Here is a 54938-nt window from a genome sequence, read left to right as displayed (position 1 = left end):
TGCGAAAAAGCCGAAACCGGCTTTCGCAAAATCCATGCTCCGCAAGAGATTTGGATCGTGATGAGAAATCATCCTGATCCGGCAACCTGAAGGCGGGAGCAATCCCGCCTTTTTGTTTGCCCGCAGGCAGGAGGCCCTTCCTGCCTCAATACGATACGCCGCGCTGCCCAATCCCGTCATGCTCTTGAAATCCCCTCCCCGCAAAACCATGTCGATTGCGGATGCCGGCGCGTGCCCGGCATCCGGTTGCTTGCTCGAAACATGGAGGAAGTGTTGGAGGATGTACGCTTTTCCACCCCGATCCGGCTGAAGCTGAAGGCCAGCGGCGAACGCATGGTCGCTAGCGCCTGGGAAGCCATCGAAGTGCTGCAAAGCCATTGGCCGGACTGGGCCCAGGGACGAACCTATCGTTCCGCCTACAGGGCCTGTCACGATGCGCTCGACGGCTTGAAGTCAGAACACAAGGCCAGACAGGCTTTCGTGGCGGCTGCCCGCCGCGCCGGCATTCTCGCCGAACCGCAGGGCTGATCCCGAACATTGGAATCGAAGGCGCGGCAAAAGCTGCGCCTTTCCCTCGAGACGCCATTTCCGGCCAATCCGCCTCCCGCCCACAGACCAAAAAGCCGATCGCAAGCATTTAGCAGTTGATATTAACTGTGGCTTAAGACTGCTTCGGGGTTTCGCGAGCCTTGGGCAAGCGCGTAACCTAAAGCTCCTTCTATCTCCGAGGGTAAACCGGGACGCCCCCACCAATGGCTCCCCTTGGCGCGATTGTCAGCATGAATGAGCAAAGTGACGGCAATACCAACGACCCGGCCATTGCCGGAGAACTTGTTGTCAGACGCCGGATATTTCTTTCCAGAAAGATTCCCGTGACCGTCACGGCAAAACATAATGGAGTGAAATTCACCGTCTATCGCCAGCAATACAGGTCGCGATACGTCCCCTATCAGGATCTGAGATCGGTTTCGTCACGAGAGATTTTCGGCCAGAAGAGAATAGACCTCTATGCCGATGTCGGCGTTGAAACCATCAACTGCCACTCATCGGATTTCAGGATCAGCGAATTCTGCAATTTTGTGAACGACAAGATCGCGCACACCAGGAGGAAGCCGCTCGCCGCAAAATTTGCCCTGACCAGGACGGAAGTGCCCCCGGAAAAGAACTACACGACCTGGGTCTATGACGAATATGGATCGGCGATCGACGTGCTTTTCAACCAGGAGGGATCGGTCGACGATCTGCTCGAGAAACTGGAAAGCGAAATCGCCTCCCTCACCACAAAAAAGGAAAGAATAGAAGGCAGTCGCCGGAAATCCCGCTCCGCCACCCCCGAGCACAATAGGTCCGATGACGACTACCAACTCTTCAGGAACGGATATTCCTTTCTGCGCAACATCGACCCGAACAAAATCAGGCCGGGGCGGATATTGCTGGGGGGAACTGCAATCACCGCAGCGCTGTTCACACTCGCCTGGCTGGCGGACAAGCGGCCGATCACTCCCATCAGCCCGGAATCCGACCTGTCACTCGCCAAAAGCGCCCTATCGAACGACAAGGCGATCGAGACCATTCCCGAGGAGGCCGGGGAGGAAACAGCTTCCCGGTCATTGCTGCATCTCATCACCCTCATGCAGGACGACACTCGCTACAACCAGCTCATCACCAGGCTGAAACAAAAGCGAGAGGCCTTGAAGATCGATGGAGCCGCGTTGAGCGCTCAGATGGGATGGGACATCGCCAGGCTTGAAAACATCGAGGCGCAGCTCATCCGCGCCACTCCCATGGATATCGTCAAACTATCCATTCATATCGACGAAGATTTTCACGACATCATCGGATTTGAAAAATGAGAATTTTATTTGCCCTGAACATGTTGCTGACCTTGGCGGCCGTCCAACCCGGCCATGCCAGCGAATTGGCCTCCGGAAAAGACGTTTTGTGCAAGCCGCTCAGGGAGGCGTTCCTTCACAATATCGACGCGATCATTCGTATGGAAACCGTCAATTTCATGCTGAAGAAGGACGATGTCTATGTCGACCGGTACAGCGGATATTATGACGACGCCCTATCGCATTTCGACGTCCGGACCCTTCTGAAAGCCATCGACGTGATCTCGGCCAACTGCCCTCTTCCGCCCCTTCCGACCGAGGGCAGTTGAACTCCCTCCCTTTTCAGGGCTTCCACTCGAGCGGCACGTGACCGGGCTCCGCACGGACCCGCTCAAGCCAGGAGGAAACCGCCGGATAGGCGCTGAGCTCGAAGCCGCCCTTCCCGGCCGTGTGGGTATAGGCATAGAGCGCGATGTCGGCCACGCTCATGGCCTCGCCGACAAAGAACGCATTGGCGGCAAGGTGCTTTTCCATCACGCCAAGCGCCTTGTTGCCGCGTTCCAGAGTCAATGCCAGCCGCTCTGGTGTCGCGCTGGCCGCCCGTTCCGGATAGGTAAGGAGCGCCGTGCGCACGGCTATATAGGGCTCGTGGCTGTATTGCTCGAAGAACAGCCATTGATAGGCAAGGCCGCGCAGGTAGCGATCCGAAGGCAGCAGAGACGTGCCTTCGGCAAGATAGAGCATGATCGCATTGGATTCGGCCAGAAACCTCCCGTCATCGAGTTCCAGCAAGGGCACCATGCCATTCGGATTCTTGGCCAGATATCCGGCCGAGCGTGTTGTGCCGTTCCGCGAACTGACCTCGAGATGTTCGAATGCCAGGCCGAGCCTGGCCATCAGCAGCCGCGGCTTGTAGCAATTGCCGCTTTCCGTCATTCCATAAAGTTTCATCACCGCAGTCCAACTCCTTTTTGGCGAAGACTATTGCGGTGTTGGCCTGCTCTTCCAGCAATAAGTTTTGACCGGACCATCAGCGCAACTGATGTTTTGAAAGACTTTATGGGCGGGTTCGCCGGCCAAAGGTCTTTCCGGCGGAGTTGCCTCGATGCGTGGTGTCGGGCGCAGGCGGGATCATCGGCGGCACGTCCGGCTGTTGTTGCGCCACCTGCGCCGCAAGCTGCCCCGGCATGATCTGCGGCCGCGCCAGCACAAAACCCTGGACCATGGCGGCGCCCGATCTTTCGGCCAGTTCGAGCTGCCAATCCTCCTCGATGCCCTCGAACACCGTATCGATGCCGCGCGCGGCGAAACTGTCGACCAACGCCGTCAGCAATGCAAAGCCGGCACCGGAGTCCATCAGCCGCGCCACCCATGCAGCATCGAATTTCACGACATCGGGCCGCAACTCGCGCACCCGCGTGATATCGGATTCCTCGGAGCCATAGTCGTCGACGGCGATCCGCAGGCCGTTGGCCCGCAAGGCCTCGACAAAGGCGTAGAGCGCCTCCTGCGAGGTGGTCTTCTGCTCGGTCAGCTCGCACACAACCCGACGCGGGTCGATACCGGCCTCGTGCAGAACCAGGCGGATGTCGCGCAACACGCTTTCGGTTATTGCTCTCTCGGAAAAAAGCGATGGGTCGAAATTGATAAAGATCGTCGCGACGGGGTCGAGGCAGGCGGCCGCATTCAACAAATGCAGCGTCCGCGCCAGCGTCTCCACATGCAGTCGCTCGCTTGCCGGCACGATGCGGAAGAATTCCAGTGGCGGCATCGGCTCGCCGCTCAGGAACGGCCTTAGCAAGCCTTCGAAGGCAACGATATGAAGCTTGCCGTCGCGAAAGGCGAAAATCGGCTGGAACGCCGTTTTCAGGGTGAATCCGTTCCAGGTCCCGGTGGCGGAACCGTCATCCTGTCGGATGATATGGGCAAGCCCGATACTGCTCGACACGATGCTGATGGCTCCGGCGTTGAAAGACTACCCTGCCATTCAATATTTAACCGGGTGCTAATGGAAGTCATGTCGGCGTAATAATCACGCCGAACGAACACTTGCGATTCGATGCACAATCCGACATGAGAGGCGCGGCCTTTTGTTGCGGCCGCCACCCAGAAACGGAGACGAAAAGTCATGGCCTTTCTTGCCGACGCCCTTTCCCGCGTAAAGCCCTCCGCGACGATCGCGGTCACGCAGAAAGCGCGCGAGCTGAAAAACGCCGGCCGGGACGTGATCGGCCTTGGCGCCGGCGAACCGGATTTCGACACGCCCGACAACATCAAGAACGCGGCGATCGAAGCGATCCGTCGGGGCGAGACCAAATATCCGCCGGTTTCGGGCATCGTGCCGCTGCGCGAGGCGATTGCCGCCAAGTTCAAGCGCGAGAACAATCTCGACTACAAGCCAGCCCAGACCATCGTGGCCACCGGCGGCAAGCAGATCCTGTTCAACGCCTTCATGGCGACGCTCAATGCCGGCGACGAAGTGGTCATCCCCACGCCCTATTGGGTCAGCTACCCGGAAATGGTGCTGTTGTGCGGCGGCACGCCGACCTTCGCCCAGACTTCTGGCGAGAACGGCTTCAAGCTCAAGGGCGAGGCGTTGGAAAAGGCGATCACGCCGCGCACCAAATGGCTGGTTCTGAACTCGCCCTCCAACCCTTCGGGCGCGGCCTATACCGAGGCCGAACTGCGCGAGATCGCCGACGTCCTGCTCAGGCACCCGCATGTCTGGGTCTTGACCGACGACATGTATGAGCACCTGACCTATGGCGATTTCGTCTTCAAGACCATCGCCGAGGTCGAGCCGCGCCTCTACGAACGCACGCTCACCATGAACGGCGTGTCCAAGGCCTATGCCATGACCGGCTGGCGCATCGGCTATGCGGCAGGCCCGATCGAGCTGATCAAGGCGATGGACATGATCCAGGGCCAGCAGACTTCGGGCGCCTGCTCCATCGCCCAGTGGGCGGCGGTCGAGGCACTGACCGGCCCGCAGGACTTCATCGCCAGGAACAAGGCGATCTTCCAGGGCCGGCGCGATCTTGTGGTGTCGATGCTCAACCAGGCGCGCGGCATCACATGCCCGTCGCCGGAAGGCGCCTTCTATGTCTATCCGTCCTGCGAAGGGCTGGTCGGCAAAAAAACGGCAGCCGGCAAGGTGATCAACGGCGACGAAACCTTCTGCTCCGAGCTTCTGGAGGCCGAAGGCGTGGCAGTTGTGTTCGGCTCGGCCTTCGGCCTCGGGCCCAACTTCCGCATCTCCTACGCAACTTCCGAAAAGCTGCTGGAGGAAGCCTGCACGCGCATCCAGCGCTTCACGGCAAGCCTGAGCTGATCGACGCAACAGCTTGAAAAGACTCCAAGGCCCGGCCTCGCGCCGGGCTTTGTGTTTTTGCAAGCCGACCCTTCGAGCAAATTGCGACGGCCCTGTCAGCGGTCCCTTGCGGACATAGAAATGACGGCTGATATCAACGCATCCTGGCGTGGGGCATCGGCCAATAGTGGAAGTTCACGCCCAGCCGCTATCTCACTGGTTCCGGCTCAGGAAACTTCCATTTGCCGTCCAATATATCAGCATGTGGCCGATAGAGGCGAACCGTATAGTTCCACCCTTCATCGATGGGGAGACAATTGGGAATATTTCCGTCGCAGCCACCGAACTGAACACCGACCGAGCCATCGGCAGCCTTAGTCGCGGTGAGATTGTTGACGGAATAGGCCTTGTATTCGTTCTCCGCAAAAAAGCCCTTCGCATTGTACCGGCTGATCGACCAGAAACCATCAACGGGGACATCCCCAGGAACATGAAGCTTATAGATCGTCTTGCCGTCGTTCTCTTTTGGTGTGAAGGCCAGATATGTCGCATCCTTCTCCGGGTTCCCGCCCCATCCTGCGGCAGCACCGATCAAAAAATGCACGGGATCGGTTTCAGCTTTTGAGCCGAAGGCGTGACTGAAGTCAGAGAGCGTCGATGCAAGTACCAGGAGAGCTTCACGGACTTTCTTGTGACTTTCCGGATCCCAATTCGGCACTTCAAACTTCCCAGGGCCACCCGGCTGATCGACTTTGATTGAGTCCTGCAGCTTGTGAACTTCATCGACATCACCTGGCAACTCGGGGTTCACCAAGGTGCGAACGTTGACGAACATGTAGCGCGTGCCGACTTCATCCTTGGTGAAGGTATTGCTCTCTGGTCCGTAGATGACCTTGAATGTGTACTGGTCCTCATCGAGCACCTGAGCCGACATAAATCGATTGTCGGTGCTGGGCAGCGTAATTGTAACGGGCCCTGCATCCAGATCGAAGACGGCTGACGAATAGAGCGTATCCCGGTTCATGCGGATGACAGCTTGCTTGTCTATCGGTGTGGGTTGCCGACTATGAACAAACGCACCTAACCCGCCATCTTTCACCGTCTTGGAGAAATAGACATCAGTCTCTGCACGAGGAAAATTGTCTGGGGTGACAGGAACGGTCTCGTCCGCATACGCAGAAAGACAGGTACAATTCAGCATGCACAGAAACGCAAAGATGACCGCTCTCATGAACGTCACTCCACTCTGGCTCTAACCCTGATAAGGCTAGGCTGGAGGAACGACGGAAACAAGTGCATAACGGGAAAATGAATTAAACTTGTCAAATCTTATGCCGCCGCAACGAAGCTTCCGATGACGCGCGCATTGGGGCAAAGTTCGCCACACAAAGGTGACATCAACAGACAACAGTCGCATCTGGCATACTCCCCTTCCCACCGCCCTCACCTGCCATATTGCTCGTCGCTGACCTTTTCCAGCCACTCGACGGCCGAGCCGTCCAGCGCTTCCTGCATGGCGATGTGGGTCATGGCCGTTGTCGGTCCGGCGCCGTGCCAGTGCTTCTCGCCTGCCGGAAACCAGACCGTGTCGCCGGCGCGGATTTCCTGGACCTCCTGGCCCCAGACCTGAGCCCGCCCGGCGCCCGACACGACATGCAGCGTCTGGCCGAGCGGATGGGTGTGCCATGCGGTGCGCGCGCCCGGCTCGAAACTGACCAGCACCGCCCGCAGCCGCGCCGGCGCTTGCGCCTCGATCATCGGCGTCTGCAGCACCCGGCCGGTGAAATAGCTGTCGCTCGCCACGCTTGTCGGCACGCTGCCGCAGGGAATGATCTTCATCGGGATTGCTCCTTTTTTTCGGTCGGCTCGGAAGCGGCACCGGCCACTTTTCCTTAACCATAGACTATCAACAACGGATTCCACATCGCGAACATGCTTTTATCAGCTTCCGCTGAAATGGCTTTTTAACGGCTCGCTCCTACCTGTTCCCACATCGCGTTGAGGGCGACCATGAGTATAGTTGCGACGATCCGGGGACATAGCGGCAGGCTTTATCGGGGCATTCAGCTGCTCCTCGGCATCGGCATCGGCGCGGCAGCACTGGCCATCTACCCGCAGGCAGCGAATATTTCAGCCGGCACGGCACTGACCGTATCTATCGGCGCGAGTTGCCTGGCGCTGGTCACGCTGATGTATATGCGCAGCACCGTGGTCCACAGCCTGAAATCCGCAGCCGCCGCGGAAGCGGAGAAGATCAGGTTCCTGACGACCGACACGCTCACCGGCTCGATGACGCGCCGCTATTTCCTCCAGGCGCTGCAAGAGAGGTTGCGCAGCAAGGCGGACACCGCACTCATCCTGCTCGACCTCGACCATTTCAAGCAGCTCAACGATTCCTTCGGACATCAGTTCGGCGATTTCGCGCTGGTGCAACTGGTTGCAGCCGCCATCCAGCAGTTCGGCGAGGGTTCGGTCGGCAGGCTCGGTGGCGACGAATTCGGCATCATCGTCCCCCATGCCGACGAGGCGGCCATCAGTCACCGCTTGCAGCATCTGCTGAAGGCGGTCCAGACCGGCAAGCCCTATGAGGGCAAGATCATCCCGCTCAGCTTTTCGGCCGGGGTCGCGCTTGCCCCGGAGCATGCCTCGAACACGACGGAGCTGATGCTGCTGGCCGACCTCGCGCTCTATGAGAGCAAGGCCAAAGGTCGCGGGCGCGCCACCCTCTTCCATGAGGAGATGCAATCCGACCAGCGCTATCGCCGCCTGATCGAGCGGGAGTTGCGCGCCGCGGTCTACCTGAACGAGCTGGAGCTACACTATCAGCCCATCGTCGACGCCGAAGGCTCTACCCTGGCGCTCGAAGGACTGATCCGCTGGCGGCATCAGGTTCGCGGTATCATCTCGCCGGCCGAGTTCATCCCGATCGCGGAGCGTTCCACCCTGATCGACATGGTCGGCGAATGGGTGTTCAAGCGCGCCTGCGCCGACATCGGCAATTTCCCCGGCAAGCGCATCAGCATCAACGTCTCGGGCGAGCAGCTCAAGCGCGACGCCGTGGTGACGATGTTCGAGCGCGTATTGCTTCAAACCGGCCATTCGGCGTCGCAATTCGTCATCGAGATCACCGAGACGGTGGCGACAGCCGCCTCTCCGGAAATCCTGACGCGGCTGGAAACGCTGCGGAACCTCGGCTTCCACATCGCACTCGACGATTTCGGCACCGGCCATTGCGGCTTCAACTATCTGAAGACCTTCCCGATCGACAGCATCAAGATCGACCGCAGCTACATAAACAGCCTCGCCAGCGACCGCGTCGCCCAAGTCTTCGTCTCGGCGCTGGCGCAGATCGCGCGGGTGCAGAACGTGACCATCGTGGCCGAAGGCGTGGAGACCGCCGAGGAGTTCGCGCTGGCCCGGGCGGCGGGCTGCAGCCGCTTCCAGGGGTTCTACATCAGCCGCCCCGCACCGCACCAGCAATTGCGCAGGCTCGAATTCGACATCGCGCCGGAACCGCGCGCACTCTCGGCGTGATTTGCTGCGCCGGCTCTATTCCCCTTGCCCCGCCCGTAAACCCGTGTGACGATGCTTCCCAGGCGGGCCGCCAGCAAGCCCGCCCGCGACGGCCGCAGGCCGGCCGCCGCTCGCGACAAAACGCCTGAGTGGAGGTCAGCATCATGGGAAGCCGCGCCGGAGGAAGACGCACGGGACCGAAATGCATCGCCATCGTCGGTCCCTTTTCAAGCGGAAAAACCACCCTTCTTGAAGCCATTCTCGCCCGCACGGGCGCCATCCCCCGCCAGAACCCGGTCGCTTCGGGTAGCACCGTCGCCGATCACACGCCCGAGGCGCGTGCCCATGCCATGAGCGTGGAAGCTACTTTCGCCACCGCCGATTTCATGGGCGACAGCCTGACCTTCGTCGATCTGCCCGGATCGGTGGAATTTGCCTTCGAGGCCGAGCCCGTGCTTGCCGCTTGCGATCTCGCCGTCGTGGTGACCGAGGCCGACGAGAAGAAGGTGCCGGCCCTGCAGCTCATCATGCGCAGGCTCGACGATTTCGGCGTGCCGCGCATCCTCTTCCTCAACAAGATCGACAAGGCGGCCTTGGGCGTGCGCGACACGTTGAAGATGCTACAGCCGGCCAGCAGCGCGCCGCTCCTGCTGCGCCAGATTCCGCTGCGCAAGGACGGCATCGTCATCGGCTCGATCGACCTGGCGCTCGAGCGCGCCTATGTCTACCGCGAATATGCCGAAAGCGAGATTGCCGAGATTCCCGGCGACGACAAGGCGCGCGAGATCGAGGCGCGGTTCTCCATGCTGGAGACGTTGGCCGATCACGATGACGGGCTGATGGAGCAACTGCTGGAAGAAATCGAGCCGCCGAAGGATACGGTTTTCGACGGGCTTGCCGCCGATCTGCGCGACGGGTCGGTCACGCCCGTCCTCATCGGCACCGCCGAAAAGGGCAATGGCGTGCTGCGGCTCCTGAAGGCGATCCGCCACGACGCGCCCGACATTGAGGCGGTGAGGAAGCGGCTCGGCGTGCCGGAGGACGCCGGCACCACTGTCCAGATCATGAAGACGATCTATACCGCCCATGGCGGCAAGCTGTCGCTCGGCCGCATCCTGTCGGGCAAACTTGCCGACGGAGCCGAACTCTTTGCCCCAGGCGGCGCCACCGCCAAGGTTTCAGGCATCTACCGCATGCTGGGCAAGGACCAGGCCAAGCAGGCCTCGGCCGAAGCCGGCGACACGGTGGCGCTGGGCAAGCTGGAGAGCGTTCGCACCGGCCAGACGCTCACCAGTTCCCGCTCGGGCATGGAAGCTCTTGTCGACATGCAGCCGCAGCAGCCCGTCTATGCCATGGCGCTGCGCCCCAAGGAGCGCAAGGACGACGTCAAGATGTCGGCAGCCCTCCAGCGCCTGTCCGAGGAGGACCCTTCGCTTGGCCTGCGCCACCAGCAGGACAGCAGCGAAACCGTGCTGTCGGGCCATGGCGAGATGCATCTGCGCGTCACCGTGGAGCGGCTGGAAGGCCGCAACCAGATCGCGGTGGAAGGCCATGCACCCGCCGTCCCCTATCGCGAAACGATCCGCAAGGCGACCCAGCAGCGCGGCCGCCACAAGAAGCAGTCGGGCGGCCACGGCCAGTTCGGTGACGTCGTGCTGGAAATCAAGCCGCTGCCACGCGGCAGCGGCTTCCAGTTCACCGACACCATCACCGGCGGCGTGGTGCCCAAGACCTATATCCAGTCGGTGGAAACCGGCATTCGCGACTATCTGAAGTCGGGGCCCTTCGGCTTCCCGGTCGTGGATGTCGCCGTCAACCTGTCGGACGGCTCCTATCATGCGGTGGATTCCTCCGACATGGCCTTCCAGATGGCCGCCAAGCTGGCGATGAAGGAAGGCATGGCAGCGTGCTCGCCGGTGCTGCTCGAACCCATCATGAAGGTGTCGATCTTCACCCCTTCCGATGCCACCGCCAAGATCACCGGCATCGTGCCGCAGCGCCGTGGCCAGATCCTCGGCTACGATGCGCGGCCGGGCTGGCCTGGCTGGGATGTAGTGGAGGCAACCATGCCGCAATCCGAGATCGGCGATCTCATCATCGAACTGCGTTCGGCCACCGCTGGCGTCGCCAGCTACCAGGCCGGATTCGACCATATGGCCGAGCTGACCGGGCGCCTCGCCGATGATGTCATGAACGCCAACGGCAAGGCCGCCTGACCGGCGCAACACGTACGGACATAGAAAAACGGCGCTCGGATCGAAATCCGGGCGCCGTTCTTTGCGGACCGTACCGCCGCCCACGGGAGTGGATGGGGGAGGAAGGCAGCACGTCAGGTCCGCCGCATGAATATAGGCCAGGCCTTGGCCAAGGCAAACAGTCGGACGCGGCTGCTGCCTGAGCCTGGTCCGGCGAGTGATGCCCCCATCCCCCGCCGCCCCGAAGCCGCGTCCTGTTTCCATCTTGCAGTCGGGCGGCCTCACCCGGCAGGTTACCGCAGGTTACAAGTCACCGTTACGCTGCCGGTATTGCGACTGGATCACGGGCGTGCCGGAATGTGCTGCCAACGCACAGACTCCGGCTTTCGGAACGATCCGATCCCCGATCAAGCCCGGTAAGCACAGCCGTGGTGGCCCAATTGGACACGCGCGTTCCGGGCTCGGGAAAGCCCTGGCTCAAAAGAATGGGACAAGCGGGAAAAAGGCCTGAATTCAGGCAACAAAAAAGCCGGATCGAAACGACCCGGCTGAGTTTGTTGGAGTGCCGATTAAGGCTAAACCTCCAGAGGGGAACACTCTAGGGCGCTAATGGGAGGAGGAACGCGCCCAGGAGATGATTGGTATATGGGCTACCCCTGCCCAAGAAACAAGCAGCTTCCTTGCAAACCTCCCATGCAAAATGACGCAGGCTTTAGTCCAGCTGGCCTACTCAATAGGACCAGTTACGTGCCTTGGCGATGACGAAATCCCGGAATACATGGAGCTTGGCCTGATTTTTCATCGCTTCGGGGTAGCAGAAATAGGTGTCGAAGGATGGCACCTCGGTCTCGTCCAGTAGCTGGATAAGCCCCGACTCCTTGCTCACCACATAATCAGGCAGCATGGCGATGCCGGCGCCGGACTGCACGGCGCGCTTGATCGACAATATATCGTTGATCTGCAGGCTGGCGATGCGCTGGCCGCCCTCGAAATCGCCGACCGTCTCCAGCCAGTTCAACTCGCTCAGATGCGGCGGCACCGGCAACCCGAAGGTGACGATGCGGTGTTTCTTCAGGTCGGCCATCGTCGCCGGCTTGCCGTATTTGCTGACATAGGAGGGCGAGGCGTAGAGGTGAAAATGCACCGTGAACAGCCGCCGCTGGATGAGATCGGGCTGTTGCGGCTGGCGCAGCCTTATGGCGCAATCCGCCTGCCGCATGGTCAGGTCGAGTTCCTCATTGGCCAGGATGAGCTGCAGATTGATTTCGGGATAGAGCTCGAGGAATTCCTGCAGCCGCTCGGTCAGCCAGCCCGCACCCAGGCCCACCGTCGTGGTCACCCGCAGCACGCCGGAAGGGCGGTCCTTGGCCTCCGTCAGCCGCGTCTTGATCGATTCGAGCTTCATCAGCACGTCATGGGCCGTGCGAAACAGCATCTCGCCCTGCTCGGTCAGCACCAGGCCGCGAGCATGGCGATGGAACAGCGGCACGCCGACATCATGCTCCAGCGCGCTCACCTGCCGCGAAATCGCCGATTGCGACAGGCGCAGCGTCTCCGCGGCATGCGTGAACGACCCGGCTTCCGCCGCGGCGTGAAACACGCGTAGCTTATCCCAGTCCAGTGCCATGGTTCCCCTCGTTCCGCCGGCCTTTTAACGAGCCGGTCGCCTATTCCGCCGCTTCGCGGTGCACCTCTACGCCTGCCAGATATTTCTCCGCTTCCAGCGCCGCCATGCAGCCTAGGCCCGCCGCTGTCACAGCCTGGCGGTAGACATCGTCGGTCACGTCACCTGCGGCAAACACGCCCGGCACGCTGGTTCGTGTCGAATCCGGCTCCGTCCACAGATAGCCGTTCGGCTTCTGCTTGAGCTTGCCGACGAACAGTTCCACTGCCGGCGCATGACCGATCGCCACGAACACGCCGTCCACCGGCAGCAGCGTCTCGGCACCGGTCACCACATTGCGCAGCTTCAACCCGCTGGCCGATGGCGGCAGCGGCGGCTTGCCGGGCGTTCCGGTGATTTCGTCCACCACCGTATCCCAGATCACCTTGACGTTTTCGGCCTTTGCCAACCGCTCACGCAGGATGCGCTCGGCACGGAATTCGCTGCGCCGATGGATAACCGTCACGCTCCTGGCGAGATTGGCCAGATAGAGCGCTTCCTCCACCGCGGTATTGCCGCCGCCGACCACCGCGACATCCTTGCCTCGATAGAAGAAACCGTCGCAGGTGGCGCAGGCCGAAACGCCGAAGCCCATATAGGTCTGCTCGCTCGGGATGCCGAGCCATTTCGCCTGAGCGCCGGTGGCGATCACCAGCGCATCGCAGGTGTATTGGGTTCCCGAATCGCCCTTGAGCCGGAACGGCCGCACGTCGAGATCGACTTCGGTGATCAGGTCATTGACGATCTCGGTGCCGACATGCTCGGCCTGCTTGGCCATCTGCTCCATCAGCCAGGGCCCCTGGATCGGCTCGGCAAAGCCCGGATAGTTCTCCACATCGGTGGTGATCATCAACTGCCCGCCTTGCTGCAGCCCGGCCATCAGGACCGGTTTCAGCATGGCACGCGCGGCATAGATTGCGGCCGTATAACCGGCCGGACCGGAACCGATGATGAGAACAGGCGCATGTTTCGTGGTCATGAAAAGCCTTCGCGAGCGGAAAAACGCATTGTGCGTTGCAACGAAATATCGTGGCTAATTTAGGTTGGGACAGACGCCGCAGCAAGGCGGCGAATCGACCGTCCCCGGAAAGCTTGTCGCACCATGCATCGCCGCGAAAAAGATTGCCGCCGACATCGCGAAGTGCATTTCGAGACCTGACGAAATCAAATTGATCGTTTATTACTCGGCCGCGAAAGATTCTTGCGCCTCAGCGCTCACCCCTGGACCCCGATAAATGACGATCAAGGCCGACCTCGACGCGATCGACTGGAAAATCCTGCAGGAATTGCAGGAGGAAGGCCGAATGACCAATGTCGAATTGTCACGCCGTGTCGGCATCTCCGCCCCGCCCTGCCTGCGGCGCGTCAAGCGGCTGGAGGATGCCGGCATCATCCGCGGCTATCGAGCGCTGCTCAACGGGCCTGCGCTCGGCATGGATGTCGTCGCCTTCTGCCTGGTCGGCCTGCATCACCATGCCGAGGTGGAATTGAAGGCCTTTGCCGACCGCACCCGCCACTGGCCGATCGTGCGCCAGGCCTGGATGGTTTCGGGCGACAGCGATTTTATGCTCCACTGCGTCGCCAGCGATCTCGGCAGCTTCCAGACCTTCGTCATCGAGGAACTCGCCTCCGCACCAAATGTCGATACGGTGCGCACCGCGCTCACCATCCGCCAGGTCAAGGACGAGGGTGCGGTGGCGATGGATGGGACACCCGTATGAACGTCGTTGTCTTCGACACGGCAATCGGCTCGCCCAATCTGGGCGATCAGATCATCATGGAGGCGGTCCGGACCGAAATCACGGCGCTCTTCCCGGAAGCGTTTCTCTTCAACGTGCCGACGCATGGCGAGATCGGAAAGCACGGCCGGCGCCTTTTGAGAAAGGCGGATCATATCTTCGCAGGCGGAACCAATCTTCTCTTTTCCCACTGGTCGCGCAAGCGCCAGTGGAAGCTTCGTCTTCGCGACCTTATCGCCAGCGACAGGAAGCTGGTGCTGTTGGGGACCGGCTGGACCGACTACCAGTCGCCACCCGACTGGCGGGCGCGTTTTGCCTACGACCGGCTGCTGTCACGCCGCGCGCTTCACTCGCTGCGCGATTCCTATTCCGTCCGCCAGCTTCAGTCGTGCGGGCGTGAACGCGTTGTCAACACCGGCTGCCCCACCTTGTGGCAACTTGGAGACCTGGGCCCGACCCATGTCTCCGACCGGCCCGAAACCGTCGTCACGACCGTAACGGACTATCGCAAGGCGCCTGGCCACGACCGCGCCATGCTGGAAATCCTGAAGACGCGTTACAAGCGTGTCCTGATCTGGATTCAGGGGGCGGGAGACCTTCAATATGTCCGCGAGCTCGACATTTCCGGTTTGGAAATGGTCAATCCTTCCCTTGGCGCGTTCGACAATGTCCTGTCGGCCAACCCGCCGGTGGATTTTGTCGGCACGCGCCTTCATGCGGGCATAAGAGCGCTGCAAAAGAAACGCCGGGCGCTTATTTTAAGCGTCGACAACCGCGCAAGGGAGATGGCCCGTGACTTCGATCTTCCGGTGATCGAGCGCGGCAACATGGACGCCCTCGAACAACATCTCGACAACTGGCCTCGATTGGCAATCAAGCTTCCCGAAAAAGAGATCGCTGCCTGGCGCGGCCAGTTCGCCCGGACCAGCCAGGGCGCCACGGAATGAGCACTGCTCCGGTCGTCAACATGCTCTGGATCGGCAATTCGCTCGGGCGGATCGAGCATCTGTCGATTGCCTCCTTCCTGGGGAACGGCCACCGCGTCAGGGTCCACGCCTATGGCGACATTCAAGGCTTGCCCAGTAAGGTCGAGCTCGCAGAAGCGGAAACCACGGTCCCCTATGAATTGATGGCAGCCCTGCGGCATCAGGAAACCGGCTCATTCGCGCTTGCCTCCGACTACTTCCGTTATCGTCTGCAAGAGACCGGAGCAGGCCTGTGGTCCGATCTCGACGTGGTCTGCTTAAAACCCCTCGTGATCGATAGCGATTCCCTCTTCGGGATGGAGAACAAGCGCAAGATAAACGGGGCAATCCTCTATCTGGAGGCGGGGTTGCCGATCACCACCGAGCTTGCCGGCTTGTTTCGAGAAAACTTCATTCCACGCTGGACCCGCCTGAAATATGCGCTGCCGCTGAAGGTCGGAGGAGTTTTTGGGCGAAACTTCGGGCCTGCGGATCTTCCGTGGGGAACCTACGGGCCCCTTGCCATCACTGCCCTGGCGCGCAAGCACGGCCTTTTCAGGAAAGCCAAGCCCCGGGACGTTTTCTATCCGCTGAGGTTCAGGCATGCTCAAAGCATATTCGATCCGGCCGCATCGCTTGACAACGTGCTGACGGAAAGAACCGTGACCATCCACTTATGGAACGAGGCCCTGAAGGAACTCAAGAAAACCGTTCCGCCCCACGGCTCGCCCTTGGCGAAATTGCTTACCGAATTCGGTGTTTAGGGCATCGGACCGACCGCTTCATCTATCGGGCCACCGCCGCATTAGCGACCCGCACCGAAAGCCGGTACCATGCCCGCCTGATTTCGCGTGATAGCACCTCACCCAGCGGCTTGGTTTTTTGCTGGATCACCGTCCCGCCCAGCAGGTGGTCGATCTGGCGGATACAGACCGGCATCGCGGCCAGGACGCGTGCATTGCTCAGCCAGCGCATCTGAAGGGTCGTATCGATCGGGCGATCGAACCGCTCGGTTGCCTTCAGCAACTCGATCGCGGCCTGACGTCCGACGAGTTGCATCTGTGTGCCGAGGCCCGCCTGCATGGGCTGGCAGAGCGGCCTGGTTTCCTCGCCGCCAATCCGCACGCCCTTGTCCGTGCCATCGCGGCGCGGAAAACGAATGAAGTCGCCGGGCTGGATATTGCCGAGCGCCATGGCCAGCACCGTAGGAAACAGCTTCGCATCCACCTCGACATCGTCTTCCACGATCAGGCCGGCATCGAGCTGCCGGTCCACGATTTCCTGCCACGCCTTGCGATGCGACAGGAAACAGCCGATCTCGCCCTTGCGCAGTTCGAATGGGTAGCGCGGGCGGTGGATTTCCCGTCGGTAAACGGCGGCGACCTGCGCGTCGGTCATGACGGCTCCATCCACCGCATCGACGATATGGACAGGCAAGGGCAGCGACGATTTCAGCGCATCGACCTGCGGCCGGCGCTTCTGCGCGCGTGCAAGGTGGATAATGAAGGCTTCCGCATACATCAACCGGTACTCCAGACCTTTTGGTAGAATGCCCCGATCGCCTCAGCTTCGCCCTGCAAGGCAAATAGCTTGCTTGCCCGCTCCAGGCTAGCCCTCCCCGCTGCGTCTCTTTTGACATCGTCGTCCATCAGGCGGCCGGCGGCCTTTGTCATCGCCGCAAGATCGTCGCGCGGGATCACCTGCCCGGTCACACCCTCCTCGATCAGTTCGGAAAAGGCGCCGACATCGGCCGCCACCACCGGCACGCCGGTGGCCATCGCCTCCAGCGGCGTCAGCCCGAACCCTTCCCAGCGCTGCGGCGCCACGAACAGCGCCAACGCCTTGTACCAGCGCGCAATGTCGCTGTGCTCGCCCACGAACAATATGCGCTCAGAGAGCCCGGCCGTGGCAACCCGCGCCTTCAGCTCCTGCTCGAAGGCGGCATGCTGCGCGGTCGCGCGTCCCGCGATGACAGCCGACCAGCCCGGCCGTGACGGCAGCAGCCCAATCATCGCGTCCACGAACAGGTCGGTCCCCTTCTGGTGGCGAACCCGGCCGAAGCAGCCGACATAGTTTCGCACGCGCTCGAGCCCGACCGCCTCGACTGCGGCATCCCGATCCGGCGGCGGGGCGAATTTCACGGTGTCGATGCCATGCATCACCACCGTATTGGGCACAGTGAGATAGGCCGCCGTCTTGCGACTGGTGGCGATCACGCCGTCCATGCGCCTGATCAGGAACCTTGTCCAACGCTTGTGACGGCGTTGCGAGGCCGAGGTGAAGACGAGCAGCAGCGGTGCCCGGAAGATCGCCTTCAACACCAGCCCGGCCAGCATCTCGACATTGCGGCGTGCATGCCAGATGCGCTTGCGGCCCGATTGCGGCCGCTTCAGGAGTAGCGGCACCTGCCACCAGCGGATTTTGGGCAGGCTCTCCGGCAATCCCGGCCCAAGCGTGGCAATCCCCAGCATACGTGCCTGCAGCGGCACAAGCTGGATGATCGTGCTGGTCACGCCCGACAGCCGCTTCTTGAAATTGGGCGCGACCACCTCGATGCGGCTCATATCCACGACCTGTCGTCGTCCGGCCGCAGCGATCGGGTGGCCGCCGTCGTTGGGGACAGTCACTTTCCTGTCCCTAAAGTCGTTGGATTGTTCCGAAAACCGGATGCCACTTTTCGGTCCAAGGCCTAGATGAACTGGACCTGCACCACCTCATAGCCGCGCGGGCCGCCGGGTGCGTTGACCTCGATCGATTCGCCTACTTCCTTGCCGATCAGCGCACGCGCAATCGGCGATGAAATGGAGATGCGGCCGGCTTTCACATCGGCTTCCTGGTCGCCGACGATCTGGTAGGTCTTTTCCTCTTCGGTGTCCTCGTCGACCAGCTTCACGGTCGCGCCGAACTTGATCTTTTCGCCCGACAGCTTGGAAATATCGATCACTTCGGCGCGCGCAATCAGGTCCTCCAGTTCGTTGATGCGGCCTTCATTCAGGCTCTGCGCTTCCTTGGCGGAGTGATATTCCGCATTCTCCGAAAGGTCGCCATGCGAGCGCGCCTCCGAAATTGCCTCGATGATGCGCGGACGCTCGTCCTGTTGGCGCCAGCGCAGCTCCTCCTTGAGTGTATCGAAGCCACTGGCGGTCATCGGGACCTTATTCATGAAATCGGCCTTTCCTCAAAACGATCAGGGCCGCCCCTGTCGAGCGGTGTTGCCTGAACATAAAAAGAAAACGGCCCGGCAGCCTCAGCTACGGGAACCGCTCACATACTTCCGTTCAATATAGCGAGCTTCACCGCGATTTTCACGTCAAAAAAACAGGCTTTTCAAACAAGCTTCAAATCAGGCTTCACCTGCTTGTGATTGCCAGGATCGCGGAAACGCTTTCCTGAGCTTGCCCCGAACGGCGGATAACCTATGTCGAAGGAATGAGAAAAACGACGAAAGCCGTAGCCACTTCCCTTGTCTGTGCCGTGCTAACCTCAGTGCCAGGCACGGCCGCCCAGGCCGAACCGCGTGTCTTCGATACCGAAACCGGAAAAGTCCAGGCCGATACCCTCACGGACGGCCTCGAACATCCCTGGGGTCTCGATTTCCTGCCCGACGGCGACGCCATCGTCACCGAGCGTCCGGGGCGTATCCGTATCCTGTCGCAAGACGGGCTTTCCGAACCGCTGCCGGGCGTGCCGGAAGTGGTTGCCGAAGGTCAGGGTGGCCTGCTGGATATTGTCGCCTCGCCCAATTTCGTATCCGACAAACTGGTCTATTTCAGCTTCTCGCAGCCGGGCGAGGGCGGCGCGGGCACGGCGGTTGCCCGTGCCAAGCTGCAGCGCGATGGCGCCAGCGCCCGTCTCGACCAGGTCGAGGTTATCTTCTCCATGGCGAAGAAGACGGGCACATCGCATCATTTCGGCTCGCGCCTGGTCTTCGGGCGTGACGGCAGCCTGTTCATCACCACCGGCGACCGTGGCGACGGCGACCGCGCCCAGGATATGCAAGACAGCGCCGGCGCTGTGCTGCGCATCAATGGAGACGGTTCCATCCCCGCCGACAACCCCTCGCCCGACGGCTCGAAATCCCTGCCCGAAATCTGGTCCAAGGGTCACCGCAACGTCCAGGGCGCAACCCTCGACCCGCTCACCGGAAGCCTGGTCACCGTCGAACATGGCGCACGTGGCGGCGACGAGGTCAACCAGCCGCAGGCAGGCCGCAACTATGGCTGGCCGGTCATCTCCTATGGCCGCCACTATTCCGGCTTCAAGATCGGCGTGGGCACGCAAGCCGAAGGCTATGAGCAGCCGCTTTATTATTGGGACCCCTCGATCGCGCCGTCAGGCCTCGCCAGCTACCAGGGCGACATGTTCCCCGGGTGGAAGGGCGATCTTCTGGTCGGCTCGCTGAAATTCGCGCTGCTGGCGCGGCTGGACCGCGACGACCAGGGCAAGATCGTCGGCGAGGAGCGTATGCTCGACGGCGCCTTCGGCCGCATCCGCGACGTGAACGTCGCGCCCGATGGCGCGGTCTGGCTGCTCACCGACGAAAGCGACGGCGCCATCATCCGCCTGTCGCGCCCCGATTGACAGCCGATCTGGCCCGAGATCAGCCTTTGGTCTTTACGAAGGCGTCGATCTGCTCCGACAGATCGGCATATTCCTCGCAACTCGTGCCGCAGCGCTTTTCGATTTCTGCAAGTTGCTCGCGTGCCTTGGCCAAATCGCCAAGCTGCAAATGCGCCTCGCCCAGATATTCCCGCACCAGCGTATAGTTCGGGTCCACCTTCAGCGCTTCTTCGTAATAGCCGAGCCCGACCAGCACCCGCCCCTGCTTGCGATGAGCATAGCCAAGATAGTTCAAGATGCGCGGATCGGCCTTGTTGGCGGCAAGGCTGAGCACCTCTATCGCCTCGCCATAGCGGCCGGCGAGCGCGAGCTGGCGCCCGGTTTCATACAGGCTCTCGTCGTCGATCACGCCGCCGCCCTGCTGCACGACGCATTTCTTGGTCGCCTTGTCATAGACCTGGCCAGCCTTGCACACCGGCACGGGATCGCCGCCGGAATCGGCTGCAAGTACAGGCGCCGCCAGCAGCGGCACCACAAGAACAAGGCCGGCGGCCTGGATGGCAAAACGGGCATGCATGACAAATCCTCCTCAGCTGCTCCCGCGCGGGAGCCTACCCCTTTGCCGGTCGGCTTTCATCAGGAACGACGTGCCCGCCCGTGCAAAAAACCGTGATCCGATAGCGCTGCTTCCACCTCCCCGTAGGGCCTGTCCTGAGCTTGCCCCAGACAAGACCCTCCGGGGCTCCTTGATCGGAAACGACAGCGTTGCCTGCTTTCCGGTGTCTACATCTGCCACGTCCCAGGAATGGGTCCCGGATAACCTCCGCTACACTCCGGCTTCCGGGATGACGAACGGTACGTCTCCCACGTCATCCCGGAACGCTGCGCAGCGTGAGCCAGCAGCGTATCCGGGACCCATCCCACCCTCCTTCGCCGTCACTGAAATCTATCGCGGCGTTTTAGCGACGCATTGTTCACATTTTTGATGATGATTTAAAAATATCGTTCACATATATCCAACTCATCGGACGACGAACAACGGTCCGGAAAGATTTGAACCGAAAGAACCAAGGAGAGACCATCATGACCAAGATCGCACTGACCCTCGCTATTGCACTTGCCACCGCCGGCTCGGCCTATGCCCATCAGGATGCCGCCCCCGTCTCGGTGATCGAGAACGCCGCTGGCATCACGCTCGCAACGAGCGCAGTTGAACCGGCCCGCTTCGGCGACGCCGCTCCCGCCACTGTCATTGTCAATGTTCCGGGCGCTGCGGATTATTCCTCGGCTGCCGCGATCGGCGCGACTTCACTCCAGCAGGTCAGCCCCCGGGTTCTCGGCGGCAGCAACTGATAACGGCTTCAGGGGTCATCACCCCCGGCATTCGCCAGAGCGGGCGGCGGGCTTCGGCTCCGCCGCCCTTGTCGTTTGCATCCCCCTGCCTTCGCGGGCTGCGCCGGCAGCGCCAATGAGGGCAGCGCGCTGGCCCTTGCGGCCCTGCGTCCTGATGCTATGACGGCCCGCAACGTCCTCCCGTCAGACCTTTGAAATGAACAGACTTCAGGCAAATCTCGTCTTGCTTCTCGCCGGCGCCATGTGGGGCATGGGTTTCGTCGCCCAGTCCACGGCGATGGATGCGATCACCCCGTTCTTCTTCACCGGTCTGCGCTTCCTGCTGGCAACACTGGTGATCCTGCCTTTCGCCCTGCGCGAGGCGCGCAATGCTCCAGTCAAGCTGCAGAAAACGAACTGGCTCGCATTCGCCTGGATCGGCCTGTTGCTGTTTTCGGCCTCCAGCGTGCAGCAGATCGGCCTGCTGACCACCACTGTCACCAATGCCGGCTTCCTCACCGGGCTCTATGTCGTGCTGGTGCCGCTCTTTGCCGTCATCCTGTTCCGCACCTTTCCGCATCCGGTGGTCTGGCCAAGCGCAATCACCGCGATGGCCGGCATCTGGCTGCTTTCCGGCGGCGCGCTCACCGCTTTCTCGGTCGGCGATTGGCTCAACGTCGCGGCAGCCGCCTTCTGCGCGCTGCAACTCATCTTCATCGGCCGCTCGGCCGCGCCCACGGGCCGGCCGGTCACGCTTGCCGTCACCCAATTCGCCGTCTGCGGCACGATCGGCCTGGCGGTCGCCATCGCCATCGAACCGATCAACTGGATGGCGGTATGGCTGGCGCTGCCGGAAATCCTTTATGCAGGCATCTTCTCGGGCGGGGCGGCCTTCACGCTCCAGGTCGTCGGCCAGCGCTACACCACCGCCCCGCAGGCGGCGATCTTCCTGTCGTCGGAGGCCGTCTTTGCCGGCCTGTTCGGCGCCCTGCTGCTTGGCGAGCGCCTGCCGGCAAGCGGCTTCCTCGGCTGCGGCCTGATCTTTGCCGCCATCCTCGCGGTGGAGGTCCTGCCTGCGGTACTGTCGCGCCGCTCGACCCTCACGCCCTGAAGATCAGCGCGGCACCGCCGGCAATCAGGGCAAAGCCGAGCAGGTGGTTGAGGGTCAGCGCCTCCTTCAGATAGACCACCGAGAACACGGCGAAGACCGAAAGCGTGATGACTTCCTGCATCGTCTTCAATTCGGCCGTCGTATAGACCTGCGAGCCGATGCGGTTGGCCGGAACCGCCAGCCAATATTCGAAGAAGGCGATCGTCCAGCTTACCAGCACAACGACATAAAGCGCCGATCCCTTGAATTTCAGATGGCCGTACCAGGCAAATGTCATGAAGACATTCGAGGCAACCAGCATCAGGATCGGCAGGACTTTCGGCGAGAGCAGCGCAGCCATTCGGGGAAAACCGTTACAGGAGGGGACCGCCGCCATTTCAGGCCGTCCGCATCTTCTGTCAATGATGCCCGCGCAAAACCCGGTGAAACAAACAGGGGCGTGACGTGGCCTGCAAATAGGCTATCATTCCGACACCGGAAGGAGGAAATCCGCGTGCAGCCACGGCGCGAACGGAGTTGGGAACTTTCGATCGGACCGGACACGGTTCGCCTCTTCATTGAAAAGGCGAATGCCATCAGTGCGGCTGTCAATGAGGACTATGTCGATGGCGGCGAGCATGAGGTCGAGCTAGACGGCGATACGCGCGACAATCACCATCATGACGGCCTTGCCGAGGAGAAGTCCGAAAATCTCCTGACCCGCGAATTGCGCGCGCTGATCAACGATCTCAATGTCGATGAGGCCTCCGAACTGGTCGCCCTGATGTGGATCGGGCGCGGCGACTACGACGCCTCCGAATGGGCCGACGCGCTCAACGAGGCGCGGCAACGTGACAATCGCCACACTGCCAAATACCTGTTAGGCATGCCGATGCTCGGGGACTGGCTGGAAGAAGGGCTGCAAGCCATTGGCGCATGACACGGTTGCGGCGCGCGCGACGACAGCATCTACCGTCGACGCCCTCTACATCGGCGCCCTTGCGCCGCTGGGATCCCGCAAGGTGCCAAGCGGCATCGACAAGCGGCCGGTCGGCGGCCCGCAGGCCGTGACAAGGCTCGGCATTGCCGGCGACCATCAGGGCGACACCCGCCATCACGGCGGCCCGGAAAAAGCGCTTCACCACTATCCGCGCGACCATTACGCGGCATGGCTGGATGATGGCATCGCCGCTGCCGCGCCCGCCTTCGGTGAAAACATCTCCACGCTGGGCATGACGGAGGCCGACATCTGCATCGGCGACATATACCGGCTGGGCAGCAGCCTGCTTCAGGTCAGCCAGGGACGGCAGCCCTGCTGGCGGCTCAACGCCCGTTTCGGGCGCGACGACATGGCCTACCGCGTCCAGAAAAGCGGGCGTACCGGCTGGTATTATCGGGTACTCGAAGAAGGCTCCGCCAGCCCCGGTGATCCGCTTGTGCTCCAGCGTCGGCCGCAGCCGCAATGGCCGCTCGCCCGCGTCATCGGGCTTCTCTACACAAGCACGCTCGACATGGAGGCGCTCGCCGCACTCGCCGGCCTGCCCGAACTCGCCGCCTCATGGCGCGAGCTTGCCGCACGCCGCATCGCCACCCGTACCGTCGAGAACTGGGACCGCCGCCTCAACGACCGCGGTTGACATTATCACCTGTCACCGATCGTGATTGCAGCGGCTGCAACCAGAGCCGCACCACCGCCGTTGCCGGGCGATGGTTTCGCCTCCCCGCCGCCTGCCGCCGATCTTCCTGCCCTTGCTGACTGCCTTGCTGCTTGGAGCGGACGCGGCGTGGGCCACACCCGTTACGCTGCCGCAAACGGTGCCCGTTCCCTATGTGCACCCGCCAGCGGCCGGCAATCTTCCCCCGCAAAGGCTGGGCGAAGTGCCAGTGCCCGAACCGCGCCCCGACAATAAGACCCCGGAAGAACCTGCGCCGCCATCGGACCAGGCTGACGAGAAGAAGCCGCCTGCGCCTCCCGATCCGCGTTCCAATGCGCCGCGCGCGGCAACCATGCCGGCCGCGGAAAAGGCGTGTCGGGCACGCCTGCGCACACTCGGCGTCGAGTTCACCGAGCATCCGCCCGAGAAGGACGCCGCCGGCTGCGCCCTGCCCTGGCCGATTGCGGTGAAGGCACTCGGCGACAAGATCGGCATCAAGCCGGACGCCCTGATGAATTGCGCTTTGGCCGAGACGGCGGCGCGCTTTGCCCAGGACGTCGTCTCCCCCGACGCCAAATCTACCTATGGCGCCGGGCTGAAATCCATCAGCCAGGCCTCGACCTATGTCTGCCGGCCGCGCAATGGCTCAGCCAAGCTGTCCGAACATGCCTTCGGCAATGCGCTGGACATTGCCCAATTCACCTTGACCGACAACACCGCGATCGACGTCGGACCGACGCCCGATGAAAAAACGGCGAAGTTTCTTGCCCGGCTGCGCAAGGCCGCCTGCGGGCCATTCAAGACCGTGCTCGGCCCCGGCAGCGATGCCGACCATGAACGGCATTTCCATCTCGACCTCGCCCCGCGCCGCAATGGCGGCACCTTCTGCCAGTAACCAATCTCGGCCTGGCCGCCACAGGCGTAAACTTATGCGCTGATCTTTCCTTTACCCTTGCTGCCTATCCTTGCTCCGTCAGGGATAGGAAATCCGGCAATGAAGGCAGCACATCGGACAGCCCCCGCATGGGCGCGACGGCGCAGCACCCTGCGCGCGCTTGCCTGTGGCTGTACTGTCCTGCTGCTGAGTTCCTGCACCACCGACAGCCTGATGAACCTGCGCCCGGAAGTCGATGTCGGCACGTCCACCGCCGCCATCCAGCCTGCATATGTGGCGCCGCCTGCAGCCCTGCCGCCGGCAGCAATCCCCTCGGCTCCGGTGGAGGTCGCCACGATCCCGCCCGAGCCGGTGGAAACCTTCGCCACACCTCCGGCACCCGTGGAAGTCACCGCGCTGCCCTCCGCGCCGGTGGTTCAGCCCGAGGCGCCACCCGCCCCCGTCCAGGCCGCGGTGATGCCGTCATCCCCTGCCCAGCCTGAAGCGGCACCGCAGACGCGCGGGCTGCAGACACTGGTGCCGTCGAACCCGATGATGGTCGCCTATCCGCGCCTCGACCGGCCGGCCGAGCCTTCCGCATCCGTGCCGGCCGACGAAATCGCCTGCCGCAACGATCTCAAGCGCCTTGGCGTGACCTTCCAGGACCTCGCCCCGATCAGGGACGGGCCGACCTGCGGCATCGATCACCCGGTCAAAGTCTCCGCCATCGGCAGCGTGAAGATGAAGCCCGCAGCGACGTTGAGCTGCCGCATGGCTGCCACCTTCGCCCGCTGGACCCGCAAGGAACTGGTGCCCACCGCGCGCTGGAAATATCTTTCCGGCGTCAAGACCATCCATCAGGGATCGAGCTACTCCTGCCGCCGCATCGCCCGCTCGCGCACGCCCTCGCAGCATTCGGTCGGCAATGCGCTCGATGTCATGCGCATCGAGCTGAACAATGGCCGCGACATCGATGTGCGCAAGCCGGGCTGGTTTTCCTTCCGCCAGCGCAGTTTCCTCAACAATGTGCGCGCCGATGGCTGCGACTATTTCACCACCGTGCTTGGCCCCGGCTATAATTACGACCACCGCAACCATTTCCATTTCGACATCATGCCACGCAAGAACGGCTATGTTGCCTGCAAGTGAGCATCTCCCCTGAAAGTGGGGTAATCTCTCCTGGCAACCCGGTCGCAAGCCATGCGAAGACGCAACCTGCCCAGGCGCACCGCCGGCCTTTTCCTGGCGGTCGGGCTGATCTATGTCGGCCTGGCCTATCTCATCGTGCCGGAATTCTGGTCATACCGCGACCATGGGCTCGATCTCCTTCCCGAGGAGATGCGAACCACGACCGTACAAGGCATCCCCGGCGATCCGATCAATGTCGGGCTGGTCGGCTCCAGGGCCGAGGTCATGCACGCCTTCGCCGTGGCAAAGTGGAACGCTGCCGATGCCATCACCTGGCGCTCCAGCCTGGAGATCGGCGAAAGCGTGCTTTTCGACCGGCCCTATGAAGATGCCCCGGTCAGTACGCTCTTGTTTGAAGGGCGCAAACAGGATCTCGCCTTTGAAAAACCGGTCGGCCGCAGCGCCGACCAGCGCCATCACGTCCGTTTCTGGCAGGTCTCGGCCGGTGACAGGCCGCTCTGGCTCGGTGCGGCCAGCTTCGATCGCGGCGTCGGCTTGAGCCACGATACCGGCCAGATCACCCATCATATCGGCCCCGACATCGATGCCGAGCGCGACCTTGTGATCGGCGAACTGACCATGGCCGATATGCTTGCCTCCAGCGCCGGTGTCGAGGGCATCGGCCCCACTCGCTCCGGGCGCAATGGCGAAGGCGATCCCTATTTCACCGACGGCATGGTGCGCATCGGCATCCTGCAGCCCCTCAGCCGATGACCCGGCGCGGAATTTTTGTCACCCAGTATAAGCTGCCACGATCCATCCCATTGCTTTTTGCTATTTTCGAGCTTACCGCGCTGATGCTATTGAGCGATCATGCTTTACGTTGAAATCGCCATCGTGGCCGTCCTCATCTGTGTGAACGGCCTTCTGGCCATGTCGGAACTGGCGATCGTCTCCGCTCGGCCGGCGCGCCTGAAGACGATGGTAGACCGCCACGTCAAGGGTGCTGCCCGCGCGCTCGAACTCGGCTCCAATCCCGGAAAATTCCTGTCCACCGTGCAGATCGGCATCACGCTGGTCGGCGTGCTGTCGGGCGCCTTCTCGGGCGCAACGCTCGGCCTGCGCCTCTCGCAGACGCTGGCCGGCTTCGGCATGCCGCAGAACGTTGCCGCCCCGCTCGGCGTCGGCATCGTGGTCGCCCTCATCACTTATGGCTCGCTCATCATCGGCGAACTGGTGCCCAAGCAGATCGCGTTGCGCAATCCCGAGGCGGTGGCAAGCCGCGTCGCGCCGACCATGAATGTGCTGGCCATCATCGGTGCGCCACTGGTCTGGCTGCTCGATATTTCCGGCCGCAGCGTGCTGTGGTTGCTCGGCCAGCGCGGCGAAAGCGAGGAAAAGGTCACCGACGAGGAGATCAAGATGCTGGTCGCCGAGGCCGAGCATCACGGCACCATTGAATCCGACGAGCGCCGCATGATCGCCGGTGTCATGCGCCTTGGCGACCGCGCCGTGCGTGCGGTGATGACGCCGCGCACCGAGGTCGACTGGCTCAATCTCGACGCCGATGAGGCGACGGTGCGCAAACTGCTGATGGAAACGCCGCATTCGCGCCTGCCGGCCGGCGAAGGCAGCGTCGACGCCATGGTCGGTGTCGTGCAGACGCGCGAGATTCTTGCCGACATGCTGGCCGGGCGCAACCTCGACCCGCGCAAGAATGTCCGCACCGCTCCCATCGTCCACGACCAGGCCGACGCGCTCGACGTGCTGGCAACCCTCAAGCAGTCGGAAGTGCCTGTCGCCCTCGTCCATGACGAATATGGTCATTTCGAAGGCATCGTCACCCCTGCCGACATCCTGGAGGCGATCACCGGCGTCTTCCGCGCCGATCTGGAAGCCGGCGACCAGGAGGAAAACGCCATCCAGCGCGATGACGGTTCATGGCTGCTTGCCGGCTACATGCAGGCCGACGAAATGGCGGACGTGCTCGGCATCGACCTGCCCGAAAGCCGAGACTACGAAACCGTCGCCGGCTATGTGCTGTCGCATATGCATCACCTGCCGGCGACGGGCGAATGCGTGGACGCGCAAGGCTGGCGCTTCGAGGTGGTCGACCTCGACGGCCGCCGCATCGACAAGGTCATGGCCGCGCGCCTTGCCACCCCGCACCGCAAGGCGGTCAGGTGATTGCAGCGCGGCAGCCGATGGCACCGAGCGCTTTGAATTTCCTGCCGCTCCAGCCTATATAGGCGTTGCTATGGGACATGACGGCAACGAGATCATTCCTGCAAAGTTTCCCGAGCTGAACAAGCTAGCCTGGAACCGTGATCCGCGTCGTCCGCTCGCCGCCGACGAGGCATTTGCGCTTTACGAGCGCAACTGGCGTTTCGTTGATCGGGAGCATCTGACCGATCGCGAGGCCAGCCTGATCCGCAAACTCGGGAAGAAATACGGGCACGGCTTCGGCCTCATCTGAATCTTCTTTGCCGTTAGCCCGTGCATCCTGCTACGACATGGTTTCCCGCAGCAAGGTAGTCCGGATGACATTCTCCCGACCCGAACACCAGATCATAGCAGACCTGCTTGGGCGCACGGACGGGCAGTTTCTTCTGGACAGCAAGTGCTGGTTCGGTGGCGGCACGGCCATCGTTCTCAGGCTGGGCGAATACCGCCGGTCCCTTGATCTGGATTTTCTCTGTTCCCATGCAGAAGGCTATAGGGAGCTCCGCAATGCGGCCGTCCGCATGGGGTCGAGGGCATTCTTTCCCCGAGAGGCTGTGAGCGCCCGGGATCCCCGTATCGACCAATACGGCATCAGGATGTTTCTGATCTACCGGGAACTGCCCATCAAGGTGGAGATCGTGCGTGAGGCGAGGATCGATGTCGAAGGTGAAATGGACCCAGCTCTGAACATACCGACGCTGATTGTCCCGGATATGTTTGCAGAGAAGCTTCTGGCCAATGCGGACCGCTGCATGGACCGGAGCGTGGGCTATCGCGATGCGATAGACTTGGGCAAGCTCATCCAAATCTATGGAGGTATTCCCGACAGCGCAGTGAAAAAGGCCACGCATGCATATGGGGCGGATATCGAGCGCAAACTGGTTTGGGCAATAAACCGCCTGCAGAACCCTGAAGAGCTCCGCTACGCGGCGGAGATGCTGCTGATGGATCGAAGGGCAGCCGCCGAAGCCATTGAGGCCCTCAGATCCGAATGTCGGGGGCTTTGGTCCGAGTCAGGGCCTGACGAGTGATTGTCGTAAGCATGCGGCGTGCCGAGCCCCTCACATAGACGGAATGAATTTCAGCACGCCCGCCAGCTCCGACCCCGCCTCCCCGCCGTGATCGGAAGGGTGGGCGATGCCGTTATTCACCGGCACTTCCTCGAAGTCGAAGGGGCTGATGCCTTCCAGGCAGGCGACATTGACGCCATATTCATTCGGGTTCGAGCGGCGCTGATGGTGGGTGTAGATGCCGCAGCGCGAGCAGAAATAGTGCTTCGCCGTCATGGTGTTGAACTGATAGAGGGTGAGCATTTCTTCGCCCTGGCGGATTTCGATGTCTCCGACCCTTGCGGTGACGGCCACCGCGCCCCGCATGCGGCAATAGGAGCATGAGCAGCGGCGGGCACTGTGCAAGCCATCGCTCAGGCGGACATGAAAACGCACGGCCCCGCAGTGGCAGGCACCGTCGCATTCGGTGATGTCCTTGAAGGGCTTTTTCGCTGCCGGTCCTGAAGCCATCTTCGCCTCCTGCGAGCATGATCCCGAAAAGTTGCAGATTTTCCGGACAAGATCATGCTTCAAAAACAAAATCTTAGAGCGAGATAACGATTCAAGGAACAGTGACCTCGCTCCAGCATCATCGGACCAGTGAAGCTTCGCACGGCATCATGCGCCTCGGCAAATGCCGGGGCCAGACGCTACCTTCAAAACAATAAGGGCGACGCAAGCGCCGCCCCTTTGCTCCTGGGAGGATTTGCTGCTGCTTACGCAGCTTGCGCCTGCACGGCATCGGCTTCGCGGGCAGCCTTCAGCACCCTGGCCCACCAGGCGACATCGTCCAGCATGGCCTTGGCGCCCTGGTTCAGATGGTCGATCTCGGCCAGCTTCTTGCCCTGGGTCACTGCCAGATAATCCGGCCACAGAATGTGGACGGCGGCCTTGGTCGGCGCCATCTGCATTTCGATGGCGATCATGCGAAGCTGTTCGACAGCGCGCGCCCCACCCACTCCGCCATAGCCGACAAAGCTCACCGGCTTGCGGTTCCACTCGGTCGCCGCATAGTCGATGGCGTTCTTCAGCACACCGGTCGGCGCGTGGTTGTATTCGGCCGCCGTGATGATGAAACCGTCAAGCTCGTCGATCTTCTTTTGCCAGCGTTGCGCCACTTCGTTCTTCGAAGGCGCCCAGGCAGGCGACGTCGCTTCCTCGAAGAAGGGCATCGGATAGTCGCGCAGATCGACGATTTCGACCTCGATGTCAGTCCGTTCGCGCGCCAGCGCAGAAATCCACTCGGTAGGCTTGTCGGCAAAGCGGTTGGCGCGGGTCGAGCCGACAATGATGCCGATTTTCGGCTTGGACATGATATTCTCCAGATAAGGTTGTTGGTATACAATAGATACCGACACTATATAGGTAACTGTCAAACGCCTGCGCAAGGAGGCACTTTCATGAAACCAAGGCACGTTCACCGCAGCGAGGATTGCCGGGCGATCAGCGAGATCCTGCAGCGGGTCGGCGATAAATGGACGGTGCTGGTGGTCGGCATGCTCAGCAACGGGCCGATGCGCTTCAGCGAGTTGCGCCACGCCGTGGGCGGCATTTCACAAAAGATGCTGACCACGACGCTGCGCGGCCTCGAGCGTGACGGCTTTGTCACGCGAACCGTGTTCCCGACGATTCCACCGCGCGTGGATTATGAATTGACGGAACTCGGCCACCAGCTCCAGGAGCCGGTCAACGCGCTTGCCGACTGGGCGCGCCAGAACACGCTCCACATCAACGCGGCCCGCTCGCGTTACGATGCGGCATCGAAACAGGAAGGCTAGGCCACAACCTTCCTGTTGAAATTATATCATTCCGGCGGGATCGGCGTCGGCCGGTTGGTGCCGTCCAGCGCCACCATGACGAAGTCGGCATCGGTCACCTTCTCCATCAGCTCCTGCAGATAGCGCTGCGCCCAGGCTTCGACCTTGAGTGTCATCGACGTGCGGCCGATCCGCATGATCTGCGTGTAGACGCAAAGCGTGTCGCCGATCTTCATCGGCTTGGCGAAGGACATCTCCTTAACCGCCGCCGTCACCACGCGGCCCCTTGCGCGCTCGGCGGCGCGGATACCGCAGGCAAGGTCCATCTGCGCCATCACCCAGCCGCCGAAAATGTCACCCGCGGCATTGGCGTCGGAGGGCATGGCAAGCGTGCGCAAGGTGAGATCGCCCGCCGGCCTGCCATCCGCATATTTGACCATCCCGCTCTCCTGTCTGATTCCGGCTCTGAGATTGATCCGATCATGCGCATGCCGTCGCTTTTTTCACAAGCCATGCCGGATGGCCCGATGGCAGCGGCAACGGGTCGAGGCTAGGATGAATCACATTGTGAACGGCTTCGCGGGCGGCGTTTGATTTCTCATGCAAAGCTATGATTTCATTGTCGTCGGTGCTGGTTCTGCCGGTTCGGTGGTGGCCGAGCGGCTATCGGCCAATGGCCGTTTCTCGGTGTTGGTTCTGGAGGCCGGCGGCACCGATCGCCGCTTTTTCGTGCAGATGCCGCTCGGCTACGGTAAGACCTTCTTCGACCCCGCCGTCAACTGGAACTATCGCACCGAGCCTGATCCGGGCCTGGCCGGCAACGCCGATCACTGGCCGCGCGGCAAGCTGCTCGGCGGATCGAGTTCGATCAACGCCATGGTCTGGGTCAGGGGCGCGGCAGAGGATTTCGACGCCTGGGCCGCCGCCGGCAATCCCGGCTGGGCCTATGCCGATTTGCTGCCGCTGTTCAGACAAATCGAGGACAATGAGGCCGGTGCCGACCAGTGGCGCGGGCGCGGCGGGCCGGTCCATGTCACCGACAACCGCGCGAACGTCCATCCGCTCACCCATCGCTTTCTCAAAGCCGGCGTCGAGGCCGGCCTTGCCTTGAACGAGGACTTCAACGGCGCGACGCAGGAGGGTGTGGGCGTCTACCAGATCACCACCCGCAACGGCAGGCGTATGTCGGCCGCCCGCGCCTTCCTGCGCCCGGCGATGAAGCGCGAGAATGTCCGCGTCGAAACCCATGCGCTGGCAACGAAAATCCTGTTCGAGGGCACCCGCGCCACCGGCGTGCAATACCGGCAAGGCGGTCGCACGCTGAACGCCCGCGCCGGCCGCGAGGTCGTCCTCTGCGCCGGCTCGGTCGCCACGCCGCAGCTGCTACAGCTTTCCGGCATCGGCCCCGCCGGCCTGCTACAGGGCCTCGGCATCGAGGTCTTGCTGGCAAACGCCCATGTCGGTGCCAACCTGCAGGACCATCTCGGCATCAATTACACCTATAAAGGCCGCCTGCCGACGCTCAACCAGATCCTGCGTCCATGGTGGGGCAAGGCGCTGGTCGGCCTGCAATATCTGCTGTTGCACAAAGGCCCGCTGTCGATGAGCATGAACCAGGGCGGCGGCTTCTTCCGCACCGATGCGAGCCAGAAGCGCCCCAACATGCAGCTCTATTTCCAGGCCTTCTCCACAGTTCTGCCCAAACCCGGCGAGCGCCCGATCCTGTCGCCCGATCCGTGGCCCGGCTTTTCCATCGGCTTGTCGAACTGCCGTCCCTCCAGCCGCGGTTCGATCATGATCCGCAGCAGCGACCCGCTCGATCATCCCAAGATCGTCGCCAATGCCTATTCGACCGACAGCGACGTTTCCGAAATGCTGGCGGCAGTGAAATTCCTGCGCAGGCTCGCCTCCATGCCGGCGATGGCCGAGATCATCGAGGCGGAAGTCCTGCCCGGCCCGGCTTGCGTGACCGATGACGAACTGGTCGCCGATTTCCGCGCACGCAGCGGCACCGTCTATCATCCGGTTTCCACCTGCCGCATGGGCCCGTCGCGATCCGTCGTCGACCCGCGCCTCAAGGTACATGGGCTCGAGGCCTTGCGCATTGTCGATGCCTCGATCTTCCCCGACAATATCAGCGGCAACACCAACGCCGCCGCCATTCTCACCGGCTGGAAGGGGGCTGAGATGATTTTGGAGGATTGGGATGGGTAAGATCGCCCCTCATCCCCTGCCGGACCTTCTCCCCGCAAGCAGGGAGAAGGAGGCTGGCCGCAACATCGCCGCTTCCCCCTTCTCCCCGTCACTATTCGGGGAGAAGGTGCCGGCAGGCGGATGAGGGGCAGCAATGACCTCGAACACTTGGAGAAATCGTCCATGAAGATCACCGACGTCAAAACCTTCGTGGTCGGCAACCCGCCGCCGGGCATCGGCGGGCGCTATTTCATCTTCGTCAAGCTCACCACCGATTCCAACGTGATCGGCTATGGCGAAGCCTATAGCGCCGCCTTCGATCCGCACCTGACGGCGAAGATGATCGAGGACATCGCCTCCCGCTATCTGGTCGGCAAGGACCCGCACGACATCGAGACCTTCTTCCGGCGCGCCTATTCCTCCGGCTTCTCGCAGCGGCCCGACCCGTCCGTCATGGGCTGCGTTTCGGCGCTGGAAATCGCCTGTTGGGACATCATCGGCAAGGAGGCAGGCAAGCCGGTCTACAAGCTCCTCGGCGGCCAGGTGCATGAGGCGCTGCGCTCCTACACCTATCTCTATCCGCAGACCGGCAGCGCCGTTCCGGCCGAGGCCGACAATCCCGACCGCAACGTCTACAACGATCCCCACCTCGCCGCCGAATGCGCGCTCGCCTATGTCGAGCGGGGCTTCACCGCCGTAAAGCTCGATCCCGCCGGCCCCTATACCGCCTTTGACGGCCACCAGCCGCGCCTTGCCGATATCGACCTGTCGGCGCGCATGCTGAAAGCGATCCGCGAGGCGGTCGGCACCAGAACTGACATCCTCTTCGGCACGCATGGCCAGTTCACCGCCTCCGGCGCCTTGCGCATGGCCCGCGCCATCGAGCCCTATGATCCGCTCTGGTTCGAGGAGCCGGTGCCGCCGGACATGCCCGAGGTGATGGCAGAAGTCGCGCGCGCAACTTCGATCCCTATCGCCACCGGCGAGCGGCTGACGACCAAATGGGAATTCGCCCGCGTCATCGAAAACCGCGCTGCCTCCATCCTCCAGCCCGATCTCGGCCGCTCCGGCGGCATCCTCGAAACCAAGAAGATCGCCGCCATGGCCGAGGCCTGTCACATACAGGTCGCACCGCATTGCTATTGCGGGCCGATCGTCGGCGCGGCCAATATCCAGCTTGCGGTGACGCTTCCCAATTTCCTCATCCTGGAGTCGCTGAAGCAATGGGACGGCTTCCACGCCACGCTCCTGAAGCAGAAGATCGAATGGCAGGACGGCAATGTCATCCCGTCGAAGGAACCCGGCCTCGGGGTCGAACTCGATGAAGCCGTCTGCGAGGCGCATCCCTGGACCGGCACGCAGCTTCACCTGGAGATGGCGCCCGACCCCCTGTTTCCCTGACCCTAAAAAATGATTCGATATCAGGCTCTTGCGGCAACAGGCGGACTCGGCGCGCGAGGCTTTCTCGCCTCGGCCCGGAACAGTCGCTTTTCTTGACAAAAACAGCGATTGGAGCGATTACATCATTCATGGGGATTGCGGTCTCCCCATGAGGCTATGGCCCAAGAATCGCGTCCATGAACCTGAAACAAGGAAGGACGCGTCATGTCATCCCCAACTATGATCTCAATCGAAAAGCTGGCTCGCCTGATCGGCACGCCGAATTCGCCGGCCCTGATCGATGTTCGCAATGATGAAGACTTCGAACTTGATCCACGCCTGATTCCAGGCTCGGCGCGGCGCAGCCATACCGATATCCGCAACTGGCGCGCAGAGTTGACGGGACGATCGGCCATCATCATCTGCCACCACGGCTCGAAATTGAGCCACGGCACTGCCGCCTGGCTTCGCCATGAGGGCGTCCCGTCCGAAGTCCTCGACGGTGGTTTTGAGGCATGGGCGGCGGCTGGTCTGCCTGCGGTGCCGGTGTCGAAACTGCCCAAGCCTGACCCCCAGGGCCGGACCGTCTGGGTGACAAGGGCACGACCCAAGATCGACAGGATCGCCTGCCCCTGGCTGATCCGTCGCTTCGTCGATCCCCATGCCGTTTTCCTCTATGTCACACCGTCCGAGGTCCAGGCCGTCGGCGAGCGCTTCGACGCCGAGCCATTCGACATAGAGGACGTGTTCTGGAGCCATCGCGGCGAACTGTGCACCTTCGACGTGATGGTCGAGGAGTTCGGGCTTGCCAGCGAGGCCCTGCTTCGACTGGCCACCATAATTCGCGGGGCGGACACAGCCAGACTTGACCTCGCGCCCCAGGCGCCAGGGCTGCTTGCCGCCTCACTCGGGCTCTCGCGAATCTATGCGGACGACCTCGCTCAGTTGGAGGCGGGGATGGGTCTCTACGATGCGTTCTATCGCTGGTGCCGGGACGCGACCGACGAAACCCATAACTGGCCATCGAGCAAGGCTGCTGCGTGACATGTCAGCGCTTCTTGAACAGACGGCCTCGCACAAGGCCGCCCCGCACGATCATGGCGTCTCGTTCCGCGAGGCGCTCAATGTCTGGGTTCGCGTTGCAGCCCTCAGCTTCGGCGGCCCGGCCGGACAGATTGCGGTCATGCACCGCATCCTGGTCGAGGAAAAGCGCTGGATCGGCGAGAACAGGTTTCTGCATGCCCTCAACTACTGCATGCTGCTGCCCGGACCGGAAGCGCAGCAATTGGCGATCTATATCGGCTGGCTGCTGCACAAGACGAAAGGCGGTCTGGTCGCCGGAGCGCTCTTCGTCCTGCCCGGCTTCCTTTCAATTCTGGCGCTAAGCTACATTTATGCAGCATTCGGCAATACAGGCATGGTCGAAGGCCTGTTCTTCGGCCTGAAGGCGGCGGTCCTTGCCATCGTGCTTCAGGCCGTAGCCCGCATCGGCCGGCGGGCCCTCAAGAACGCCGTCATGATCGGCATTGCCGTCGCCGCCTTCGTGGCGATCTTCTTTTTCAGCATTCCCTTTCCGCTGATCATCCTTGCCGCTTCATTGATCGGCTTTGCCGGCGGGCGCGCCGGCTCGCGCCTGTTCCACGTCGGAGGCGGTCACAAGGGCGCAGACAATCCGCTCGACGACAGGGATTCCGCCCTCGGCGAAGAAACGCCCGCACACGCACGCCCGAACCTGGCCTGGTCGCTGAAGGTATCCGGCATATTCCTTGCATTGTGGCTGGTGCCGGTCGCGCTGCTGCTTCTTTACCTCGGCCCCGACAACGCCTTCAGCCAGATCGCAGTTTTCTTCAGCAAGATGGCGATGGTGACCTTCGGCGGGGCCTATGCGGTCCTGGCTTATGTGGCGCAGGAAGCCGTCCAGCATTACGGATGGCTCCAGCCCGGCGAAATGCTCGACGGGCTCGGCATGGCTGAAACGACGCCAGGCCCGTTGATTCAAGTCGTCCAGTTCGTCGGCTTCATGGGAGCCCACAGGAACCCGGGAGCGCTCGACCCAATGCTTGCCGCCACACTGGCAGCGGTGCTGACGACATGGGTCACATTCATCCCCTGCTTCCTATGGATATTCCTGGGCGCTCCCTTCATCGAGGTCCTACGCGGCAACAGGGCTTTGACAGGCGCCTTGTCGGCGGTCACTGCGGCGGTTGTCGGGGTCATCATGAACCTTGCCGTGTGGTTCGCGCTCCACGTCCTGTTCAGCCAGGTTCTGCAGTGGCACGGATATGGAATGTCGGTCAGCCTCCCGGTCTGGCAAACGGTACAACTTCCTGCGCTCGTGCTTACTCTGGCGGCAATCGTCGCGGCGTTCCGCTTCGGATCTAGGATCATCCCGCTGCTTGCGACCTGCTCGCTGCTGGGAATGTTCTGGTATCTGCTCGGTGGAAGGGTCTGACCTTCGCCCAACCCTATGCATGAAGCGCCGCGTCACTTGGTCCAGCGCGCGAATCCTGCTTCACAACGATTCGCGCTTCTGCCATTGCAGGGGCGAGCAACACCCACGTTTCGAAAGTTCGCTGCCTTGCACTTTTCGGTCGAAATAATCGGCTCCGTGGCGGCCTTCATCACCACCTTCTGCTGGTTGCCGCAAATCCTGAAAATTCGTCGCCAAAAGAAGGCTGACGACATTTCGCTGCTCACCACCGGCGCTCTCGCCACCGGCATCTTCCTCTGGCTTCTTTATGGCCTGTTGATCGGCTCATGGCCGCTGATCATGGCCAATATGGTGTCGTTCCTGTTCATCGCCACCATCGTCGGCCTGAAGCTGCGCTACCGCTGAGCCGAACTTCCGCCCCGCTCAGTCGCAGCGTTCGGGCAGCCAGCGGTCCTCGGGATTCTTGAAATATTTCCAGCCGCGGTCGCTGGCACGGCCAAGTGCCGCCCGATAGACGCGCTCGATGCGCGGCAGGATGAGCGCTGGCGACAGCCGCTCTATCACCGTCGCACGATCCGTCGCGCCGGTCCGGCGCCGAAGATCCTCGTTGCGGGCGAATTGCTCGGCGGCAGCCGCCATGGCGCCTATGTCGCCCATCGGAAAAATCCGCGTCTTCGGCAGCAGGTCCGGCATGTTGCCGACATCGGTCGAAAGAACCGGGATTTCCTGCGCCATCGCCTCCAGCGGCGCGATCGGCGCCTGCTCGGCCCTTGAGGTGCACAAATAGACGTCCATGCCCGCAGTCAGGGCCACGGCATCCTCGCGCTGGCCGGGAAGATGGACCCGGTCCTTAATCACCGGATCGGCCAGCAGCGCCTCCCAATCCGGCATGCGGTCGTCAGGGTCTCCGCCTCCGACCAGCAGCAATTCGGCATCCAGGCCATTCTGGACCAGTTGCTTGAGAATGCGCAGCGCGTCGACCTGTCTCTTGCGGCCGCAGATCAGGCCGACCGTTCCCAGCAGGAAGGCCTCTTCGCGAATGCCGAGCATCGCCCGCGCGCGGCTTCTCGCCTCGGCCGACGTCGCGCGCAGCGAATCGGCGTGGAAAAGATTGGGCACGACATGCATCCGCCGCCGCGATACCAGCAGCCGCTTGGTGTAGTAATCGGCAGTCGACTGGCTGAGTCCGATGACGGCATGGGCAAAACGCCACGGCAACTGGAACTGCCGCGCATGCGCGGTCATCACTGCCGGAGCACCGTCGGCAAGCGTGAAGATCATCAACAGCTTGTTTGCCCGGCTTCCATGTGCATGAACCAGGGTGCGGCCCCAATCGCGTATGGGATAACCAGTGTTTCGCAGATCGGCCGGGATCGTCTTGAAGCTCGACTCCAGCCTTTTGACTGGCCCGGCGAAGCTCTGGTCGCCAATCCATGAATCGCGCGGATGCACCAGCATTATCTCATGCCCGGCGCGAACCTGCTCATCGATCAGCGCCTTGACGCTGGTCGCCACGCCGTTCAGCGCGCTTTGGCTTACGAGATGGGCAATCTTCATCGAGGGTCGGTCGGCTCCGAAAGGCCTGGCACGGCCGTCAAAACAGTCTGCAAAAGGGTGATAGCCGCCGGGCGGCTGACACGAAAGCGTCACACATATTGGCTTTTTCGTGGCAACGCAATTCGCTTGCCGACATAAGGCTCGCCATCGCCGGACAAGCGAGGCCCACCCTCGCACGCCCGGTTCAATGCCCGTTCCCGGCTTCCAATACATACACCAGCTATCGGCACGACGAAAGGAATGAGCGTGTCGTCGGCTTCACGCCTGTCGCCGCCGGAGCCTCGTTGAGGCAAGCGCGAACCGGATGCGCCGGAGATAATCGCGGCTGCGAAACAACAGTGTCCTGAGCCGCTTATGGGCAGGAAACGTCGCCTTGCGATATGGCGACTCGCCAACGAAAATGGTGCTCCCCATTTCCGGCGAAAGGCGAACGACCGGCTGGTCGGTGGAAAACAACTCATAGCCGCCCGCCCAGCCGCGCTCGAGCGCCACGTCATAGGGCAGTCCCATGGGATTCAGCGCCGCAAGCAGTCGCCCTGCACCCTGGCGCGTTACCATATAGGCGGCCGAACTCCCGCATGGCCCATGTGCGCAGCGCCCGATCTGGTAGCGGTCATTGACCTTGGCATGCGAAACAAAACCACGCGTGCGATGGTTGACCAGCTTGACGACATCCCACCCCTCCAGGGCGACGAGATCATCAAGAAAGGCAAGGAAATCCGGGTTGAACTGGACGTCGTCCTCGACGATCACCGCATGGCTCTCCGGCGAATCAGCCACGATCTGTAAGGCATCGAGATGGCTCAGATAGCAGCCGATCTCCGCCGGCAGGATTCGCTTGCCGTGATCGCGCGCGAACGAGGCGTGGTCGACCTTTTGCGAGTGTTCCGGCGTGAGTTGCGCGCCGTCAACCGCCCGGACACGTATCAGGTCGATGCCGATTTCCTCGGCCCTCTTCCTGATCTTCGCCAGACGCTCCGGCGAACGGTCGAGATTTATGACGAAGACGGGTATTCTCGGAGACATAGAAAGGGCTGTCCAATTCTCGCTGCACGCGCGTTACGCCTTGGGCGGGGCTGTCATAGCGCGCATGGTCACCATCGCCAAGCACCGGCTGGCGGCCATCAATGCTTCACGAGACTTTGCTGCTGACATGACAGTGTCAGCAGCCCGATATTGCCGCCGGCCTTTCCCCTGCCTTGGCCCTTTCCATTCCGGCGGACTCCCACCATATTCGCCTCCATGGTCAAGACTCCCCGGAAAACCCGTGGCGGCTTCGAGGAAGCGCCGCAGCCTGAACTCAGTGGCACGCCGCTGGCCGGTTCGATCTCGGATTGGGCCGAGCAGATCAGTCAGGAGGCGGAAAAACCGAGCGAAGCCCGGCAAGGCCGACCGGCCGTCGCGCCAGATGGCGCGTCCTCACGGAGCAAGCCGCGCAGCGGCGACAGCGCGAGTGCAAAAAAGAAAAAAATCCCCGAACGCTCTTCCGCCGCCAGCAGGACGGCCCGCGGCACCTCGATGGGCGGCGCGGCTTCGGCCAGGGAGCGTGCTGCCGCCGGCCTGATGCCGGTTTCCGGCCTCGATGTCTCGCTGGAAGATGCGGAAGCGCTGCTTGAAAGCCTCCGCCTCAAGGGCGGCAAGCGCGACCGCGCGTCGGCCGGTCAGGCCGCCTCAGCGGAGCCCAGCGCGCAGCGCGATACGGGCGTGAGCGGATCAAGCGGTGTGACAGCGACTGTCGAGGCGCTATCGCGCCTGATCGAATCCGGCAATCCGCTGCACAAGAACGGCAAGGCCTGGACGCCTCACCGCCCTGCCCGGCCCGAAAAGTCGGAAGGCGGCGTGGCGATCAAGATGGTCTCGGATTTCGAGCCCGCTGGCGACCAGCCCACCGCCATCAAGGACCTGGTCGAAGGCGTCGCCAATGAGGATCGAACTCAGGTGCTGCTCGGCGTCACCGGCTCGGGCAAGACCTTCACCATGGCCAAGGTGATCGAGGAGACGCAGCGCCCTGCCCTCATCCTTGCGCCCAACAAGACGCTGGCCGCCCAGCTCTATTCGGAGTTCAAGAAATTCTTCCCCGACAATGCGGTGGAATATTTCGTCTCCTATTACGACTATTACCAGCCCGAAGCCTATGTGCCGCGCACCGATACCTTCATCGAGAAGGAGAGCTCGATCAACGAGCAGATCGACCGCATGCGCCACTCGGCCACCCGCTCGCTGCTGGAGCGCGATGACGTCATCATCGTTGCTTCCGTCTCCTGCATTTACGGTATCGGCTCGGTCGAGACCTATACGGCCATGACCTTCCAGATGCAGGTCGGCGACCGGCTCGACCAGCGCCAATTGCTCGCCGATCTGGTCGCCCAGCAATATAAGCGCCAGGACATCAATTTCGTGCGCGGCTCGTTCCGCGTGCGCGGCGACACGATCGAGATTTTCCCGGCCCACCTTGAGGATTCGGCCTGGCGCATCTCCATGTTCGGCGACGAGATCGAGACGATCACCGAATTCGATCCGCTCACCGGCCAGAAGACCGGCGACCTCAAGAGCGTGAAGATTTACGCCAACTCGCACTATGTGACGCCGCGCCCCACCCTCAACCAGGCGATCAAATCGATCAAGGAGGAGCTTGTCCACCGCCTCGCCGAACTGGAAAAGGCCGGCCGCCTGCTGGAGGCGCAGCGGCTGGAGCAGCGCACCCGCTTCGATCTGGAGATGCTCGAAGCCACCGGCTCCTGCGCCGGCATCGAAAATTACTCTCGATACCTGACGGGGCGAGCCCCGGGTGAACCACCCCCGACTTTGTTCGAATACATTCCCGACAATGCGCTAGTCTTCGTCGATGAGAGCCACGTCACCATCCCGCAGATCGGCGGCATGTATCGCGGCGACTTCCGCCGCAAGGCGACCCTTGCCGAATACGGTTTTCGGCTTCCCTCCTGCATGGATAACCGGCCGCTGCGCTTCGAGGAATGGGACGCCATGCGCCCGCTCTCCGTTGCCGTTTCGGCCACGCCCGGCGGCTGGGAGATGGAAGAGGCCGGCGGCGTCTTTGCCGAACAGGTCATCCGCCCGACCGGCCTGATCGACCCGCCGGTGGAAGTGCGCCCGGCCAAGAGCCAGGTCGACGACGTCGTCGGCGAAATCCGCGAAACCACCGAAGCCGGCTATCGCACCCTAGTCACCGTGCTCACCAAGCGCATGGCCGAGGACCTGACTGAATATCTGCATGAGCAGGGCGTGCGCGTGCGCTACATGCATTCCGACATCGACACGCTTGAGCGCATCGAGATCCTGCGCGATTTGCGCCTCGGCGCCTTCGACGTGCTGGTCGGCATCAACCTGTTGCGCGAAGGCCTCGACATTCCCGAATGCGGCTTCGTCGCCATTCTCGATGCCGACAAGGAAGGCTTCCTGCGTTCCGAGACCTCGCTGATCCAGACGATCGGGCGAGCGGCGCGCAATGTCGACGGCAAGGTCATCCTCTACGCCGACCAGATCACCGGCTCGATGGAGCGGGCGATGGCCGAAACCAACCGCCGCCGCGAAAAGCAGATGGCCTGGAACGAAGCCAACGGCATCACGCCCGAAAGCGTCAAGTCGCGCATCTCCGACATTCTGGAATCGGTCTATGAGAAGGACCATGTGCGGGCCGACATCTCGCAATTCACCGACGAGGCCGGCCAGATGGTCGGCAATAACCTCAAGACGCATCTGGACGCGCTGGACAAGCAGATGCGCGATGCCGCCGCCGATCTCGACTTCGAGAAGGCGGCCCGCATCCGCGACGAGATCAAGCGGCTGCGCGAGCTGGAACTGTCCATCTCCGACGATCCGCTGGCCAAATACGCCGACATGGAAAGCCCGGTTTCCGGCCGCGAGAAGGGCAAGCACAACAAGGGAAGGCAAAGACATAGGACCGTTGATGACGGCTCCGACGGGCAAAGCCCGCAAGCCCGACCGGGCGTCGCGCCTCATGGCGCGCCCTCCCGCGACGCCGAAGGCGCGCAAAAAAAGCCTGGGCGGAGCGAGCCGCGCAGCGGCGACAGCGCGAGCGAAAGAAAATCCTCCCTTTTCGCCAAGCCCTCGCTCGACGACATGGGCCCCGGCACCGACGCGGCGAAACCTGCTGGCGCCATTTCACGCTCGCTGTTCAAAAAGCAGTCGGCCAAGGAGGCCCACGGTTCCGACTTCGGCATTCCGGACTCCTCTCATCACTCGCTCTTCAGGAAGAACTCGCTCGATGAGATGACGGTGCGCCGCACCGAAAAGCCGGTTCAGGGAACGCCGCCGCAGAAACTACCGATCTCCCCACCTGAGGGGGAGATAGCCGGCAGGCCAGAGGGGGGCGCGAAGGGGCGCGACCCTTCACAGGATGCCAAGCCCATCCGCCGCGAGCGTGCCGGCATCGGCTCCTATGAGGACCCAGCCGACGCAAGCCGCCACAAGCGCCGCCCCGGCAAGACCGGCCGGCCGGGGCATTAGCCCTTTTCAGCCTGAACGGCTTGCTGCCCGTCCGACCCGTCAGGGATCGGCAGCTTTTCCTTTTCCCTATCGACAGGTCGGGGGAAAAGCTCGGTTCCCTTGGCAAAATGATAGGCCATCAGCCCGAGCCATTCATGCGCGGCCAGATCCGCCAGATACAATCCGACGGATACCGAAGGGCTCATCCGGCCGAGATCGGAGCGCCGGGCGAGATAGTCCACCGGATAGGGGATTGCCGGAAAGCCGGCAGCACGAAAACAGGCGACCGCCCTCGGCATGTGGAAGGCCGACGTCACCAGCAGCCAGCTCTGCCCCGACGCGGGTTTCGCGATCGCCTTGCTCTCAATCGCGTTCTCACATGTGTTGCGGGAGCGTTCCTCGATCTCGACGCGCTCGCGCGGCACACCCATTTGCACCAGGAAATCACGCGAAAGCGCGGCTTCGGACTTGCCGTCTTCGCCCAGCAATTCGCCAATCCCGCCAGAAAGCAGGATTCGGGCATCTGGATAGCGGCGGCTCAGTTCGACCGCTTTCGTCAGCCGCTCCCCCGTATCGTTCACGGCGATCGTCCCGCGTTCCTGTGTCACGTCGGTGTCGATAGCCCCGCCGAGAACGACGATGCCCGCCAGCGGGCCGTCGATGACCGGCTGCGGAAAACGGTCTTCCAGCGCCAGCAGCGCGGCGGTTCCCACCGGCGACCACCCGACACCCAGCAGCAGCACGCTCGCCGCCACGAGGAGAAATCCTCCAGTCTTCCTCCAGCGGAAGACACACAGCCCGATGCCCAGCACCATCGCCAGGCCAATCAAGTTCGACGGCACGGTGAAGGCCGAGAAAAGCTTCGAAAGAACGAAGAACACGCGCGGGTCCCAGTTTGCCTGTCAGTCGCTCGGCGAGCAGGTCGGCACGGCAAGCCGTTCGGCAGACGAACCGTCCGGCCGCAGACCATGCCAGAGCCAGCGCGAGCGCGAAATCTGGCCATAGGGTCGAGGCATATACCCCCTTGGGCCGATCGGCCGGCCGGATTTCAACCCTGAGGTGGTAAGAAGCGACCGGCACAGCAGTCTGTCGTTTCGGATGGTCAACGCGGACAGCCTATTGTAAGGGGATCGCAGCAACGGAGATGATTTCGTGAAAGCACGCGTCAAATGGGTTGAGGACCGGACCTTCATCGGCGAGTCCGGCAGCGGGCACAAAGTCGTTTTTGGCACGGCTTTTGGTCCGGAAGGCCGCACGCCCGGCCCGAGCCCGATGGAGATGGTGCTGATGGGCACCGGCGGCTGCTCGGCTTTTGACGTCGTTCACATCCTCGAAAAGGGCCGCGAGCCGGTCGAGGACTGCTATGTCGAGATGGAGGCGGAACGCGCCGAGACGGACCCGAAAGTGTTCACCCGCATCCACATGCATTTCGTGGTGAAGGGCCGCGGCCTGGCACTGAATAAGGTTGAACGTGCGATCGCCCTGTCGATCGAAAAATACTGCTCGGCCTCGGCGATGCTCGCCAGGACGGCAACGATCACCCACGATTTCGAAGTCGTTGACACTGCGGCTTCTCCGCAGGCGTAGCGTCCGGAATCTTAGAGCAGCGGGCATTCTGACGAACGCGACCCCCGCTGCTCCGCTCGGTTTCTCTAGCCGCATTTGTGCAGCGCCAGACGATTCTGTCTGGCTGCATCTAGGCGCTCCGTGGCGCCTTCCGGCTTGAGCGTGTCTCCATGTTCAGCGCCACGGCGGCGCGGATCAGCGCCTTCAGCGCCTCCTCGTCGATCGCCTCGCCCTCATGCAGATCGATGGCGCGCCTGGTATTGCCTTCAAGGCTGGAATTGAACAGGCTGGAGGGGTCCGGCAATGACGCGCCCTTGGCAAAGGTCAGCTTGACGACGCTCTTATAGGTCTCGCCGGTGCAGATGATCCCGTCATGCTCCCACACCGGCACCCCGCGCCACTTCCATTCCTCGACCACTTGCGGATCGGCCTGCCTGATGAGGTTTCGCACCCGCGCCAGCATGGCGCCTCGCCAGTCGCCCAATTCCTTGATCCGCGCGTCGATCAGCCGGGAGGCCGAGGCACCTTGTTCACCTTCGCTCGCACCGCTCGCCATCTTTTTCCTCCTTACTTTGCCGCTCACATCTTTTCGCCGGGCAATTGGCTGGCCTGCTTCACCCAGTCGGCGAACTGCGCCTCGTCAAGCTGGTCATCCTCATAAATGTCGAGATAGCGCACTTCCTTCTGCTTGGACGTGCCGGGCGGGAGGGGACTCAGCGAGGCGCCGCGGAAGAAAGCCACTTTGATATATTTAGTGAAGCAATGAAAGCTGAGGAACCAGCCTTCTCCCCCAATGCCGTAGAAGGGCGAGTTCCATTTGACTGCCTTCTGCACGCCCGGCACCGCGCGCATGATGAGCGTGTCGAGCCGCCGCCCCAGCGCGCTTTTCCAGCCCGGCATGGCCGCGATATAGGCTTGGACGGGACCATCGCCATAGCCCTTGGCGATCTGCGGGTTGCCGCCTGACAGCAGCTTCGGCTTTTCTGCCCCCGCTCCCTTCGCCGGCTTGATGGACGTCTTGTCAGCCATTCCTATCCGCTCCGTCGACAAGGAGAGAAAGAATAGTTTGTGTTCCGGAGATGTCGACCCGGGGGTGTTCCTTAATCAAATCCGCCCGCACCCGGCACGGTGGCGCGCTGGACCAGACATCACCATTTCGGCGATATCGCAGCGATCAGTCGCCCCTGATCGACTTCCAATGCGCCAGCCGCTCCGCAATGAGCGCCCCGCGTTCCTGCTCGTCGCGACCGTCCAAAATGCTGATCTCGTCGGGACGGGCGCGCAAATAGACACCGGACGTCCGCGCCTTGAAATTCGGATCATTATCGGAGCGGGTCGTGAAGTAGCCGGAGGCGCGCTCGGCGGTTTCCACACGGATTTCGCCTGTTCCGTAGAGTTGCGGCGCATTCGGGTCCAGCGGCCGCTCGCCATTCCAATAATAGAAGATGCCCGAGGCCCCTTCCTTTTCCTTCACCGCCTCACTCCAGTATCTTGACGAAAGACGCCCATCCTCTCCCCATGCACGGCCCGTCAGTTCAAGCGCGCCGTTGCGATCGCGCGATATCTTCAGAAGGCTCAGGGCCGAGGGCTCCTTTGCGGTGCGCTCCGTCAGGGAGAACTGCCACCACGAGCCCTCTATGCGGGTAAGGCTCCCCTCGTTTTCCATGGCTTTGCGGAGCTTCTGGTTGACGGCCCTCATTTCGGCCGCAGTCATCGCGCCCGGATATCGCACGCATGTGAGGCCCAGCAGGTCGCTCGGAAGCTTCGCCCCGCTCGCATGCAGGATGAAGGTCCGGCGCATTCCCAGGACGCCGCCGAAAAGCCCGGCTTCGAAAACGACATTGTCTCGCGGCGACGCCTGCCCCGGCCCAGGCTGGGAAGCAGCCGAAGGGCCGCCCGTCGTCCAGTCATCCTGCGCGAAGACGAACGCCGCGAAATCGACTTCCTGGGTGAGTTCAAGCAGGCGTTGCAGCGTAGACGTTCCGGGATTGAAGGATGTCGTCCAGGGCTCGACGCGCGCGATATCGCCGAGACCGCGCGTCAGCGCCTGAAGCAACTTCTCCTGTTTCCCCGACGAGCCCAAGAAGATGCGAGGCTTGTCCATCGGTTCCTCCGGTGCATCATTCGATGGCCGACACGCACCGTGAATTGATCGTACCAAGGCGACTCTGGTCGGCCATTGCGTTCACTCAGTCTATAGACGCAGGAACGGCAGGAATACATGATTTGTTGTGATGCCGATCTGCTGAAAGGCTGCAATGGATGGTGAGCGGACACCAGGGGCGGGTCTGCTAATGTCGTGCTCTGCGGCAGCTTGTGCAAAAAAATCCGATCCTGCGTCGAATTGGCCAAGCTTCATTCGTCGTTGGAGCGTAGATCGCAATCACAAGGAGAACGGACATGCCTGGCACTGTACGCTTGCATCGCGTTCTGGCGACCAGCCCGGACAAGGTTTATCGCGCATTCCTTGAAGCGGATGCGCTTGCGAAATGGCTGCCGCCCAACGGCTTCACCTGCACGGTTCATCATCTGGAACCCAAGGTAGGCGGCACGTTCAGAATGTCCTTCCGCAATTTCACCACGACCGAAAGCCATGCGTTTGGCGGCGAATATGTCGAACTCGTTGCGGGCGAGCGCCTGCGCTATACGGACAGGTTCGATGATCCGAACCTGCCGGGCGAGATACAGGTGACCGTGGTCTTGAAGAAGGTATCGGTCGGCACCGAACTGGATATCACGCAGGCAGGCATTCCCGACGCCATTCCGGTCGAGGCCTGTTATCTCGGCTGGCAGGAATCACTGCGAAACCTGGCAAGGCTGGTGGAGCCGGAAATCACTCAATAGAGCGTGATCCCGGACGTTGACGCCATAGCCGAAGTTTGCTCGGGAGGCGTCAACCTTGCGGCCCATGGCTGCGGGCCGTGCGCGTCTTGCAATCGACGTGTATGCTGTTGTCCGAGACGTCGCTTTTCACACGGCAAAAGGACCTCCAGCATGTCGAACAAGCCCAGAGAAAGCCTCGATCGCCGCGATTTCATGATCGCATCTCTTGCCACGGCCAGCGCCTCGGCTGTGCTTGCCATCAATGCTGGCGCTGCGAATGCCCAGGGCACCGCGACGCCCGCAGCCGATCCGGCATCCGGAACGGTCTATACCGGCGATGTGATCCAGGGGAAGAAGGTCGTCAGCGCGCTCGACGTCAACGACCTCGAGCCGGGCAGCAAGCACCTTTTGTATTTCCAGGGCGTTGAGATGTCGACCGGCCAGCACTGGTATGTGTCGGTGACTGTCGCCAAGGGCGCAAGGCCGGGCAAGCGCGGCCTCCTCGTCAGTGGCGTACACGGCGACGAGATGAGTTCCGTCCATACGGTCATGACCGTGATGAACCAGCTCGATCCGGCGCAGATGTCCGGCACGGTGATGGCGGTCACCGACGTGTCCCGCCCGGCAATGGAAACCATGCAGCGCAGATGGCCCAATGTAGGCAGGGGCGCGGATCTGATCGACATGAACCGGGAGTGGCCGGGCAACGAGAACGGCTTCACGCCGACCAGCCGGCACGCCGGGCTCCTGTTCAACCGGCTGCTGCGGCCGAATGCCGACTTCGGGATCGACTTCCACACCGGGACAACCGGGTTCGATGCATCCGCATTCAATATTGCCAGCATGGATGTGCCCGAGGTCAAGGAGATGGTGGAGCTTTACCCGGTCACCCAGATATTCGACAATCCCGTCTATCCCAGTGTCCTGCACAACGCGCTTGTCGAAGTGGGCATTCCCGCCTTCACGCCGGAGATCGGCCCCGCGCGCATCCTCACGCCCGAGATGATCGCCCAGTTCGTGGAAGGCACGATGAACGTCCTCAAGCATCACGGCATCGTTGCCGGGCCGATGGGACGCACCGGCAAGGACGTCAGTGTTTTTGTCGGCAACAGCGCATTCCCGGTCCTGGCGACCCATGCCGGGTTCGTCGAGCATCTGGTCAAGCTCCACGACAAGGTCGAACCCGGACAAAAGGTTGCCATCCAGCGCGACAGCTTCGGCGAGGTGGTGGCGGAGTACACCAGCAGCGTGGCTGGCGAGGTGGCCGGCCTGCGCAGCGATGTACCGTCCGAGCCCGGCAACCCCTTGACCTTTATCCTTTTCAACAACACGACACCGGAAGGCGCCGAGGCCTATCCCGAGTAAACCCGCGCCTGCGATCTTCCGAAAAGGCGTTTCGATCGTCGCTTGTCTTTGTAGCCGAGCGTTGGCAACGAGTGCGAGCACCGTCAAGCTGCGGGCCGGGAGTCCATGTCCGGGTGGGAGGCGGGATAGTGGCTTTCGGAAAGCAGGCGGTGAAAGCGGACACGCGTCGGAGGCTACTGTGTCGCGCTCGGGTAAAAAGCGACGACGCTACGACGCCCGCAAGAGTGGCTGGAGCGAAGAAGGTCCATGTTCGTCATTTCTTTTCGCAAGGGATGAGGGGTCGGCTGGCATCGGCATCGACCTTTGATGATGTCGAGCGCGGCCGCGCCCCGAACTGAAGCAGCGCGACCCCGGCAAGGATGAGGATCATCGCGAGATAGCCAAGGAGCTGGATTGTCTCCCCGACGAACATCACGCCGATCACCAGCGCCACGACCGGGGGAATGTAGGTGACGCTGGAGGCTGCGACCGCGCCGAGGTTTTCGACAATGTGGTAATAGGCGACATAGGCGAGGCCGGTTCCACAAAGACCAAGGCCGATGACAAGACCGATCCATGCCCGGCTGTCGGCAAAGACCGCGCCGACCCCCTCGACCGGGATCACCATGAACAGCAGAAGCATGGCGATGCCGATCTGGTAGGTCGTCAGCGCGGCGGCCGGCAGCTTCAACGGACTGACGAATTTCCTCGCATAGACGAAGGAACATCCGACGCTGAATGCGCCTGCGATCATCCAGACGACACCGGCAATGTCGATTTCGCCGCCGGCCGACCACGGCCGGGCGATCAGCAGCACGCCGAGAAAACCAAGCCCAACGCCGACGACCTTCGCCACCGTAACGGGTTCATCGCGCAGGAACAGGAAGGCGCAGACAAAGGTGAATAGCGGGATTGCCCCGCTCAACATGCCCGCGATGCTCGACGGCAAAAGGGCCGTTCCCTTGGCGAAGGCGAAATAGTAGAGGGCCGTCGCCAGCAGGGCCATGACCACGAAATGATGGGCATGGCGGGCGTGGCTCCATCGCAATTCCCCCCGCAGCAGGGCGAACAGGAAGACCGGCAGGAAACCGAAGACGACGCGCAGGAGCGTGATCTGCGCGGGCGTGATGTATTCGGCCGCCCATTTGACGAAGATGAAGTTGCTTCCCCAGACAAGGCCGAGGAAGCAGAAGGCGAGCCATGCTGTTTTCTTCATGGGATCACACGGAGCGGGTGACGCCACCGTCAACCCGGATATTCTGGCCGGTGATGTAGGCTGCGCCATCGGAAGCGAGGAAGGAAATCGTCGCCGCGATCTCATCGGACGTGCCGTAACGCTTCAACGGCACGTTGTCGCGGCGCTCGTCGATCGCCGGAAGGCTGTCGATCCAGCCGGGCAGCACGTTGTTCATGCGGATGTTGTCCGCCGCATAGTCATCCGCGAAAATCTTGGTGAAGGAAGCGAGGCCGGCGCGGGCGACCGCCGAAGTCGGAAACATGTTGCTCGGCTCGAAAGCCCACGCTGTCGAGATGTTGATGATGACGCCACTCTTCTGCTTCTGCATGACCGGCGCGACCAGCCGCGTCGGCCGCACGGCATTCAGGAAATAAGTGTCAAAGCCGGCGCGCCAATCCTCGTCGGTGATTTCGAGAATCGGCTTGCGCGGGCCGTGGCCGGCGCTGTTGACCAGCGCGTCAATGCGGCCCCAACGCTCAAGCGTGCCGTCAACGAGACGCTTCAGATCGTCGTTCGACTGATTGGAGCCGGTGACGCCGAAGCCGCCGAGTTCGCCGGCAAGTGCCTCGCCCTTGCCCGAAGACGATAGGACCGCCACCTTGAAGCCGTCCGCCGCCAGCCGCCGCGCCGCCGCCGCACCCATGCCGCTACCGCCTGCCGTGATGATTGCAACTTTTTCTACTGACATTTTTGCCTCCTTTGAAAGAGATTAGACGGCAAGAAACCATCTATGCGGTGATGTTGTGGACTGTTATCATCCTCACGCAGCAAATACGAACCAGTTCCGTTCCCATTATCCTGTAGAAAAACTATCGCATGGCAGAAGGCTTCCCACGTCTCCCACCACTCAACGGCCTGCGCGTGTTCGAGGTCGTGACACGGCATCTTAATTTCCGGCTGGCGGCCGAAGAACTTGGCGTCACGCAAGGGGCGGTCGCGCAGCAGATTCGCGGGCTGGAAACCGAACTCGGGTTGAAGCTGTTCGAGCGCCAGCCGCGCACTCTGGCGCTGACCGAGGCGGGCCGGAGCTATGCCGCCAACATTCGACGGGCGTTCGAGCTGATCGCCGAAGCGACCGAAGCCCTGAAACCGGAGCCAAGACATCTGACCATCAGCGTGACGCCGACATTCGCCTCCCGCTGGCTGATCCCACGCCTGCCCGTTTTCACCGCTGCGCACCCGGACATAGACTTGCGCATCGTCGCCACCGACCGGCTTTCCAGCTTTCAGACAGATGCGGTCGATATTGCCGTGCGCTACGGACGGCCGCCCTTCGGGCCGAGCCTCAACGCCGAGCTGCTATTCGAGCAGGTGATTGTCGCGGTCGCCAGCCCGCTTCTCATCGAAAGGCTCGGTCCTCCCGACGAAAGCGACAATCTCACGCGCTATGCGCTGCTGCACGACGCGCATAATTTCTGGCCTCAATTCCTCGAACGGGCCTATCCAAACGGTGCGACCGCCGCCGCGAAGAACATCCGCTTCAATCAGACCTCACTCGCCATCGACGCGGCCATCGCGGGGCAGGGTCTGGCGCTGGCGAGCCTGTTTTTCGTGCAGGAAGATATTGCAGCAGGCCGCCTCGCGCGTCCCTTCGCGACGGAATTGCGCGTTGGATCGGATTTCTATCTGGTCTCACCGCGCAAGCGCCGCCATCCCGAACCAATAGCGGACGTGTGGAACTGGCTATTGAGCGCCGCACGATGAAGCGGCCCAGTCGCCATCTCAACGGCAGCTTTCAATGCGGATGCATCGAACAAAGAACGGCGGGGATGCGGTCGGAACCAGCCGTTCGCCGATAGACCGCCAGTGACAGTTCCTGGCGCAAACCCAGCCCCCGCCCCGTCGGACAAATCCTCACCCTTTCCTCGCCAATCCCCTTCCAAAACAACCGCTTGGCTCGCCGCCACCGGCAAATCTATCCACCCCCTTTGCCGCCTCTCCCATAATCGCCGCACTGCCCTTGCGGGAACCGGGTCTAGAACCGGGATCAGGAAGGGCAGCGGTGACCCTCCCCCGCGCCGTGGTAAGCGCGGGCATGCAGGGGCCCGAGGCAGGCCGGCGGGCCTGGGGTTGGGCGCAAATGCCTGGCCCGCAGGCTTGCGGAGAAGCCGCGGCGTTCTTCGCCCATGAAAAATGGGGGATCTGAGCGCAGTGACCGGCCGACTTGCGGGACAGACACCGGGCGGGCGGCCGAAGGACCGCACGAAACTATTAAAGATGAGCGTGTCCCAGGCCGCCCGTCTTCCCAACCACCGAAAACCCCGGCTTCCCCGGAAGCGCGGCGCGGCACGCGCGTGCGCGCCGTTCATGGCAAGGAGATTTGCGAATGCCCACTCTTTCCGCCCCACCCCGCACCGAGTTGCAGGAAGCGCTCGACGCCCTGCCGGCGCAGATTGCCGCGCTGTTTGCGCCCCAGCCCTGGCCGTCAGCCGAGATTCTGGCACTGGCGCGCGCAATCGCCACCGAGACCGGCATTGCCGAACGATGCGGGCAGAAAGCCTGCCGGCGGGCGGGAAAATGCCGTGCAAAGACCATCGGCGAGACCGGGCCGGCCTGTGGCACGCTCTGGCCGGACGAAGAGATCGCCCGGCTGGAGGCGCAGATTGTCGGGCTGGTCTTTTCCTATGTGCTCACCGAACGCCGCAACTTCGAAATCCGCAGCATGCTTACGTCACATCAAAACGCCGGCAAGGCTGGCGGAAAATATCCGCGGTAACTCGCCCTGCCGATTAAGATGGAGCGGATTTTCAAGGACCGGGGCGGAATGGACTTCCAGATGCGCACGCCCCGGACCCGGAGAAAAGCCGCGTCAGTCAGCAGGGGCCGTTCTGATCCACGATCCTGTAATCCGCCGCCCGCGCCTCGCAGGCATTGCCGAAGGTGCGCACCTGGCCGCGACTCGTCGCGCAGACCGGCCGGTATTCGCGCGTGCACATTGTCGGGCGCTCGCTGCCCGGACCCGGTCGCGGCGGCAGGCCGTTCCATTGACCGCCGCCGCCCCATTGTCCGCCCTCGCGGCGGCATTCGCCGGGATAGGAGACGCGGTAGCCGGCACGGTCGGCTTCGCAGGCATTGGGGAAGGTCTGGCGTTCATTGCCGCGCCGCGCACAGACCGGCTGGTATTCACGGGTGCAGAAGCGCGGACCGGGTTCCGGCATCGGCCCCGGGCCGGGATAAGGGCCTGGTCCCTCGACGGTGCAGGCCGACAGTACGACGGCGCCGAAGATCATGGCCACGCTGCGGCCCGAAAACACGGTATCGAAAAATCGCATCAATCCTCTCCTTGGCCCTGCACTCGAAGCAACGCACCACGGCGCGTATCGATCCTTGCGGTTTTCGCGCAGCGATTGCAATCCCTTTCCCTTCGGCTACAGCCACAGGCTGCTGATTTCATTGCGCTTTACCGTCTGATGCCAGGACAGCGCGCGTGCGGGATATTGCCATCGGCCGCACTTCGTGCCATAAATTCCGCGTTCGGGCGTTTGCTGACCCGGAGACTGGAACGTTTGCACGGACCCTTTCCCCGATATCATCGTGACTCTCTGACAGCCCCTTCTTTTGGCGGGGGGCTTTGCCGTGCGCGAATGCACGACCGCCATGACGCCACCAGGACCGGCTACCGGCGCCAGACGCAGGACCGGGCCTGAGCAACCAAACGGGAAGAGGAGTTTCCCATGTCCCAGAGCGGAACCGTAAAATTCTTCAACGCAACCAAGGGCTTCGGCTTCATCACACCGGATGGCGGAGCCAAGGACGTTTTCGTCCACATCTCCGCGGTCGAGGCATCGGGCCTGCGCACGCTGGTCGACGGCCAGAAGGTCACCTTCGATGTCGAGCCCGACCGCATGGGTAAGGGGCCGAAGGCGGTCAATCTGCGCACCGAATAGGCTATTTGCCATCCGAAAGGATGGCCTGTGCGCCTGCGAAAGGCGCGGCTGCAAGCCGCCGCGCCCTTTGTACATAGGTCAAGGCGGCCCACCAAACGGGTGAATCAGAAGAGAAAACTTTTGCTTGCCCCTGTCGCCAAAATATCGGAGAAATTCGAGCTTCGGGCATTTGCCGGCCCGGAGGCGGAAATGGCCCGCGTCGGTCTTGCTGGGGCAAGCTCCGTGGGCGGGAGCACGAATGAGAGGGCTCGACCAAGCCCCGCCGTGCGGTTTTCCTTCTCCTCCAGCGAGTGCACGAAACGGCCAGAAATTCGGCCGGATATGGACTTCTGAGGGGAATACAAGGAGTTACCTATGCCGCAGACCGGCACTGTCAAATTCTTCAATCATGCCAAGGGCTTCGGGTTCATCACCCCCGACAGCGGCGAGAAGGATGTCTTCGTCCACATTTCGGCAGTGCAGGCTTCCGGCCTCCCCGGGCTGGAAGATGGGCAGAAAGTGACGTTCGATACCGAGCCGGACAAGCGCGGCAAGGGACCCAAGGCCGTCAACCTGACCGTCGGTTGAACGGCTGCCGCCGGGTGCGGCAGGGGCGATAGCTAAGGCATCGATTTCAGTTTCATCCGCAAGCCGGACACGAAGCGGCTGTGCGAGACGCATGTTTGCGCCTCGCCGGCCATCGTTTTTCCCTGACATTTTTTGCAGCCAAGCGGAATCACTTGGTGTCGCAGAAATGCGACAGAACAAACTGATAGAGCGGCAGCCCGGATTTGGCCGAGCGGCCGCCGCTCTATGGACACAAAAGCCGTTCAGCTTGCATTCAGGCGCGGCGCATTATGTCTCTTGCAACGCTTGGCCCGCCACTTGAAACCGGGTTGGGCGAAGGAGATCGACATGAAGCGCTTGTTCAAACTCACCATTCTTTCGGCTGCGGTCGCCGCCACGACGCTGGCCGCACTGCCGGGAGCCGAGGCCGGCGAACGCTGGCGCCACCACCGCCATAACAACAGCGGCGATGTCGTCGCGGCCGGTGTGCTCGGCCTTGCCGTCGGCGCCTTGGCAGCGGGTGCTGCCACCGCCGCCCCGCGCTACTACGAGCCGGCACCGCGTTATTACGAGCCCGACTATGTCTATGTCGAGCCGCGCTACAGCTATCGGCGCGTGCGCC

General features: G+C 62.3%; 58 protein-coding genes (1 of these 58 only partly in view). 35 read left to right on the top strand and 23 right to left on the bottom strand.

Annotated features, from left to right (window positions below; all coding sequences use genetic code 11):
• The first annotated feature begins 273 nt into the window (after window positions 1-273).
• The 3 genes from EET67_RS17330 (at window position 274) to EET67_RS17320 (ending at window position 2161) form a co-directional block, all read left to right on the top strand.
• Entirely contained in the window at window positions 274-528 is a 255-nt protein-coding gene (locus tag EET67_RS17330; RefSeq protein WP_128627458.1) for a DUF982 domain-containing protein, read from the top strand.
• 251 nt (window positions 529-779) lie between these two features.
• Entirely contained in the window at window positions 780-1853 is a 1074-nt protein-coding gene (locus EET67_RS17325; RefSeq protein ID WP_128627457.1) for a hypothetical protein, read from the top strand.
• A complete protein-coding gene (locus tag EET67_RS17320) occupies window positions 1850-2161 on the top strand; it encodes a hypothetical protein (RefSeq protein WP_128627456.1) in 312 nt (103 codons plus the stop codon). The genes EET67_RS17325 and EET67_RS17320 overlap by 4 nt, the downstream gene beginning before the upstream one ends.
• Before the next feature lie 13 nt (window positions 2162-2174).
• Here EET67_RS17320 and EET67_RS17315 read toward each other — a convergent pair whose 3' ends face one another.
• Together EET67_RS17315 and EET67_RS17310 are read right to left on the bottom strand one after the other, a co-directional pair.
• Entirely contained in the window at window positions 2175-2783 is a 609-nt protein-coding gene (locus tag EET67_RS17315; RefSeq protein ID WP_128627455.1) for a glutathione S-transferase family protein, read from the bottom strand.
• A gap of 106 nt (window positions 2784-2889) precedes the next feature.
• A complete protein-coding gene (locus tag EET67_RS17310; RefSeq protein WP_128627454.1) occupies window positions 2890-3780 on the bottom strand; it encodes an EAL domain-containing protein in 891 nt (296 codons plus the stop codon).
• A gap of 180 nt (window positions 3781-3960) precedes the next feature.
• Between EET67_RS17310 and EET67_RS17305 the strand changes: the two genes are divergently transcribed.
• A complete protein-coding gene (locus EET67_RS17305) occupies window positions 3961-5163 on the top strand; it encodes a pyridoxal phosphate-dependent aminotransferase (RefSeq protein ID WP_128627453.1) in 1203 nt (400 codons plus the stop codon).
• A gap of 187 nt (window positions 5164-5350) precedes the next feature.
• Here EET67_RS17305 and EET67_RS17300 read toward each other — a convergent pair whose 3' ends face one another.
• Together EET67_RS17300 and EET67_RS17295 are read right to left on the bottom strand one after the other, a co-directional pair.
• A complete protein-coding gene (locus EET67_RS17300) occupies window positions 5351-6373 on the bottom strand; it encodes a DUF1254 domain-containing protein (RefSeq protein WP_128627452.1) in 1023 nt (340 codons plus the stop codon).
• A gap of 212 nt (window positions 6374-6585) precedes the next feature.
• Window positions 6586-6981: a (R)-mandelonitrile lyase gene (locus tag EET67_RS17295; RefSeq protein WP_128627451.1), complete on the bottom strand. Its 396-nt coding sequence runs from the start codon at window positions 6979-6981 to the stop codon at window positions 6586-6588.
• A gap of 171 nt (window positions 6982-7152) precedes the next feature.
• On the opposite strand from EET67_RS17295, the gene EET67_RS17290 reads away from it, so the two are divergent.
• Both EET67_RS17290 and EET67_RS17285 read left to right on the top strand, forming a co-directional pair.
• Window positions 7153-8676, top strand: a complete 1524-nt coding sequence (locus EET67_RS17290; protein ID WP_128627450.1) for a putative bifunctional diguanylate cyclase/phosphodiesterase — start codon at window positions 7153-7155, stop codon at window positions 8674-8676.
• A 143-nt stretch (window positions 8677-8819) separates the two neighbouring features.
• Window positions 8820-10871 (top strand): elongation factor G, encoded by a 2052-nt coding sequence (locus EET67_RS17285; protein ID WP_128627449.1) that lies wholly within the window; start codon window positions 8820-8822, stop codon window positions 10869-10871.
• A gap of 709 nt (window positions 10872-11580) precedes the next feature.
• Here the strand turns inward: EET67_RS17285 and EET67_RS17280 are convergent.
• Together EET67_RS17280 and trxB are read right to left on the bottom strand one after the other, a co-directional pair.
• Complete coding sequence (locus EET67_RS17280; protein ID WP_128627448.1) at window positions 11581-12477, bottom strand: LysR family transcriptional regulator; 897 nt, start codon at window positions 12475-12477, stop codon at window positions 11581-11583.
• A gap of 40 nt (window positions 12478-12517) precedes the next feature.
• Complete coding sequence (gene trxB, locus EET67_RS17275; RefSeq protein WP_128627447.1) at window positions 12518-13492, bottom strand: thioredoxin-disulfide reductase; 975 nt, start codon at window positions 13490-13492, stop codon at window positions 12518-12520.
• Between the two features lie 256 nt (window positions 13493-13748).
• Here trxB and EET67_RS17270 point away from each other — a divergent pair, with 256 nt between their 5' ends.
• From EET67_RS17270 to EET67_RS17260, 3 genes are read left to right on the top strand one after another with little or no spacing between them, the layout of a single operon-like run.
• The gene (locus EET67_RS17270) at window positions 13749-14234 is read left to right on the top strand and encodes an Lrp/AsnC family transcriptional regulator (RefSeq protein WP_128627446.1); all 486 of its coding nucleotides are present in this window, start codon (window positions 13749-13751) and stop codon (window positions 14232-14234) included.
• Window positions 14231-15199, top strand: coding sequence for a polysaccharide pyruvyl transferase family protein (locus EET67_RS17265; RefSeq protein ID WP_128627445.1), 969 nt, complete (start codon window positions 14231-14233; stop codon window positions 15197-15199). Before EET67_RS17270 ends, EET67_RS17265 begins: the two co-directional genes overlap by 4 nt.
• A gap of 20 nt (window positions 15200-15219) precedes the next feature.
• Window positions 15220-15981 carry a hypothetical protein gene (locus EET67_RS17260; protein ID WP_165899937.1) on the top strand — a complete coding sequence of 254 codons (762 nt, stop codon included), beginning with the start codon at window positions 15220-15222 and terminating at the stop codon, window positions 15979-15981.
• A 22-nt stretch (window positions 15982-16003) separates the two neighbouring features.
• On the opposite strand, the gene EET67_RS17255 is transcribed toward EET67_RS17260, so the two are convergent.
• The 3 genes from EET67_RS17255 to greA form a co-directional block, all read right to left on the bottom strand.
• Complete coding sequence (locus EET67_RS17255; RefSeq protein WP_128627443.1) at window positions 16004-16738, bottom strand: glycosyltransferase family 25 protein; 735 nt, start codon at window positions 16736-16738, stop codon at window positions 16004-16006.
• On the bottom strand, window positions 16738-17781 hold the full coding sequence (locus EET67_RS17250) for a glycosyltransferase family 4 protein (protein WP_128627508.1): 1044 nt from the start codon (window positions 17779-17781) through the stop codon (window positions 16738-16740). The genes EET67_RS17255 and EET67_RS17250 overlap by 1 nt, the downstream gene beginning before the upstream one ends.
• Before the next feature lie 125 nt (window positions 17782-17906).
• Window positions 17907-18380 carry a transcription elongation factor GreA gene (greA, locus tag EET67_RS17245; RefSeq protein WP_128627442.1) on the bottom strand — a complete coding sequence of 158 codons (474 nt, stop codon included), beginning with the start codon at window positions 18378-18380 and terminating at the stop codon, window positions 17907-17909.
• Between the two features lie 266 nt (window positions 18381-18646).
• Between greA and EET67_RS17240 the strand changes: the two genes are divergently transcribed.
• Window positions 18647-19798: a PQQ-dependent sugar dehydrogenase gene (locus EET67_RS17240; protein ID WP_128627441.1), complete on the top strand. Its 1152-nt coding sequence runs from the start codon at window positions 18647-18649 to the stop codon at window positions 19796-19798.
• A 19-nt stretch (window positions 19799-19817) separates the two neighbouring features.
• On the opposite strand, the gene EET67_RS17235 is transcribed toward EET67_RS17240, so the two are convergent.
• The gene (locus EET67_RS17235; RefSeq protein WP_128627440.1) at window positions 19818-20354 is read right to left on the bottom strand and encodes a tetratricopeptide repeat protein; all 537 of its coding nucleotides are present in this window, start codon (window positions 20352-20354) and stop codon (window positions 19818-19820) included.
• Window positions 20355-20860: 506 nt separating this feature from the next.
• Here EET67_RS17235 and EET67_RS17230 point away from each other — a divergent pair.
• Both EET67_RS17230 and EET67_RS17225 read left to right on the top strand, forming a co-directional pair.
• On the top strand, window positions 20861-21130 hold the full coding sequence (locus EET67_RS17230; protein WP_128627439.1) for a hypothetical protein: 270 nt from the start codon (window positions 20861-20863) through the stop codon (window positions 21128-21130).
• Between the two features lie 196 nt (window positions 21131-21326).
• The gene (locus tag EET67_RS17225; protein ID WP_128627438.1) at window positions 21327-22220 is read left to right on the top strand and encodes a DMT family transporter; all 894 of its coding nucleotides are present in this window, start codon (window positions 21327-21329) and stop codon (window positions 22218-22220) included.
• On the opposite strand, the gene EET67_RS17220 is transcribed toward EET67_RS17225, so the two are convergent.
• A complete protein-coding gene (locus EET67_RS17220) occupies window positions 22210-22560 on the bottom strand; it encodes a DMT family protein (protein WP_128627437.1) in 351 nt (116 codons plus the stop codon). The genes EET67_RS17225 and EET67_RS17220 overlap by 11 nt on opposite strands.
• Window positions 22561-22713: 153 nt before the next feature.
• Here EET67_RS17220 and EET67_RS17215 point away from each other — a divergent pair, with 153 nt between their 5' ends.
• The 8 genes from EET67_RS17215 (at window position 22714) to EET67_RS17180 (ending at window position 29110) form a co-directional block, all read left to right on the top strand.
• A complete protein-coding gene (locus tag EET67_RS17215; protein WP_128627436.1) occupies window positions 22714-23139 on the top strand; it encodes a DUF3775 domain-containing protein in 426 nt (141 codons plus the stop codon).
• A complete protein-coding gene (locus tag EET67_RS17210) occupies window positions 23129-23836 on the top strand; it encodes an MOSC domain-containing protein (protein ID WP_128627435.1) in 708 nt (235 codons plus the stop codon). Before EET67_RS17215 ends, EET67_RS17210 begins: the two co-directional genes overlap by 11 nt.
• Before the next feature lie 70 nt (window positions 23837-23906).
• Entirely contained in the window at window positions 23907-24749 is an 843-nt protein-coding gene (locus EET67_RS17205) for an extensin-like domain-containing protein (protein WP_128627434.1), read from the top strand.
• A gap of 99 nt (window positions 24750-24848) precedes the next feature.
• Window positions 24849-25877, top strand: a complete 1029-nt coding sequence (locus EET67_RS17200; RefSeq protein ID WP_245450985.1) for an extensin family protein — start codon at window positions 24849-24851, stop codon at window positions 25875-25877.
• Between the two features lie 51 nt (window positions 25878-25928).
• Complete coding sequence (locus EET67_RS17195; protein WP_128627433.1) at window positions 25929-26630, top strand: LssY C-terminal domain-containing protein; 702 nt, start codon at window positions 25929-25931, stop codon at window positions 26628-26630.
• Window positions 26631-26729: 99 nt separating this feature from the next.
• Window positions 26730-28043, top strand: coding sequence for a hemolysin family protein (locus EET67_RS17190; protein ID WP_128627432.1), 1314 nt, complete (start codon window positions 26730-26732; stop codon window positions 28041-28043).
• 70 nt (window positions 28044-28113) lie between these two features.
• Complete coding sequence (locus tag EET67_RS17185) at window positions 28114-28332, top strand: hypothetical protein (protein ID WP_128627431.1); 219 nt, start codon at window positions 28114-28116, stop codon at window positions 28330-28332.
• Between the two features lie 64 nt (window positions 28333-28396).
• Complete coding sequence (locus EET67_RS17180; protein WP_128627430.1) at window positions 28397-29110, top strand: nucleotidyl transferase AbiEii/AbiGii toxin family protein; 714 nt, start codon at window positions 28397-28399, stop codon at window positions 29108-29110.
• 30 nt (window positions 29111-29140) lie between these two features.
• Here the strand turns inward: EET67_RS17180 and EET67_RS17175 are convergent, their stop codons facing one another.
• Window positions 29141-29599 carry a GFA family protein gene (locus EET67_RS17175; RefSeq protein WP_128627429.1) on the bottom strand — a complete coding sequence of 153 codons (459 nt, stop codon included), beginning with the start codon at window positions 29597-29599 and terminating at the stop codon, window positions 29141-29143.
• 245 nt (window positions 29600-29844) lie between these two features.
• On the bottom strand, window positions 29845-30441 hold the full coding sequence (locus tag EET67_RS17170; protein ID WP_128627428.1) for an NADPH-dependent FMN reductase: 597 nt from the start codon (window positions 30439-30441) through the stop codon (window positions 29845-29847).
• A gap of 87 nt (window positions 30442-30528) precedes the next feature.
• Between EET67_RS17170 and EET67_RS17165 the strand changes: the two genes are divergently transcribed.
• Window positions 30529-30906 carry a winged helix-turn-helix transcriptional regulator gene (locus tag EET67_RS17165; RefSeq protein WP_128627427.1) on the top strand — a complete coding sequence of 126 codons (378 nt, stop codon included), beginning with the start codon at window positions 30529-30531 and terminating at the stop codon, window positions 30904-30906.
• A 26-nt stretch (window positions 30907-30932) separates the two neighbouring features.
• Here the strand turns inward: EET67_RS17165 and EET67_RS17160 are convergent, their stop codons facing one another.
• A complete protein-coding gene (locus EET67_RS17160; protein WP_128627426.1) occupies window positions 30933-31325 on the bottom strand; it encodes an acyl-CoA thioesterase in 393 nt (130 codons plus the stop codon).
• Window positions 31326-31485: 160 nt separating this feature from the next.
• On the opposite strand from EET67_RS17160, the gene EET67_RS17155 reads away from it, so the two are divergent.
• From EET67_RS17155 to EET67_RS17135, 5 genes are all read left to right on the top strand, one after another.
• Window positions 31486-33099, top strand: coding sequence for a GMC family oxidoreductase (locus EET67_RS17155; RefSeq protein WP_128627425.1), 1614 nt, complete (start codon window positions 31486-31488; stop codon window positions 33097-33099).
• A gap of 162 nt (window positions 33100-33261) precedes the next feature.
• Window positions 33262-34479, top strand: coding sequence for a mandelate racemase/muconate lactonizing enzyme family protein (locus tag EET67_RS17150; protein WP_128627424.1), 1218 nt, complete (start codon window positions 33262-33264; stop codon window positions 34477-34479).
• Between the two features lie 204 nt (window positions 34480-34683).
• Window positions 34684-35502, top strand: a complete 819-nt coding sequence (locus tag EET67_RS17145; RefSeq protein WP_128627423.1) for a chromate resistance protein ChrB domain-containing protein — start codon at window positions 34684-34686, stop codon at window positions 35500-35502.
• Between the two features lies 1 nt (window position 35503).
• Window positions 35504-36910 carry a chromate efflux transporter gene (gene chrA, locus EET67_RS17140; RefSeq protein WP_245450983.1) on the top strand — a complete coding sequence of 469 codons (1407 nt, stop codon included), beginning with the start codon at window positions 35504-35506 and terminating at the stop codon, window positions 36908-36910.
• A 15-nt stretch (window positions 36911-36925) separates the two neighbouring features.
• Window positions 36926-37294, top strand: a complete 369-nt coding sequence (locus EET67_RS17135) for a SemiSWEET family sugar transporter (protein ID WP_128627421.1) — start codon at window positions 36926-36928, stop codon at window positions 37292-37294.
• Between the two features lie 18 nt (window positions 37295-37312).
• Here EET67_RS17135 and EET67_RS17130 read toward each other — a convergent pair whose 3' ends face one another.
• Window positions 37313-38446, bottom strand: a complete 1134-nt coding sequence (locus EET67_RS17130) for a glycosyltransferase family 4 protein (protein WP_128627420.1) — start codon at window positions 38444-38446, stop codon at window positions 37313-37315.
• Between the two features lie 258 nt (window positions 38447-38704).
• Entirely contained in the window at window positions 38705-39472 is a 768-nt protein-coding gene (locus EET67_RS17125) for a glycosyltransferase family 25 protein (protein ID WP_128627419.1), read from the bottom strand.
• A 216-nt stretch (window positions 39473-39688) separates the two neighbouring features.
• Here EET67_RS17125 and uvrB point away from each other — a divergent pair, with 216 nt between their 5' ends.
• Window positions 39689-42934, top strand: coding sequence for an excinuclease ABC subunit UvrB (gene uvrB, locus EET67_RS17120; protein ID WP_128627418.1), 3246 nt, complete (start codon window positions 39689-39691; stop codon window positions 42932-42934).
• On the opposite strand, the gene EET67_RS17115 is transcribed toward uvrB, so the two are convergent.
• Entirely contained in the window at window positions 42931-43794 is an 864-nt protein-coding gene (locus EET67_RS17115) for a YdcF family protein (protein ID WP_128627417.1), read from the bottom strand. The genes uvrB and EET67_RS17115 overlap by 4 nt on opposite strands.
• A gap of 271 nt (window positions 43795-44065) precedes the next feature.
• Between EET67_RS17115 and EET67_RS17110 the strand changes: the two genes are divergently transcribed.
• Window positions 44066-44500 carry an OsmC family protein gene (locus tag EET67_RS17110; protein WP_128627416.1) on the top strand — a complete coding sequence of 145 codons (435 nt, stop codon included), beginning with the start codon at window positions 44066-44068 and terminating at the stop codon, window positions 44498-44500.
• 109 nt (window positions 44501-44609) lie between these two features.
• Here the strand turns inward: EET67_RS17110 and EET67_RS17105 are convergent, their stop codons facing one another.
• From EET67_RS17105 to EET67_RS17095, 3 genes are all read right to left on the bottom strand, one after another.
• A complete protein-coding gene (locus EET67_RS17105) occupies window positions 44610-45035 on the bottom strand; it encodes a DUF1801 domain-containing protein (protein WP_128627415.1) in 426 nt (141 codons plus the stop codon).
• 23 nt (window positions 45036-45058) lie between these two features.
• On the bottom strand, window positions 45059-45508 hold the full coding sequence (locus tag EET67_RS17100) for a DUF1801 domain-containing protein (protein ID WP_128627414.1): 450 nt from the start codon (window positions 45506-45508) through the stop codon (window positions 45059-45061).
• 145 nt (window positions 45509-45653) lie between these two features.
• Complete coding sequence (locus EET67_RS17095; RefSeq protein WP_128627413.1) at window positions 45654-46583, bottom strand: TIR domain-containing protein; 930 nt, start codon at window positions 46581-46583, stop codon at window positions 45654-45656.
• A 296-nt stretch (window positions 46584-46879) separates the two neighbouring features.
• Between EET67_RS17095 and EET67_RS17090 the strand changes: the two genes are divergently transcribed.
• Together EET67_RS17090 and EET67_RS17085 are read left to right on the top strand one after the other, a co-directional pair.
• Window positions 46880-47323, top strand: coding sequence for an SRPBCC family protein (locus tag EET67_RS17090; protein ID WP_128627412.1), 444 nt, complete (start codon window positions 46880-46882; stop codon window positions 47321-47323).
• A gap of 150 nt (window positions 47324-47473) precedes the next feature.
• Window positions 47474-48667, top strand: coding sequence for a M14 family metallopeptidase (locus EET67_RS17085; protein ID WP_128627411.1), 1194 nt, complete (start codon window positions 47474-47476; stop codon window positions 48665-48667).
• A 253-nt stretch (window positions 48668-48920) separates the two neighbouring features.
• Here EET67_RS17085 and EET67_RS17080 read toward each other — a convergent pair whose 3' ends face one another.
• Both EET67_RS17080 and EET67_RS17075 read right to left on the bottom strand, forming a co-directional pair.
• Entirely contained in the window at window positions 48921-49862 is a 942-nt protein-coding gene (locus EET67_RS17080) for a DMT family transporter (protein ID WP_128627410.1), read from the bottom strand.
• A gap of 4 nt (window positions 49863-49866) precedes the next feature.
• The gene (locus EET67_RS17075; RefSeq protein ID WP_128627409.1) at window positions 49867-50571 is read right to left on the bottom strand and encodes an SDR family oxidoreductase; all 705 of its coding nucleotides are present in this window, start codon (window positions 50569-50571) and stop codon (window positions 49867-49869) included.
• A 128-nt stretch (window positions 50572-50699) separates the two neighbouring features.
• Between EET67_RS17075 and gcvA the strand changes: the two genes are divergently transcribed.
• Complete coding sequence (gcvA, locus tag EET67_RS17070) at window positions 50700-51587, top strand: transcriptional regulator GcvA (protein WP_128627408.1); 888 nt, start codon at window positions 50700-50702, stop codon at window positions 51585-51587.
• Between the two features lie 622 nt (window positions 51588-52209).
• Window positions 52210-52599: a hypothetical protein gene (locus tag EET67_RS17065; protein ID WP_128627407.1), complete on the top strand. Its 390-nt coding sequence runs from the start codon at window positions 52210-52212 to the stop codon at window positions 52597-52599.
• A gap of 97 nt (window positions 52600-52696) precedes the next feature.
• On the opposite strand, the gene EET67_RS17060 is transcribed toward EET67_RS17065, so the two are convergent.
• Window positions 52697-53155 carry a Kazal-type serine protease inhibitor family protein gene (locus EET67_RS17060; RefSeq protein WP_128627406.1) on the bottom strand — a complete coding sequence of 153 codons (459 nt, stop codon included), beginning with the start codon at window positions 53153-53155 and terminating at the stop codon, window positions 52697-52699.
• 402 nt (window positions 53156-53557) lie between these two features.
• Between EET67_RS17060 and EET67_RS17055 the strand changes: the two genes are divergently transcribed.
• From EET67_RS17055 to EET67_RS17045, 3 genes are all read left to right on the top strand, one after another.
• On the top strand, window positions 53558-53770 hold the full coding sequence (locus EET67_RS17055; protein WP_128627405.1) for a cold-shock protein: 213 nt from the start codon (window positions 53558-53560) through the stop codon (window positions 53768-53770).
• Between the two features lie 354 nt (window positions 53771-54124).
• Window positions 54125-54337: a cold-shock protein gene (locus tag EET67_RS17050; RefSeq protein WP_128627404.1), complete on the top strand. Its 213-nt coding sequence runs from the start codon at window positions 54125-54127 to the stop codon at window positions 54335-54337.
• A 327-nt stretch (window positions 54338-54664) separates the two neighbouring features.
• Window positions 54665-54938, top strand: the 5' portion of a protein-coding gene (locus tag EET67_RS17045; protein WP_128627403.1) for a BA14K family protein. Its footprint extends 158 nt past the window's final position; the window shows 274 of its 432 coding nt (coding positions 1-274); it begins with the start codon at window positions 54665-54667; the stop codon falls past the right edge of the window.

This window comes from Borborobacter arsenicus (genome assembly GCF_003934165.1).
Taxonomy (GTDB): Bacteria; Pseudomonadota; Alphaproteobacteria; order Rhizobiales; family Rhizobiaceae; genus Pseudaminobacter; species Pseudaminobacter arsenicus.
This window is presented reverse-complemented; position numbering and strand designations above follow the sequence as displayed.

Coding starts and splice junctions, on each gene's coding strand:
- EET67_RS17325 (WP_128627457.1), top strand. CDS start 780: ATGAATGAGCAAAGTGACGGCAATACCAACGACCCGGCCATTGCCGGA.
- EET67_RS17320 (WP_128627456.1), top strand. CDS start 1,850: ATGAGAATTTTATTTGCCCTGAACATGTTGCTGACCTTGGCGGCCGTC.
- EET67_RS17315 (WP_128627455.1), bottom strand. CDS start 2,783: ATGAAACTTTATGGAATGACGGAAAGCGGCAATTGCTACAAGCCGCGG.
- EET67_RS17305 (WP_128627453.1), top strand. CDS start 3,961: ATGGCCTTTCTTGCCGACGCCCTTTCCCGCGTAAAGCCCTCCGCGACG.
- EET67_RS17300 (WP_128627452.1), bottom strand. CDS start 6,373: ATGAGAGCGGTCATCTTTGCGTTTCTGTGCATGCTGAATTGTACCTGT.
- EET67_RS17295 (WP_128627451.1), bottom strand. CDS start 6,981: ATGAAGATCATTCCCTGCGGCAGCGTGCCGACAAGCGTGGCGAGCGAC.
- EET67_RS17290 (WP_128627450.1), top strand. CDS start 7,153: ATGAGTATAGTTGCGACGATCCGGGGACATAGCGGCAGGCTTTATCGG.
- EET67_RS17285 (WP_128627449.1), top strand. CDS start 8,820: ATGGGAAGCCGCGCCGGAGGAAGACGCACGGGACCGAAATGCATCGCC.
- EET67_RS17280 (WP_128627448.1), bottom strand. CDS start 12,477: ATGGCACTGGACTGGGATAAGCTACGCGTGTTTCACGCCGCGGCGGAA.
- trxB (WP_128627447.1), bottom strand. CDS start 13,492: ATGACCACGAAACATGCGCCTGTTCTCATCATCGGTTCCGGTCCGGCC.
- EET67_RS17270 (WP_128627446.1), top strand. CDS start 13,749: ATGACGATCAAGGCCGACCTCGACGCGATCGACTGGAAAATCCTGCAG.
- EET67_RS17265 (WP_128627445.1), top strand. CDS start 14,231: ATGAACGTCGTTGTCTTCGACACGGCAATCGGCTCGCCCAATCTGGGC.
- EET67_RS17260 (WP_165899937.1), top strand. CDS start 15,220: ATGCTCTGGATCGGCAATTCGCTCGGGCGGATCGAGCATCTGTCGATT.
- EET67_RS17255 (WP_128627443.1), bottom strand. CDS start 16,738: ATGTATGCGGAAGCCTTCATTATCCACCTTGCACGCGCGCAGAAGCGC.
- EET67_RS17250 (WP_128627508.1), bottom strand. CDS start 17,781: ATGAGCCGCATCGAGGTGGTCGCGCCCAATTTCAAGAAGCGGCTGTCG.
- greA (WP_128627442.1), bottom strand. CDS start 18,380: ATGAATAAGGTCCCGATGACCGCCAGTGGCTTCGATACACTCAAGGAG.
- EET67_RS17240 (WP_128627441.1), top strand. CDS start 18,647: ATGAGAAAAACGACGAAAGCCGTAGCCACTTCCCTTGTCTGTGCCGTG.
- EET67_RS17235 (WP_128627440.1), bottom strand. CDS start 20,354: ATGCATGCCCGTTTTGCCATCCAGGCCGCCGGCCTTGTTCTTGTGGTG.
- EET67_RS17230 (WP_128627439.1), top strand. CDS start 20,861: ATGACCAAGATCGCACTGACCCTCGCTATTGCACTTGCCACCGCCGGC.
- EET67_RS17225 (WP_128627438.1), top strand. CDS start 21,327: ATGAACAGACTTCAGGCAAATCTCGTCTTGCTTCTCGCCGGCGCCATG.
- EET67_RS17220 (WP_128627437.1), bottom strand. CDS start 22,560: ATGGCTGCGCTGCTCTCGCCGAAAGTCCTGCCGATCCTGATGCTGGTT.
- EET67_RS17205 (WP_128627434.1), top strand. CDS start 23,907: ATGGTTTCGCCTCCCCGCCGCCTGCCGCCGATCTTCCTGCCCTTGCTG.
- EET67_RS17200 (WP_245450985.1), top strand. CDS start 24,849: ATGAAGGCAGCACATCGGACAGCCCCCGCATGGGCGCGACGGCGCAGC.
- EET67_RS17195 (WP_128627433.1), top strand. CDS start 25,929: ATGCGAAGACGCAACCTGCCCAGGCGCACCGCCGGCCTTTTCCTGGCG.
- EET67_RS17190 (WP_128627432.1), top strand. CDS start 26,730: ATGCTTTACGTTGAAATCGCCATCGTGGCCGTCCTCATCTGTGTGAAC.
- EET67_RS17185 (WP_128627431.1), top strand. CDS start 28,114: ATGGGACATGACGGCAACGAGATCATTCCTGCAAAGTTTCCCGAGCTG.
- EET67_RS17180 (WP_128627430.1), top strand. CDS start 28,397: ATGACATTCTCCCGACCCGAACACCAGATCATAGCAGACCTGCTTGGG.
- EET67_RS17175 (WP_128627429.1), bottom strand. CDS start 29,599: ATGGCTTCAGGACCGGCAGCGAAAAAGCCCTTCAAGGACATCACCGAA.
- EET67_RS17170 (WP_128627428.1), bottom strand. CDS start 30,441: ATGTCCAAGCCGAAAATCGGCATCATTGTCGGCTCGACCCGCGCCAAC.
- EET67_RS17165 (WP_128627427.1), top strand. CDS start 30,529: ATGAAACCAAGGCACGTTCACCGCAGCGAGGATTGCCGGGCGATCAGC.
- EET67_RS17160 (WP_128627426.1), bottom strand. CDS start 31,325: ATGGTCAAATATGCGGATGGCAGGCCGGCGGGCGATCTCACCTTGCGC.
- EET67_RS17155 (WP_128627425.1), top strand. CDS start 31,486: ATGCAAAGCTATGATTTCATTGTCGTCGGTGCTGGTTCTGCCGGTTCG.
- EET67_RS17150 (WP_128627424.1), top strand. CDS start 33,262: ATGAAGATCACCGACGTCAAAACCTTCGTGGTCGGCAACCCGCCGCCG.
- EET67_RS17145 (WP_128627423.1), top strand. CDS start 34,684: ATGTCATCCCCAACTATGATCTCAATCGAAAAGCTGGCTCGCCTGATC.
- chrA (WP_245450983.1), top strand. CDS start 35,504: ATGTCAGCGCTTCTTGAACAGACGGCCTCGCACAAGGCCGCCCCGCAC.
- EET67_RS17135 (WP_128627421.1), top strand. CDS start 36,926: ATGCATGAAGCGCCGCGTCACTTGGTCCAGCGCGCGAATCCTGCTTCA.
- EET67_RS17130 (WP_128627420.1), bottom strand. CDS start 38,446: ATGAAGATTGCCCATCTCGTAAGCCAAAGCGCGCTGAACGGCGTGGCG.
- EET67_RS17125 (WP_128627419.1), bottom strand. CDS start 39,472: ATGTCTCCGAGAATACCCGTCTTCGTCATAAATCTCGACCGTTCGCCG.
- uvrB (WP_128627418.1), top strand. CDS start 39,689: ATGGTCAAGACTCCCCGGAAAACCCGTGGCGGCTTCGAGGAAGCGCCG.
- EET67_RS17105 (WP_128627415.1), bottom strand. CDS start 45,035: ATGGCGAGCGGTGCGAGCGAAGGTGAACAAGGTGCCTCGGCCTCCCGG.
- EET67_RS17100 (WP_128627414.1), bottom strand. CDS start 45,508: ATGGCTGACAAGACGTCCATCAAGCCGGCGAAGGGAGCGGGGGCAGAA.
- EET67_RS17095 (WP_128627413.1), bottom strand. CDS start 46,583: ATGGACAAGCCTCGCATCTTCTTGGGCTCGTCGGGGAAACAGGAGAAG.
- EET67_RS17090 (WP_128627412.1), top strand. CDS start 46,880: ATGCCTGGCACTGTACGCTTGCATCGCGTTCTGGCGACCAGCCCGGAC.
- EET67_RS17085 (WP_128627411.1), top strand. CDS start 47,474: ATGTCGAACAAGCCCAGAGAAAGCCTCGATCGCCGCGATTTCATGATC.
- EET67_RS17080 (WP_128627410.1), bottom strand. CDS start 49,862: ATGAAGAAAACAGCATGGCTCGCCTTCTGCTTCCTCGGCCTTGTCTGG.
- EET67_RS17075 (WP_128627409.1), bottom strand. CDS start 50,571: ATGTCAGTAGAAAAAGTTGCAATCATCACGGCAGGCGGTAGCGGCATG.
- gcvA (WP_128627408.1), top strand. CDS start 50,700: ATGGCAGAAGGCTTCCCACGTCTCCCACCACTCAACGGCCTGCGCGTG.
- EET67_RS17065 (WP_128627407.1), top strand. CDS start 52,210: ATGCCCACTCTTTCCGCCCCACCCCGCACCGAGTTGCAGGAAGCGCTC.
- EET67_RS17060 (WP_128627406.1), bottom strand. CDS start 53,155: ATGCGATTTTTCGATACCGTGTTTTCGGGCCGCAGCGTGGCCATGATC.
- EET67_RS17055 (WP_128627405.1), top strand. CDS start 53,558: ATGTCCCAGAGCGGAACCGTAAAATTCTTCAACGCAACCAAGGGCTTC.
- EET67_RS17050 (WP_128627404.1), top strand. CDS start 54,125: ATGCCGCAGACCGGCACTGTCAAATTCTTCAATCATGCCAAGGGCTTC.